The sequence below is a fragment of the Nocardia sp. NBC_01503 genome (assembly GCF_036327755.1).
Taxonomy (GTDB): Bacteria; Actinomycetota; Actinomycetes; order Mycobacteriales; family Mycobacteriaceae; genus Nocardia.
In genome coordinates this window covers 4,806,881-4,864,551 of the sequence record NZ_CP109596.1, presented here as the reverse complement: position 1 = coordinate 4,864,551, position 57,671 = coordinate 4,806,881, and the positions used below count along the sequence as shown (strand labels likewise).

Genomic DNA, 57,671 nt, shown 5'->3' with positions numbered 1-57,671 from the left:
GGTGCCACATCACCCGGCTCACCCGCACCGTCCGTCGAGCCTGCGCGGTGCATATTCTCCTGCGCCACAACGGATTCCAGCGTATATGGGGCGTCGAGCACGACCCGCGCGACCGGCACCCCCGCTTCCCGCAGCGCCAGCTCCGGTTCGGTGAAGGACGGGTGGATCACCGCCGCGAGCGTCGACCCCAGTCGCGGCAGCATCGCGAACCCCTCCGCGGCTCCCGCCAACAGCAGCACCTCTTCGGCCCGCCGCCCATGCCGAGCGGCCACCGCCTCACGAACGGCCCGCTCCTCCCCCGCGTCCGGGTACCGCCCCAACTCCGCCAACCGTCCGGCCAGCCGCTCGCGCAACCATTCCGGCGGACCGCTCCCCTGCACATTCACCGCGAAGTCCAGCATCCCGGCCCGCGTCTCCACATCCCCGTGGTGCCGCAACTTCGCGTAGTCGACCGGACTGTCGACTACGGGAGCGGGGTTCGAGGTGGTGCGCTTCGACACAGCGAACACCCTACGTGCCCCCGATAAGGTGTCCGGCATGCGAGGACTCACCACCATGGCAGTGACGCTGGGAATCCTGGGCGCGGCCGCCCTACCTGCGACGGCCGCCGCGGATCAGGGCATACAGGCCCCCTGGGCCACCCCCGTTCCGACCAAGCCCGCCGGGGACTTCACGCTCTTGATCGCGTACGCGTTCGGATATCACCGGGAGGGCGACACATTCACCCCCGGGACCATCAATGAACAGCTCGCGGATACGGTGATCGCGACGCTCGGAAATCGCGATATCCCGGTGTACGCGCAAACGGAGATAGCCGAGGTTCTCAAAAGCAAGTACGGCATGAATTCCGTGCATTCCATCGGCGCGGCCAGCATGGCCGAGGTGGAGCGGAACAATCCCCGCACGATCGGCGTCGCCCAAGTGGTCGCGGGTGAGCGGGCCGCGACGAAAGATACCGATACGGTAGGGGTTATCGCGTTCCAGGATCACCTGTGGCGGGCCACCCAAACCACCAAGTCCGTCGGGTTCCAGGCTTATGCGCCCGCGGGCATTCCCATGCCCGATGTGTACGCGGCGGACAATGACCAGGAGACGACCCGGACTCCCGAGGTCTATCGGCCGATGGACACCGCCGCGAGCATCCCCTTCCTGGTGGGCACCGGATCCGCCGCCCGTTAGCGAGAGCTGGCGGACAAGATCGGGACGTCAGGGGCTATCCGGGGTGCCGGATCACACTCGGCCGTCCATTACCCTGGGCAATCATGGGTGAGCTGCACGTGTCGTTCATCTGCACCGGCAATATCTGCCGGTCGCCGATGGCCGAGAAGATGTTCGCGGCGCATCTCGAACGGGCCGGTCTGGCCGATCGGGTGCGGGTGAGCAGCGCCGGGACCGGAAGCTGGCACGTCGGTGACGACGCCGACCGGCGCACGACCGCCGAGTTGCGGAGTCACGGATATCCGATCGGGCATCGGGCGGCGGTGATCGGTGACGACCATCTGGACGCGGATCTGCTGATCGCGCTCGATACCGGGCATGAGCGAGCGCTCGCGCAGCTGGGTGTGCCGTCCGAGCGGCGGCGCCTGCTGCGCAGCTTCGACCCGAATGCCGATGGCTCGGATGTGCCGGATCCCTACTACGGCGACCAATCCGATTTCGCACTCGTGCGCGAGCAGATCGAGGCCGCCGCGCCCGGCCTGCTCGACTGGGTGCGCGAACAGCTCGGTGAAGGCGGTCCCGCATGAGTTCCCTGTTCCGTCGCCTCACCTTTCTGCTGCGCCCGAGTTGGGTGATCCTCGCCGTCGTGGTGGCGGGCTTCGCCTACCTGTGCTTCTCGGTGCTCGCGCCCTGGCAGCTGGGCAAGAACACCTCCACCTCCGAACGCAATCAGCGCATCGCGGATTCGGTGCATGCCGATCCGGTCGATGTGGGCACCATGTTCGGCGGCTCCGGTAAGGACACCGAATGGCGGCGGGTCACCGCCGACGGCACGTATGTCCCCGACTCGACCGTGCTGGTGCGCCTGCGTCATCTCGGTCAGGATCCCGCGTTCTCGGTACTGACCGCCTTCACCCTCGATGACGGCCGCGCGGTCCTGGTCGATCGCGGCCTGATCGCCGCCGTCAACGGCTCCCGCCCACCCGTGGTCCCCAACCCGCCGTCGGGCAAACAGCATCTCGAGGCCCGGGTCCGAGCCTCCGAAGGCGTGGTCGACACCAAACCGCCCATGACGGAGGACGGCTACCGTCAGGTCTATTCCATTGACACCCAACAGGATTCGGCAGTCCTGCAGCTGCCCCTGACCCCCATCCCCACCAATGATCGCGGTGGCTACCTCCAACTCGACGAGAACCAGCCCGGCGCCTTCACCCCCGTCGCCCTCCCCCAACTGGACGCGGGTCCGTACCTGTCCTACGGCCTGCAGTGGCTGGCCTTCGGTGTCATGGCACCCCTGGGTCTGGGCTATTTCGTCTACGCCGAGATCCGCGCCCGCCGCCGCGAACGCGCGGAATCGACTGTCGCACCGACCGAGTCGAGTAAATCCGCCGGCACGAATGAGGCGGAGGCGGCCGACTCGGCACCGGCCGCGCCCGTGCCGCCGACGAACGAGGCCCGTCTGGCGGATCGCTACGGCGGTACGCGCCGGTAATCCAGGCGTGAAATATGAACTCGGCGTGACCATTTCGGACAATCAATTACGTTACCAAAAGTAACGTCTCCTGTATCTCTATCAAACCGGTGCTCCGAAATACCGCGCGGCGCCCGGTTTCCTATCGCTCGATCGGCTTCGTGCCACCGCCCATATGCCCGACCGCGCACACGCGACCATATGGGTGTCGTACACGCAGCTGGAGGACACATGTCTTCACCCATTCTCGAAATCTCCACGGCCACAACCGATCCGGACGAATACCTGCGCGAGCTGATGCGGTGGCACTTCAGTCCGGAGACCGGCAGTCCATACTGGTTGCGCCGCGCGCGAACACTGGAATTCAACCCGCTCACCGATATTCACACATTCGAGGATCTGACCCGATTCCCCAATGTGATCGATGAGTTTCGCGATATCCCGATCAATGACCTGATCCCCCGGGGACTCACCGGCCCGGACCGCGAAATCGCCGGAGTATTCGAAAGCGGCGGCACCACCGGAACCCCGAAACGATTCGTCATGTTCGAACGCTGGATGGAATTCGCGCTCGGCTGGGATGAATTCCACTATGCCGAGCTCGGCGAGCTGAACACCCTCGCCATCGCGCCCAGTGGACCGCATATGTTCGGCGAGTTCGCCACTCGGCGGGCGCGGCGGCAGCACGGGGTGAAGTTCACCGTCGACCTGGACCCGCGCTGGATCAAACAGCTGATCGCGCGCGGCGACACCGAGGAAGCGGACCGCTACGCCGAGCATCTGATCGATCAGGCCGCCGATATCTTGACCACGCAGTCGGTCGGCGTTCTGATCACCACGCCCCCGCTGCTCGAACGCCTGGCCCGGCGCGCCGAACTGGTCGACGCGGTGCGCGCACAGGTGAAGTTCATCTGCTGGAGCGGTGCGCATATGGATGCCGATTCACGAGACATCTTCCGCCGCGAGGTCTTTCCGGGCATTCCGCTCAAGGGCCTGTACGGCAGCACCACGATTCTGGGCATGTCGCGGGAACGCCCGCAGGAGCGCCCCGACGGGCTACCGGTGTTCGATACTCCGAGCCCGTATATCGCCTTCCGCGTCGTGGATCCGGCTACCGGCGCGGACGTGGATTTCGGTGCGCGCGGACAGGTCGTCATGAACCACCTCACGAAATACGCACTGCTACCGAACAATCTGGAGCGGGATATGGCCACCAAGGTCGAGCCGCTGCCCGGCGCACTGGGCTGCGCGGTCGCCGATGTCGGCCCGGTGCGGACCTTCGCCGACCACTCCGTCATCGAGGGCGTGTACTGATGGACGAGCCGGTGTACCTCGACGCACTCGGCGTCTCCGGGGCCTACCGGTCCCGCGAGCGCAAACCACTGACGTCACTGGCCGGGACGCAGATCGGGGAGATAAGCCAGGTACCGCCGCTGTACGTGCGGCGCACGCTCGCCGCCATGCGCGCCGCCTCCGTACCGCCCGTCGCCGATCGGCTTGCCGCACTGGACAAGTCAGCCGAATTGTTCCTGCACGGGACCATCGGCGGACTCGATCCGAGCGCATACGCCCGGCTGGTGTCGACCACGTCGGGTGTACCGCTGGCGGTGGTCCGCCAGTCGGTCGAGTGGGTCGCCGATGTGCTGCGATCGCTGCGCGCCACCATCGAGCTGGCCATGCCCGGGGGAGCCGTGCGGAACTGGCGCGATCCCCGGACACTGACCGGATCGGCGGTCTGGACCCGCAAGGGCGACCTGTTCGCGGTACACGCCGCGGGCAATACCCCGGCGGTGCACGGACTGTGGCCCGAGGCACTGGCCATGGGATACAAGGTCGCCGTTCGGCCGTCGGCGCGGGAACCCTTCACCGCGTTCCGGTTGGTCAGCGCGCTGCGCGAAGCCGGATTCCCACCCGAGACGGTGACCTTGCTGCCGACCGATTACGCGGCCGCCGATGTGATCATCGATGAGGCCGACTTCGCCATCGTGTACGGCGGGCAGGACGTCGTGGACAAGTACGGCGCCAGTTCCCGCGTACTCACCCAGGGCCCCGGCCGCTCCAAAATCCTGATCACGTCCGAGGTCGATTGGCGTGAGCGGATCGATCTGCTCGCCGGATCGGTCAGCCACCTCGGCGGGACGGCGTGCACCTGCGCCACGGCGATACTCGTGGAAGGTGATCCCGAGCCTGTGGCCCGCGCACTCGCGGAGCACTTGCGGTCGATCCCGAGCCTGCCCGCCGATGATCCCGCGGCGATCCTCACGGTGCAGCCCGTAGCGGCCGTCCGAGAGGTCGACCGGTATCTCCACACCGTCGCCGGAAATGCGCGAGCGATCCTCGGCGGTGACACCATTGTGGACGAGCTGCCCTCCGGCGGTGCCGTACTCCGACCGGCGGTTCATCTGGTCGACAGCGCGACCGCACCGCAGCTCAATGTGGAACTGCCCTTCCCCTGCCGCTAACCCCCGCCTGTCCGCCCCGGGCCATCACACCCCGTGTCGATACCGCACACCCCGTACACGGGGTGTGCGGTATTGCGAGGGGGTGTGATGACTCGGACTCTCGGGTGGATAACCTCGGCGGGTGCGTTCCGGGACTGTTGCTGCGGCTGGGTTGGTGATCGGGTTCGTGCTGGATCGCGGGCTGGGGGATCCACGGCGCGGGCATCCGGTGGCGGGGTTCGGGACCGTCGCGATGGACATGGAGAAGGTCACCTATCGGGATGACCGCGCGGCGGGAGTGGTCCATGAGGTGGTGCTCGTCGGCGGGGTTGTGGCGGCGGGAGTTGCGGCGCGCCGGGCGATTCGGGGGCGGAGTGGTGCGGCGGCGCGCGGGTTCGGGGAGATCGCGCTGACCGCCGCCGCGACCTGGACCGTGCTGGGTGGGACGACGCTGGCTCGAACCGGGCGTGCGATGGCGGATCTGCTCGAAGCCGGGGATATCGCGGGGGCACGGGAGTTGTTGCCCTCGCTGTGCGGGCGCGATCCGGCGCTGCTGGACGCGGATGGGCTGGCGCGGGCGGCGCTGGAGTCGATCGCGGAGAACACCTCGGATGCGACTGTCGCGCCGTTGTTTTGGGGTGCGGTGGCCGGAGTGCCCGGGCTGCTCGGCTATCGCGCGGTCAATACCCTCGACGCGATGGTCGGGTATCGGAATGAGCGGTACGGCCGGTTCGGCTGGGCCGCCGCACGGACCGATGATGTGGCGAATCTGGGGGCGGCACGCGTCGCCGGGCTGATCACGACGATGCTCGCACCCGTCGCCGGTGGACGACCCGGTAATGCCTGGCGAGCGTGGCGCCGCGATGCGCGCAAACATCCGAGCCCGAATGCCGGTGTGGCGGAAGCGTCCATGGCCGGGGCGCTCGGCGTACAGCTCGGCGGGCGCACCGAGTACCGGTACGGCATCGAGATGCGCCCGACCCTCGGGGACGGTCCGGCTCCGCGCGTCGCGGATCTGCGGCGGGCCGTTCGACTTTCGGAGGCGGTGCAGGTCGCCAGCGTGCTGGCCGCGACCGCTGTCGCCTTCGCGCGGCGTCGCCCCCACTTCCGAGACTGTCTCGACGCCGGGAGTCCCGAGCACTGATGCGACCGGCCCCGCGCAGCCCGGGCACTGGCTCGATCTGCCCCGCGGATCCCGAGTGAGGACGCGGCCCCGACCGCCGGCGATCCGGTCGCCGACGCCGGCGAGCCCGCGTATGGCGGGTCCGGCCCGCCTGGCACACCCGCGAGATGTCACAGTGTGGAAGTCTGTTTCGTCTACGTGGTGAGGGTCGTCCAGGTGGGCGCGTGGTGAGGAATGGTGAGCAATGAGCGATGAACGGCACGGGGTACCGGATCAGGCGGAGCTGGCGCGGCAGTTCGAGGAGCATCGGGGATATCTGCGCCGCGTCGCCTACAGCACGCTGGGCAGTTTGAGTGATGCCGATGATGTGGTGCAGGACGCCTGGCTGCGACTGCAGCGGTATTACGAGACCAGTCCGGACGGTGCGGAGATCGAGAATCTGCGCGCGTGGCTGACCACCGTCACCGGTCGGCTCGCACTGGATCACCTCGGATCGGCGCGGGCGCGCCGTGAGCAGTATGTCGGCGAATGGCTCCCGGAGCCGGAGATCACCACCTGGGATGATCCCGCCGACCGCCTCTCCCAGGATGAGCGGGTGACGACCGCGCTGCTGGTGGTGCTGGAGTCCCTCTCCCCCGCCGAGCGCACCGCCTTCGTCCTGCAGGATGTGTTCGGTATGACCGGTCCCGAGGTCGCCGATGTGGTCGGCCGCACCCCGGCCGCGGTGCGGCAGTTGGCCTCTCGCGCCCGTAAGCATGTGGAGTCCGGCACCCCGCGCTTCCCGGCCAGCCCGGACGAGCACGAGAAGGTGGTGTCGGCGTTCGCGCTGGCCTGGCGCTCCGGCGATCTGAGTGCCCTACTCGGCGTACTGGATTCGAATGTCACCTTCACCGCCGACGGCGGCGGCAAGGTCAATGCGTTCCGGCATCCGCTGCACGGCGCGGGCAAGGTCGCCGAGACGCTGCTCGGTTTCCTGCGCTTCGCGGGCGAGGTCGGTGGCGCGTGGGGCCGTTCGGTCATTGTCAACGGCCGCCCCGGCTTGGTGGTCTTCGACGGTAAGAGCACCGGCGTCTTCTCGTTCACCATCGACGAGGGCCGCATTACGAATATCGATGTCGTCCGCAATCCGGATAAGCTGCACAACCTCCCCGAGGACGGCGACCCGGATTGGCTGCTCGGCGAGCAGGCCGCCGAATAGTCGGAACGAACGGGCCCGCAACCGGATTGGGTGGCGGGCCCGCTCGTCAGTTCCCCACCGGATGCAGTCCGTGGGCGGCGGCGACCTCCGGGGAGTAGAGCTTGCCCGCATCGGCGGTGAGGCCCTGGGCCAGGCCGTGGTCGGCGTCGCAGGCGGCTCGCCAGCCGCGATCCGCGATGGCGCGGACATACGGGAGGGTGGCATTGGTGAGCGCCACCGTCGAGGTGTGCGGTACCGCGCCGGGCATATTCGCCACACAGTAGAAGAGTGAATTCGCCACCGGGAACGTGGGTTTCGCATGTGTCGTGGGGTGTGAACTCTGGAAGCAGCCACCCTGGTCGATGGCGATATCCACCAGCACCGAACCCGGCCGCATTTGGGCGACCAGACTGTCCGGCACCAGTTTCGGCGCACGCGCGCCGGGCACCAGCACCGAACCGATCACCAGATCGGCTGCGGGAACCGCCTTTTCGACCTCTGCGGCATTGGATCCGATGGTGGTGATGCGGCCGCCGAAGCGGGCATCGAGTTCACGTAGGCGCGCGATATTGGTGTCCAGCACTGTAACTCGCGCACCCATGCCCACGGCTACACTCGCGGCATTGGCACCGGCGACGCCGCCGCCGAGCACCACGACATCGGCGGGCCGTACCCCGGGCACACCGCCGAGCAGGACTCCTTCCCCGCCCTGCGGTGACATCAATTGGTATGCGCCGACCTGGGTGCCGAGTTTGCCCGCGACCTCGCTCATGGGTGCGAGCAGTGGCAGCGATCCGTCCGGGGCGCGCACCGTCTCGTAGGCGATGGCGGTGATACCGGAGTTCAGAATCGCTTCGGTGCAGTCGCGCGAGGCCGCCAGGTGCAGGAAGGTGAAGAGCACCTGCCCGGCGCGCATACGCGAATACTCCTGGGCGATGGGTTCTTTCACCTTCAGTATCAGGTCGGCGGTGCTCCAGATCTCGTCCGCGGTGGGCAGGGTACGCGCCCCGGCGCCGAGGTAGTCGGCGTCGGAGAAGCCCGATCCGGCCCCCGCTCCGGCTTCGATCAGCACCTCGCGTCCGCTGCGCACCAGCTCGGCGGCACCGGCCGGGGTGAGCGCCACCCGGAACTCCTGCTCCTTGACTTCCCTCGGAACCCCAATTTGCATACCGTCATCGTGTCCCACCGGTCGCGTCCCGGCCACAAACACGCCGGGATGGCGAGGGCTGGTGCGGCAACGGCGCTAGCGGGCGGCGAGGGTGAGCGTTTCGCCCGGGGTCGGGATGCGGAGTTGGGCGGCGCGGCCCGCGTATTCGAAATTGCGGGCGAGGTAGTCGAGGGATTCGGAGAAGTGACCCCAGCCTTCGCCGTGCACCGGGACGATGACGGCATCGCCGAGGGCGGCGGCGGCACGGACGGCGCTGCGGCCGTTGAGGGTTACATCGCTGTCGCCGAAGCGGTCCACATTGGCAGCGCCCACGAAGAGGATGGCCACATCGATGCGGCCGATGCGATCGGCGATCCGCTGCACCAGGTCGACGGAGGCGTTGTCGCCGGAGACGTAGACCGTGGGCAGCCCCGCGCCCTGCAGGATGAATCCGGTGACCACGCCGGAGAGCGCTTCGGCGCCCTCGGGACCGTGCAGCGCCGGAACACCGGTGACGGTGACGTCGCCGATCCGTACGGATTCCCAATTGGCCAGGCCCGTAACGCCTTCCATTCGCGCGGCGGCATCGGGGGTCGACAGCACCCGCTCCACCGTCGACAGGAATTCGCGCCCGGAGTTGTCCAGATTGTCGGCGTGCTGATCATGCGAGAGCAGTACCGCGTCGACCGCTCCGACCTGATCGACTCCGATGGCCGGTCCGGTCAGCTTGTGCAGGGTGATCGGCCCGGGGTAGTCGCCGGGCGCGTCGAACGTGGGATCGGTCAGCCAGGTCAGGTTGCCGTAGCGGAAGCGCACGGTGGGTCCGCCGATGTGCAGGATGTCGATGGTGGCGGTGGTGTTTTCGATCGTGTTCGTCATGGGTTAGAGCTTGGCCGAGAGAAAGTCGGCGCAACAGTGGCCCGAAGGCCGCGTATCGATAAGATCGGGCCATGCGTTCCATTGCCGTGCTGGCGTTCGATCAGATCAGCCCGTTCCACCTGTCGGTGCCGAGCCTGGTGTTCGGGCGGGTCGGCGCGGGCGGCAATGCGCCGTACCGGGTGGACGTGTGCGCCGAGGAGCCCGGAATCCTGTGCACCCCGGCGGGATTCGACATCATCGTGCAGCATGGCCTGGATACCCTCGAGCGCGCCGAGACGGTGATCGTCCCGAGCTGGCAGCGCCATCGGCCCTTGACCGAGCCGACCCGCGCGGCGCTGCGTCGCGCGCACGCCAATGGTTCCCGCATTGTCGGACTCTGTCTGGGCTCCTGGGCCGTGGCCGCCAGCGGATTGGCCGATGGCCGCGAGATCACCACGCACTGGTCGGCCGCGGCCGAATTGGCCCGCGCCTATCCGGCCGTGCGGGTGCGCGCGGACACCCTGTGGTCCGATCACGGCGATCTGATCACCTCGGCGGGCGTGGCCGCCGCCCTGGACTGCTGCCTGCACCTGGTGCGCAGCGATCTCGGCAGCAGGCACGCCACCGAACTGGCCCGCGCCCTGGTGCTGGCCCCGCATCGCAGTGGTTCTCAGGCGCAGTACATTCCGATCGCCGTGCCCGAGGCGATCGACGACGATCCCATCGAACACGCCATGGTCTGGGCGCGAACACATCTCGACGAAGGCATCGATCTGGATAGCTGGGCGCGCACCGCCCTCATGTCGCGCCGCACCTTCACCCGGCGCTTCCGCGACCGCACCGGCTCCAGCCCACAGCAGTGGTTGCTACAACAACGCCTGAACCACGCTCGCCTGTTGCTGGAGTCCACCGACGAGACCATGGAACGCATTGCCGCGGAGTCGGGCCTGGGCACCGCGGTGAATCTGCGTCACCACTTCCATCGCCAGCTCGGCACCTCCCCCGCGACCCACCGATCGCTGTTCCGGAGGGCGGCCGTAAATTCTCGATCATGAGGATTCAGCTGGGCGACATCGCACCGCAGATCGACGAGAGCGCGTGGATCGCGCCCAATGCCACCGTGATCGGCCGGGTGCGGCTGGAAGCCGATGTGAGCGTGTGGTACTCGGCGGTCCTGCGCGGGGATATGGCGGAGATCACCGTCGGGAAGGGCACGAATATCCAGGACGGCTGCGTACTGCACGCCGATCCCGGCTTCCCGTGCACGGTGGGCGCGGGAGTCTCGGTGGGGCACAACGCGATTCTGCACGGCTGCACAATCGGTGACGATGTGCTGGTGGGAATGGGTGCGACGGTGCTCAATGGCGCGGTGATCGGTGCGGGAAGTCTGATCGCGGCGAACGCGCTGATTCCGGAGGGCGCGCAGATTCCGCCGGGTTCACTGGTGGCGGGTGTGCCCGGCAAGGTGCGGCGTGAGCTGGGCGAGGCCGAGCTGGATCGGATTCGGCTCAATGCCGCGGTCTACCTGCACAACACGAGCCTGCACCGTGATGGTCAAGAGGCGTGACAACGGGTGTCGTGTGAGAACTCCCACACTGAACAAGCGACCATATGGGACCGCTGTTAGCATTCGGCGAAGCGTTCCCGGCGGCCCGGGCTGTGCCGCCGCTTGCCGGGTGCGCGCTGTGGGCTAGCAGGAGGTTTCATACGGTGTCGTACGAGCAGAACGGTATGCACCGACGGCGGATCAGCGTCGCCGATATCGCGGACCAGCCGGGGGGTATCGAGGCGCTGCAGCGCCGAGTTCACGAATTACGTTCCAATGGAATCGATTTCGCCGCGAACGCGATAGAACGCGAGATGGCGGCGCTCAACGTCCAATAACTGGACAGTAGGTTCACGGCGGGGCCGGTACATGCGCGCCGCGATGCGATAATGCGGGTTGACCTTTTCCGCCATGGCCGTCGTCACCGCAGCGTCGCGGATGCCAACCGACTCGACTGGAGACTCGATGCCGTCCGTGCCCGCCATCCTGCAGCGCATCCTGGAGAAGCCGCGCGCAGAGGGCGAACAGCTGCTGGAGAGCGCGCTCTCGGCCTTCCTGGACTTCGGAATCAAGCGAACCAGTATGGGAGAGATAGCGCGTCGTGCGGGCATCAGTCCGGCGACGCTGTACCGCCGCTTCGAATCCAAGAACGATCTGGTCGAGGCGGTGAGCGTACGCGAGGCGCAGCAGTTCATCGCCGAGATCGACGCCCGGGTGCAGCGGGTCTCACACAATGGTCGGGCCGGCGAGGAGCAGCTGGTCGAGATCTTCGTCGCCTTCATCACCAATCTGGCCAATAACAAACTGCTGCAACGACTCCTGCGCACCGAACCGGATGTGATCCTGCCCCGGCTCACCACCGATGCCGGACCGGTGCTCGCGGTGGGCCGCACCTATCTGGCCGAAAAGCTGCGTGCGCTACAGGAATCGGGCAGCGTTCCGGATTTCGACGCCGATCTGGTCGCGGAAGTCCTTGCCCGCCTGGGGCAATCGCTGGCACTCACCCCGGAGGGCCTGATCCCACTGGGTGATGAACAGGCCGCCCGCGAGTTCGCCCGGCGCACCATTCTGCCGATGATCGGTGTGCCGCGCGGCTGAGCCGGGCCGATGGCGTGTCACCGGTCGCGTGAAATCAGCCGGTGCGCACCGACTCCCGTTCGACCCGGGATCGCCCGGCGAAGCGGCGCATGATGGGGACGTCCACCAGGTGGTAGAGCAGTGCGCCGACGGCGAGCGCGACCACCAGGCTCAGCAGCGAGAATCCCGCCCAGCCGAGCATGCCGAATTGCCTGCCGCCGATGAGATATCGGGTGATCACCACCATCACCGGCAGCTGGACCAGGTAGAATGCGAAGGTGATATTGCCCAGCCACACCAGGCGCGGATGCGAGGTGATTCCCTTGATGCCGTGCATATCCCGGGCGCCGAGGGTGGCGACCACCGCCGTCATGGGTGCGAGCATGAGCGCCGACATCTTGTAGTTGACCGGCACCAGCCAGGTCGCGGCATAGGAGAGCGCGAGCAGCAGCAGCGGAATCGCCAATCGCGTATTGTGCCACCGGCCTTCGAGCACCATGCGCGCGGCCAATACGCCGAGGTAGAACTCCGGCAGTCGTGAGGCCGGGAAGGTGTAGCTCAGCCAATACGACGGGGAGACCGGGATATTCGGCTGCGCGAACCACGCGGGCGAGGAGTGCAGTTCGTAGTACGGCGAGGCGTCACCCGGAACCAGCCGGGGCACAAAAATATTCGCGATGCCCTTGGGGCCGGGCACCCACAGATAGTAGGCGGTGTGCAAGGCCAGCACGAAGAGCACGATCAGGGCCATGGCCAGCAGTAGGCGCTCGGTCGGAATCCGCCGAATGAGCGGTAGCGCCAGGGGAAAACTCAGATAGAACAGCACTTCGGCGGCGAGTGACCACGATGGCACATTGAGCCCGCCGACCATGGTCCACTTCGGCACCCAGGTATGGATGAGCAGCGCATCGGGGGCCCACACCACCGGGCGGTGCAGCGGAACCCCCGCTGCCACAATGAATGCCGCCGCACCCAGCAGATGCGTCGGATAGATCTTCAGCACGCGACGCCGGTAGAACCCGCGCACCGAATTCCCGGGCCGGAACGACCAGTAGATGATGAATCCGGAGAGCACGAAGAAGAACGTCACACCCCCCGCGCCCAACTGCATGGGAATCCACTGGTGGATGGTCCGGAACAGCTCCGATTTCTGGAACGGATACACCGGCAGGAACACCAGCGCGTGCACCACGAATACCGCGCACGCCGCCCACCAGCGCGCCCCGGTCAGCGACGGCAGCGCGGGCCGCTCCCGATTCGCCCGCGCCGCAACACTTTCCGATGCGGCGGGCGCATCCGTCAACGCGGTCGCAGCCCCCGTCATCCCGGCATGAGCACCCGTCAGCGCGGTTGTCGCCCCCGCCACCCCGGCATGCTTTTGGCCGGGATCCCCCTCGGTCAGCTCGATTCCCGTGGTCGTCATCGCCCGTACCTCTCGTAGACGGCGTTCGCGACGACGGCGTCACCGTGTGCCGAGGGGTGGAACGGCAGCCCGCCGATATCGGTGCGATAGTCCAGGACCCCGTTCAACCACGGGTCCGCGGAGCACAATCCGTGGCCGAGAGTCGGTGTGCGAGTGTCGAGGAAGTCGATTCCGAGCAGCCCCGCCGCCTCCCGCTGGGCCCGGTCGATGCGATCGAGGTATTCGATCGCCGCCCGTCCGCGCGGCTGAATGAACGGCGCCACCCCGAACAGGCTGATACACACGCTGTCCTGCCCGGAGGGGAACAGCTCCGGATAGCCGACCAGAACAATGCGGGCATTGGGTGCGTAGTACTTGATGTAGGTGACCACATTGCTGATCCGCTGCGCGAACGCCGCACCCGAGACGCCCCGGTAGTCCGTCATCCGTCCCTGTTCGGCGGCCTCCGGCCCGCACCCGTCGATCAGATCGAAGATGCACCTCTGCAGCGACCACCACATGATCATGTCGGTCGCACCCCACCGGTCGTTGAGTCCGATCTGCAGGGTCACCAGTTTGGTGTTCGGCCCGAAAGCCCCTGCCTTATCGGCTTTCCGGGCCTCCATGGCGAGGGTGTATCCGGGCGGGGTGTCGATGGAGGCGCCCGGACAGGAGGCGTCCAAATAGTCGTCGGTCCGCATCAGCTGGACCAACTGCGCGGGCCAGGAGGTTTCGCTGTGCACACATTTGACCTCCTCGGAGAGGAAGTCCCACTTGTTGGCGGTGAACGAATCACCAAGCACCACAAGCTCTTTGCCCGCGGGCGCGGGATCGCCACCGGCAGCCCCGGATCCGCTCACCGCGGCGGCCACCACCATGGCGACCGCGCACGCCCAAATCCCATTCCTGCCGAACACGTTTCGCTGCTCCTCAGTATCCGGCACGCGGTTCGAAGCCCGGAACGTCCAGAGTCGGCGGCGCGGGCTTCTGGACGGTCTGGGCGGGTTCCTGCCGCACCGGCTTGGGCACGGTGGCTTGCGGCGCGGGTGGTTGCGCGGGTGCGACCGGTTGCGCGGCAGGCGCTTGGGTCGGCGCGGGGGCTTCGGTCATCACGGGTGGCGGTGCGGGCGCAGCACTGGTCACCGGCGCCGCGCTGGTCACCGGGGCGACCACCGCGGTGGTCGTGGTCGGGCTCGACGAGCCGCCGGACTCGGTGCCGCTGCCGCATGCCGCCGCCCCGCCGATCAGTACTACCGCGCCGACCCCGGCCGCGATGAGGCGAACAGTGGATCGGATTGGGGCAAAGGTTGTCATGGAGACCCTCGAATCATGAACTGAAGTGTTCGCTATTCACTTCAGCGGAAGTGTACAAACCTCCAGCCCCTCGCCACCCCGATTCGCGCAATCCCCCCGCCCCCACTTCCATGGGCACCCCCGAACCCTCCGACCAGCGGAAAACGAAAAACCGGTAGCGGATCCCTACTTCCACTACCGGCCTTCCTTCGTGCGGCCACGACCGCGGCGATTCAGATATTGCCTACCGTCGCCGCGGCGCTGCCTGCTGCTCCCGAGGCGATGGCACTACCCGTGCACAGCCACCTCCAAGCCCCCTGCCGAACCCCGTTGCGCTAGGTCGAGAAGGGTGAGCCCGCGCCCTCGGCGCGCGTACTGCCCCGGCGACCGGTCGCGGCGAGCGGTAGGGCGATGTCCTCGAGGGAACGGCCCTCGGCGTCGACGGCCAGGGCGCGGGCGATCAGGCCGCCGGTGATCATGACGGCAGCGCCGAGCAGATAGCCGAGACAGAGGCGGCCGGGGTGCGAGCCGTCACCGATGAGCGCGCCGTAGATGACCGGGCCGAGTGCGCCGAAACACTGTGCGATGGCGAAGAATACGGCGATCGCCTTGGCGCGGACCTCCAGCGGGAAGATCTCGCTCACGGTCAGGTACGCGGCGCTCGCGCCCGCCGAGGCGAAGAAGAATATGACGCACCAGCAGATGGTCTGGGTGACCGCATTGAGGACATCGGCGTAGAACAGGCCCGCCGAAATCGCCAGCAGCACACCGGAGAGCAGATAGGTGCCCGAGATCATGGTGCGGCGGCCGAGGGTGTCGAAGAGATGACCGATGGTGAGCGGGCCGACGAGATTTCCTATCGCGAAGGCGATCAGATAGATCGGCGCGGATTCCGACGGGACGCCGTAGAACTTGCCCAGGACCAGCGTGTAGGTGAAGAAAATGGAGTTGTAGAGGAAGGACTGGCTGATCATCAGCGATGCGCCCAGAATCGAGCGCTGCGGATATTCGCGGAAGAGCACCCGGGTCAAGGCGACGAAACCGATCTCGGTAGCGGGCTTGACCTCCATGGCCTTCGATTCGTCCACCGGCGGAAGGGTTTTCCCGGTGGCCTCGACCTCGCGTTCGATCTCCTCGATGGACTCTTCCGCGGCCTGTGCGTGCCCGTGCATGATCTGCCAGCGCGGGCTCTCCGGCAGATGCCGCCGGACCAGCAGAACCACCAGTCCGAGCACCGGGCCGATCAGGAAGCCGAGCCGCCAGCCCGCCGACAGGCTCATATGATTCAGCAGAATATAGGTGCCTATGGTGCCGATAATCGCTCCGGCCCAATAGGTTCCATTCACGGCGATATCCACGCGCCCGCGATAGCGCGCCGGAATCAACTCGTCGATGGCGGAATTGATGGCCGCGTACTCACCGCCGATGCCCATACCGGCGATGAATCGCGTGACATAGAGGAAGGCGATCCAGCCCGCGCCATTGCCGAGGGTGAGCGCGGTGAGCCCGCTGCCGATCAGATAGATCGCCAGCGTCACCATGAAGAGATTGCGCCGCCCCAGCCTGTCCGAGAGATGTCCGAAGAACAGTGCGCCGACGACCTCGCCCGCCAGGTAGACGGTGGCGATCAATCCGACCGCCGCCGAGGACATTCCGAGCGTCTCGGGTTTGGTCAGGGTATCGGCGACCGCGCTGGCGACGGTGATCTCGAGACCGTCCAGCACCCAGGCCACCCCGAGCGCAACCACCAACCGGGTATGAAATCTGGACCAGGGCAACCGGTCGATCCGCGCCGGCACCAAAGTCCGCACCACCCGACCCGTCACCTCAGTCATCCCGACCTCCAGTCCGAACCCCGCAAAGTTCCGACTACCCGGCCCAAGCCAGCGCAAACGCTGTGTTTTCTGCGCCGCCTTCGGCGTCGCGGTTCGCGCTGTGTTTTCTGCGCCGCCTTCGGCGTCGCGGTTCGCGGCCCTGTGAGCTCGGTTCTTCACTCCTCCGGTCAGTCGCTGCGCTCCTTCCCTCCGTCGCTCCAGAACCGAGCCGGGCCGCGAACTTGGGGTACTTGTCCGCTCCGGGGGGGGCTTTCAGTCGCGGGCGCGGACTTCCAGGATTTGCAGGGCGCGGCCGATCGGGCCCTGCTCGTCGTGCAGGACGGTGGAGCACATGCCGACGCCGTCCGGGCCGATGGAAGTGGCGACCGAGAGGCCGATCCAGTCGGAGACCGGGAGGCGGAACAGGTCGACGGTGAGGTCGGTGTTGAGGAAGGTGTACTGCGCCGGATCGAGTTGTGCGCCAATACCATTGGCGACATCGGCGACCGCGAAGACATGGCCGAGCGGGGTCACCGGCTCGCCGTCCACCACCTCGCTGTGCGAGCGCACCCACACATGGCGCGCCCCAGCGGATTCCGGTAGCGCGCGAATATCGACGGTGCGCACATAGCCGACATCCCACCCCTCCGGAACGTCCCAGCCGACCTGCGCGGAGGGCGGAACGGGCGGTAGCGGAGCGTCTGCCGCCAGTGCCACGCCGCTGGTATCGGTGGTGGCGATCCGCCACGCGCTGGCCTTGGCGACCACTCGCCTGGTCCCATCGGGCAGCAATGCGGCGAGCTCGGCCGCGACCAATTCGATCCGCTTCCCGGGGCGCTCCACCCAGGCCCGCACATCGATCTCCGCGACCGGAATCGGCCCGAGGATCTCCATGGTCAGCCGCGTAACCCGCATACCCTCCCGAGGCGCGCACTGCTCCACCGCTCGAGCCAGCAAGGCCGAGGGCGGCGCACCGTGCTGCATGGTGTGCGCCCACACGCTCACCGTGGATTCGGTCGCCAGATACCGCTCGTACCCACCCTCGACAGCCCCGAGCGGCATGAAATACGCGGGCATAGCCACCCGATCGCCAGCAGCGGCGTCATCGGTCCAGGTCGTCTCACTCACACGGCTCACCGCGCCAACGTACCAACTACTTCGCCTAGCTACCGAACCCGCACACGCAGATCCACCCCGGCTGTCCAGGCACCAATCGCATCAGTCGTTCCGACACCAATCCCACCCGTCATCCCGGCATGCTTTTGGCCGGGATCCACCCGGACAGGGCATCCGCCAAATGTGTGGATCCCGGCCAAATACGCGCCGGGACGACGAGGGCTTCGCTCGATCCAGGAATGGACGACGGCCGCGCTCGTTCGGGGGATAGGAGGAGGGCCGGTTCAGTCCTGGGTTGGGCGGGGGGTGTGGTGTTCGGCGGCGGATTCGAGGTAGGCGCCCAGTTCGGATTGCAGGACTCGGTCGAGGGCTTGGGCGAGGGAGTTCTGCACGGCGGTGACGCCGAGTTCGCGGAGGTGGTTGAGCATTTTGGCGGTGGCGGCCACTTCGGTGTCGGTGCCGGGGAGCCAGCCGGGGCCGTGTTCGGCGACTATCTGATCCTTCGCCGCCACGACCATGCGGCGGGCGATGTCCTCCACACGATCGACCACCGCGGCGTACACGTCGATGAGACCGGTGAGGTTGTAGCCGTAGCCGTGCAGGTCGGCGAAGATGCCCAGCAGTTCGGGCTGGGTGAATTCGACGGTCTCCTCGTGTACGCGCGCCAGGCCCAGTTCGGTGAGGCGCTCGAGTTCGTCGCCGGTGACCGGGGAGACCTCGCCACCGCCGAGGAAGGTGTCCAGCAACTCGCGCGGAACTTCCAGGGGCTCTTCGGGTTTGCCCCAGGTGGCGGTGACGGCCTGCTGGAGACCGAGCACCTCGGTGAGGTCCTTACCGGTCTCCCAGCTGGTGATGAAGTCGCCGATATGCGCGGTGGTGAAGCCGCGTTGCAGCAGCGCGTCGATGATTTTGAGCCGCGCCAGATGCGAATCGTCGTAGATGAGCGCGCGCCCGACCCGTCGCGTGGGCGCGGTGAGCAGACCGCGCTCCTGATACGCCCGCACATTGCGGGTGGTGGTTCCGGCGGCGCGGGCGAGATCGTCGATGCGGTACTCCGCCATCCTGGCCTCGCCCTCCCTGTCTCGCGTTCGCCGGTCGACGCTCGGCCCTCGCAGGGAAGGCATCGCCCATGCCACGGTGCGGGTGAGCACCGAGGGCATGGGCTGCGCACGTCGTGTCGACATTAGCCGAGCGAGACGGAGATTCCGTGGTCGGCACTCACCCGGCCCGCCGCGTCCCGGGGTGTGAGGACATAGTCGCGCGCCTGCACCCGGGCGAGTTGGCGCACGAACTGGGTGCCGAAGCCGGGGTACATGGTGGCGTTGAACCCGTCCTCGGTGAGATACCAGCTGCTGCAACCGGAGTTCCAGGTGGTGGAGCGCAACCGCTGCTGAATCCGCGCGTTGTACGAGTCCTGCCGATCGCGCCGCACCTCGAGCATGCGCAGATCGCGATCGAGCAGCAGGCCGATGGCATCGGTCAGATACTCGATCTGCGCCTCCATGTAGACCAGTGCCGAATTGTGCCCCGGCCCGGAGTTGGGTCCGAAGGTGAGGAACAGATTCGGATAGCCCTCGACCGCCACGCTCTTGAAAGCGTATGCGCCCCTGCTCCATTCGTCGGCGAGCACACGTCCGTCGCGCCCGGTGATCGGAATCGGCGCGCCCGCCTTGGAGATATCGAATCCGGTGGCGAACACAATGGCGTCGAATTGATGCTCGATGCCCTCGGCGGTGCGAATGCCCTGCGGGGAGAGCTGCACGATCGGCCAGGTGACCAGCTTGCAGTTGTCGGCCTGCAATGCCGGGTAGTAGTCATTGCTGATCAGCAGCCGCTTGCATCCGGCCCGAAAATCGGGGGTGAGCTGGCGGCGCAGCCACGGGTCACTCACCTGAGATCGCAAGTGCAGCAGTGCGACTCGCTCGACCACCCGGGTCAGCGGGGTATTCCACACCACACCCAGCGCCACCGATTCATGCCCCCAGAACCAGGCGTCCCGCGCCAGCTTCTGGGTGATCGGGGCCTGCCGATACAGCTGACGCGTTCTGGCGGTGGTGCGCCGATTCACCCGCGGCAGCACCCAGCCGGGTGTGCGCTGGAAGACCTTCACCGAGGCCGCGCTCTTCACCAACTCCGGAATGATCTGCACCGCACTGGCTCCGGTGCCGACCACGGCCACCTTCTTACCGGTGAAGTCGTAGTCGTGATCCCAGCGGGCGCTGTGGATCTTGTGCCCCTCATAGGTTTCGATCCCCGGAATCTTCGGCAGGCTCGCATTCGACAGCGGCCCGGAGGCCACCACCACACTGCGCGCCTTGATCTTTCGACGGCCGCGGGTGAAGGACAGCTCCCACAACCCGGTCAGCTCATCGAATTCCAGCCCGGTGACGGTGTGGTCGAAGCGGATGCCGGGCCGAATCCCGAACTCCGCCACCATGGATTCGATATAGCCGAGGATCTCCCCGCTACCGGAGTAGGTGTGCGACCAATCCGGGTTGGGCGCGAAACCGTACGAGTACAGCCGCGACGGAATATCGCAGGCCGCACCGGGATAGGTGTTGTCCCGCCAGGTGCCGCCCACCCTGCTGTCCCGCTCGAAGATGGCGAAGTCGGTAATGCCCTTCTGCCGCAATCGAATAGCCGCGCCGATTCCGGCGAAGCCCGCACCGATGATCGCCACGTCCAGTGGCTTGGCCGCGGCGCTCATGCGACGGGCTCGTAAGTGAGTTCCTTGGACCAGGTGGGCTGGGGTCCGAGGAAGCGATCCGGAATACGCGAGGTCACCTTGACCATGGCGTCGGCGAACAGGTGATACGGGTGGTCGCGGTTGATAACCCAGTTGGCGTGCATCTTCACGATCCGGTACATGGGCACGCGATTGGCGATCGGCGCGCGCTCGCCCACCGAGCGGAAGCGGCGCATGGCGGCGTAGAGCTTCTCCTCGTCCACGCCCATTTCGACGATATTGTCGCGCATCTTGTTCAACAGCGGCACATAGCTGAGCACGCCGACGATGAACGACGGTTTGGCCCAGCCGCCCACCAGGTCGATGGCGAGCTTGCGCGCGGTGGAGTGTCCGAGCAGCTCCATCACCGCGTAATCGGTTGCCAGATGCCGGGATTCATCGGAGTTGATCCGCTTGAAGACCTCCTGCGCGACCGGATCGCTGATCTCATCGGTGATGAATTTGATCAGCGCGCCGTCCAGGGCGACCTCGAGCATGGGAATCACGGTGCCCAGGAACGAGAGCGACATATCGTCGGCATGCTTGTCCAGGAAGTCGATCACCAGTTTGACATTGATATTCGGCTCCGGAATCTCGTCCCCGTCGAGCATTCCCCACCGGCGCATAAGGGCCAGTTCGGCATTGGCGTGCCGCTGCTCCTCGGCGTGGAAGTACCGGTAGATCTGCTTGAGCGTCTCGGTCGGCGCCTTCTGCGCCATGGCGGCGAACCCGCGCGCCCCGACATTCTCGATCCACATGAGATCGGCCATGAACGGCTTGAGTTTGGCGTGCAGTTCCGGGTCGATGAGCTCGGCTCCCGGTGCGTCCCACTCGATATCGGCCAGCGCCCACTGTTTGGACGCGATCTTGCCGAGCATATTGTCGAAGTCGAAGGACATGTCAGACTCCTGTCTTCAGTGCGGCAGGTGCGGAATCACTCTGCGGGAGAACGCGATTCAGCACGCCGAGGGCATGGGCGTAGAGGGCGGGAAAGCCCCGCTTGAGCAGCCAGACCGCGTGCGCGTCCAGCTGCGGCAGCACATAGAGGCGGCCGTGGTCATGGGCGTCGAGGGTGGTGCGGGCCACGCGTTCGGGCGAGAAGCCGGTCCGGCGCATCAGTTCGTCCGCGAGTCGGGAAGAGGCCGAACCGATTCGGCCGTCCCGCACCACATTGGTCTTGACGAAGGTCGGGCAGAGCACGGTCACCGCGACGCCACTGCCGGAGAGCTCGGCGGCCAGGGTCTCGGACAGGGACATGACCCCGGCCTTGGAGACGTTGTAGACCGCCATGCCTGGTGCGGCGGCGAAACCCGCGGCCGAGGCGACATTGATGATCCCGCCGTGCCCGGCCGCGCGCAGCTGTGGCGCGAAGATCTCGCAGCCGTGCACCACACCCCACAGGTTGATGCCCAGCGCCCACTGCCAATCATCGAATCCGATGTCACCCACGGGTTTTCCGCCGATACCGACACCGGCGTTATTGATCACCAGGGTGGGCGAGCCGCCGAGGACGAGCTCGGCGTGCATGGCCAGACTCTGCACATCCTCGCGCCGGGACACATCGCAGCACACGGCGTGCGCGGTGCGACCGTGGGTGCGCTGGATCAGCTTCACGGTGTCATCGGCGCGATCCTTGTCGATATCGGCGCAGAGCACTTCCCCACCGCGCGCGGCGATTTCGAGTGCGAAGGCCCGTCCGATCCCGCTTCCGGCACCGGTCACCACGGCTTTCGCATTATGTGTGCGACGTGGTCCGAGGACCGGCAGCACACCGTCGAGAATTCCCATCTCAGCTCGCTTTCGCGGGTCGCGCGTCGTCCAACGCGGTGTGAATGAACTGCCGGGTGCGCCGAAGCGCCTGTGCCGCTTCGGGAACCAGCAGCGGCAGGGCCTGGAAGACATGAATCCGGCCGGGCCAGAGTTCGAGTTCGCAGTCGACTCCGGCGGCGGACGCCATCCGATGCAGGTGGCGGGCATCGTCCGCGAGCATCTCCCCCGCACTGGCCTGCACCAGCAACGGCGGCAGCGCCGCTCCGGCGGGGATGGTCAGTCGCAGACGCGGTGAATCCGGCTGCTGCCCTTCGGTATAGAGCTCGATCAGCCGCCGTCCGACCGGAGCGGGAGCCATGGGATCGGCCAGTTCGCGATCCCGCTGTTCGGCCAGGGTGAGGGTGAGATCCATGACCGGCGAGTACATGAAAACCCCGGCGGGCTGCGCGATATCGCCGCGCAGATTCTGCAGCAGCAGATCCAGTGCCAGATGTCCGCCCGCGGAGTCTCCGCCGATGACCAGATCCTGTGCGCGATAACCATTGTCGAGCAGCCACCGGTATCCGGACTCGACATCGTCGGCCGCCGCCGGGAATCGATGTTCGGGTGCGAGCCGGTAGTCGATCAGAAAGACCGGCAGCCCGGTGGATTTGGACAGCCGCGAGGCCAGTCCGCGATGCGTGCGCGCCGAGCACACCACGTATCCGCTGCCGTGAATGTAGTAGATGGCCCTGTCACCCTGGGCGACCCCGGCCGCGCGCACCCATTCGCCGCGCACCGCGCCCGAGCGCACCGGGGTGACCCGGGTGCCCGGCAGTACCGGCCCGAAGGCCGCCATCACCCCGGCGATCAGCCCTCGCCCCGCCGCGATGCCCACCCGATTCGGTGGCAGCACCCCATTGATCCGTCGCAGTCCGACCACCGACGCGGTTGCCGCCAGCCTCGCCTGTCGCGAGGCCGATACGGGTACCACCGCCGATCCGAAGGTCGCCATTGACCCTGTTCTCGTCATGTCATGAGAATCATCCACCAATGCGCCATCTGTCAATGGCACATTCGAAACTGAGTCAGATCCGAGTCGTCACCGTCATCCGGAATTGGACTTGTCGGTGCCGCCACCGATGATCTCGGGGCGGGCCGATCTCGGGCCCGGATACGAAGTTGAGAAGTGGGAGATATTCCAATGTCACTGTCGCGCAATGCCGTTCTCGGCACGCTCGGATCGACCGCGCTCGCGCTGGTCACGCTGGGCGCGGGGGTCGCGCACGCCGAACCCGGTTCGGACGGCCGGTACTACGGCTCGATGGCCGCGGAGGTCATCGACGGCAAGGTGCACAGCATCTGGGCCACCGACTTCCCGGGCTGGGCGGATGCCGACGCCGCGGCGCTGAGCCGCTGCGTGTCGGGTCGCTGCACCATCGTGGCCCGATTCGCGGACGGCTGCGGCTCCATCGCCTTCCGGGACGGCACGGTGAAGGGCGGGGCCGGACGCACCCGCGCGGACGCCGAACGGGCCGCCATCGCGGCCTTCGGACCGAGCGTGCCGACGCTGAGCTCCTCGCCGACGCCCGCGGTCATCGTCTCGACCCAGTGCACCACCAACGGCGGCTGAAGCCCACCACGCCACCCGGCGCGAACTCATACCCCGTCATCCCGGCGCGCTTCTTGGCCGGGATCCACATCCGTTGTGCTCCAACAGGTGTGGATCCCGGCCAAAAGCACGCCGGGATGACGGAGGCATCGCGCCGGGTGACGAAGACCAACGGGCGGGGACTGTGCGCTGTGGCACGGTCCCCGCCCGTTCGGGTCGAAAGGTGTTGTTACGCCTCGACTTCGCTGCGGTCGCCGCTCCACAGGGTATGGAACTTGCCGGGACCGTCGATGCGCTCATAGGTGTGCGCGCCGAAGAAGTCACGCTGCCCCTGGGTCAGCGCCGCCGGGAGGCGCTCGGCGCGCAGCGCGTCGTAGTACGACAGCGAGGATGCGAAGGCGGGCACCGGGATTCCGAGCAGGGTCGCGGTGGCGACCACCCGCCGCCAGCTGTCGATGGCGGTCTCGATGGCCTCGCGGAAGTACGGGGCCAGGATCAGGCTGGGCAGATTCGGGTCGGCGTCGTACGCCTCCTTGATGCGGTTCAGGAACCGCGCCCGGATGATGCAACCGCCGCGCCAGATGGTGGCCAGATCGCCGGGGTGCAGATCCCAATCGTATTCGGCGCTACCGGCTTCGATCTGATCGAAGCCCTGCGCGTACGCGACGATCTTGGAGGCGTACAGCGCCTGCCGGATCGCCTCGGTGAATTCGGCTACGTCCGTGGGCTTCTCGGTGAGCTGACCCGAGGCCAGGCCCTGCGCGGCCTTGCGCTGGGCCCGCGAACCGGAGAGGGCGCGCGCGAAGACGGCCTCGGCGATACCGGTGACCGGCACACCGAGATCGAGCGCGGACTTGACCGTCCAGCGGCCGGTGCCCTTCTGCTCGGCGGCATCGACGATCACGTCCACCAGGGGCTTGCCGGTCTTGGCGTCGACCTGGTTGAGCACTTCGGCGGTGATCTCCACCAGGTAGGACTCCAGCTCACCGGAGTTCCAGTCGGTGAACACATCCGCGATCTGCTTGGCATCGAAGCCCAGAGCGTCACGGAACAGGTTGTACGCCTCGCCGATGAGCTGCATATCGGCGTACTCGATACCGTTGTGCACCATCTTCACGAAGTGGCCGGAGCCGTCGGGTCCGATATGCGTGCAGCAGGGCACGCCGTCGACCTGCGCCGCAATGGATTCCAGCATCGGGCCGAGGGATTCGTAGGATTCCTTCGGGCCGCCGGGCATGATGGCGGGACCGTTGAGCGCGCCCTCCTCACCACCGGAGATACCCGCGCCGACGAAGTTCAGGCCGCGCGCGGCCATGGCGGCCTCGCGGCGAATGGTGTCGGTGTACAGCGCGTTACCGCCGTCGATAATGATGTCGCCCGGCTCCATGGCCGCGGCGAGCTCCTCGATGACGGCGTCGGTGGCGTCGCCCGCCTTGACCATGATCAGGACGCGGCGCGGCTTCTCCAGCGCGGCCACGAACTCCTCGACGGTCTCGGTGCGCACGAAATCGCCGTCGCCGCCGTGTTCGGCGAGCAGCGCATCGGTCTTCGCGATACTGCGGTTGTGCAGCGCGACGGTGTAACCGTTGCGTGCGAAGTTGCGGGCGATATTGCTACCCATGACCGCCAGGCCGGTGACGCCGATCTGGGCGCGCGCTGTAGAGGTCGCCATGAAACAGCCTCTCTCCATTCGACAGATGTAGTTGCGTGGCCGCACGAACGGGGTTCGTCGGCGGCACCCCGGAAACGTGCGGAACGCCTGTCCTTTTCTACCGCACGGCCGAATCGTCACCCAGCGCGGATACGGGCGGGAGCGATGAAGGTCGATCCGATGTGGGCAGCTCGAAGCCGACTTCGGCGCCGCCGCCGGGGTGATTCGCGGCGAAGACGGTGCCGCCGTGCGCGGTGACGATGTCGTGCACGATGGCCAGGCCCAGGCCGGATCCGGGGGTGGCGCGAGTGCGGTCGGCACGATAGAAGCGGTCGAAGACCGCGCGCTGGGCGGCCGGATCGATACCGGGACCGCGATCGCGCACGGTCAGGCGGCAGGCGTGCACGCGCAGGTCGATCTCGGTGTCGAGCGGGCTGTACTTGGCGGCATTGTCGAGCAGATTGTCGATGCAGCGGGCCAGCGCCTGCGGGCGCGCGGTGCGGGTCGCTGGGTTCTCCAGGTGCACGGTGATGGTGCGGCCGGTGCGGCGGCGAGAGCGTTCGGCACGCTCCTGTGCGAGGTCGGCGAGATCGACCTCGGCCGGCGATTCGGCGGTGTGCTGATCTGTGGCGAGTTCCACGAGTTCGGCGATGAGGGCATCGAGGGCCTTGGCTTCCTGAACCAAGGTCGCGAGCACCTGGGTTTCATCCTCGGGACCGAGTTTGCCGCGCGCGCGTTGCAGGAGTTCGGCACTGCCGCGCACGGAGGTGAGCGGGGTGCGCAGTTCATGACTGGCATCCTCGACCAGGCGCTGCTGCTGCGCCCGGGAGAAGCGCAGCGCGGCGAGCATGGAGTTGAAGTCGCGGGTGAGTTCGCCGACCTCATCGTTACCGGCCTCGGGGAGCACGGTGGACAGGTCGCGGGTGGTCGTAATCCGTTGTGTCGCGTGGGCCAGCCTGCGCATGGGACGCAGGATGCGGCCGATCGCGAGCCAGCTGATCAGGGCCGCGGCCGCCACCGCGACCAGGGTGAGTGCGGCTGTGCGCCACAGGAATTCATTGTCTATGCGGTCGACCTCGGCGTAGTTCTGGCCGATCATGACGGCACCGCCGCCGGGGCGCGCCGTGGTGAGCACCCCGTAGGCGGTCTCACCGATATCGACATTCGTCTCGGTGCTGCCCTGCCCCGTGCGAGCGACCTCGCGATCGGAGTCGTTCACCGGCAAGGGATTTCGCCCCGGCGTCAGCGGTCGCACGGTGCCGTCGGCGTCGAGTAGCTGCTCGGTCGTATCCGGCCGCACCGGCAGTGCGGCCCCGGTGTCCAGCAGCGCCAGCACGGTATCGGCGCGATCGGCGAGACCGCGATCGACCTGCGCCGCCACCAGCGGAGACACATTGCGATAGGCGGTGATGATAATGATCGCGATGGCCGCCACGGTCACCGCGACGGCGACGAGGGTGAGTCGAGCGCGCAGTTTCATGCCGTTTTGATGGTGTAGCCGACATTGCGGACGGTGTGGATCAGCCTCGGCGCGCCGCCCTCTTCGGTTTTGCGGCGCAGGTAGCCGATATAGACGTCGAGCGAACGTGATTCGGTATCGAAGTCGAAACCCCAGATGTGCTCATAGATCTGGCCGCGTGAGAGCACCACTCGCTGATTGCGCAGGAGTAGTTCCAGCACATCGAATTCGGTGCGGGTGAGGTCGAGAAGCCTTGCGCCACGGTGTACTTCGCGGGTCGCCGGATCCAGGGTCAGATCGGCGGCGGTCAGTACGGCGGGCTCATCGGGCGCGCTGCGCCGCAGCAGCGCGCGCAGCCGGGCCAGCAGCTCCTCGGTATCGAATGGCTTGGCCAGATAGTCGTCGGCTCCGGCGTCCAGGCCCGCGACCCGATCGCCGACCTGATGCCGGGCGGTGAGCACCAGAATCGGCAGCCGGTCGCCCTTGCGGCGCAGTGCCCGGCACAGCGAGAGTCCGTCCAGTCGCGGCATGACCACATCCACCACCGCCATATCCGGGCGATCGGCGACGAGGGTGTCCAGGGCTGCCTGCCCATCCTCGGCGAGCAGCACCCGGTAGCCCTCGAAGCGCAAAAGCTGCTCCAGGGTGCTGCGCACATTCGGATCGTCCTCGACGACGAGCACTGTCGCTGAAGTCATCGGATCAGTCTGCTGGGTGGTGGATGCGGTCATCGATTCCGGCCTGTCAGTTCGTGACCGGGGCCACGGCAATGGGCGGGATGGCCGCGACGCAGTCGGTGGCCGCGGCGATACCGGTCCGGACGAAATGGTCGATGATGCCGATCACACAGCCGCTGGGCTCGAGGTCCGGGACATGGCCGGTGTTCGGCACCGAGAGGAAGGTCGCGTGCGCGAACTTCGCGGCTACCCGCTTGCCGTTGGCATCCGGGGTGATGGCATCCAGGTCACCGGAGAGCACCAGCACCGGAACATCCGGCATGGGGGTGTGCACCTGATCCGGGCGCTGGTGATCCTTGTCGGCAGACCAGTTGATGCAGGCGTCACCGCCATCGCGCTGACCCCCGGCGAAGCCCTGCGCGCTGAAGGCACCGAAGCCGTCCGCCTGGGCGAGCGCATCGCGATACTGCTGTTCACGCTGCGGGAGATCCGCCTCGGGCGACCAGATCGGCGCATAGTCGTTGCAGACCACGGTGATATAGAGGCCGATGTTCTCGTACGCCGGTTCGTCGGTGGTGAGGCGGGTGAATTCGATCAGCCGGGTGTCATCGCCGCGGACGGCCGCGTGCAGGGCCGCCGGGAGCATGCCGAGCGGGGTCATGGCCCGCGGGTCCGCGCCGACATTGCTGGTCGCCGCCTCGAAAACCAAACTGGCGAGCTTGGATTCGGTGAGCAGGAGCTGGCCCTTGCCCTGAACGGTCAGCGGCTTGTCCCGCAGCCGGGTGGCGACGGCACTCAGATCATTGACGGCGGTATTGCCGTCACAAACTTGGCTGCGTTCGCAAATACGTTGCAGGGCAAGGGAAACCGCCTGCGCGTTGGGCCGCTGTAGCTGATCGGTGTCGTGCGGGTACGCGCCCGTCAGCACCATCGACTGCACTCGCTCGGGATGCCGCTGCGCGTAGATCGGCATCAGGTAGGTCCCGTAGGAGATGCCGTACGGGATCACCTTGTCGATGCCCAGATGCGCACGCACGGCGTCGAAGTCGTCGACGGTCGCGGCCGAGGTGTAGCCCTGCGCCTTCGCACCGAGCTGCCGCGCGCATCGTGCGACAGCCTGGCGCTGTTCCTCGCGGGTGCCCAGTTGATACTCGTCCGCGCCGACGCCGCAGTCGATCGGGCTCGAAACCCCGGTTCCCCGAGGATCTATCAGCAGGACGTCGTACCGATCGAGCATGGCGGCGGCCAGTTTCGCCGCCTCGGGGGCATGCCCGATCATCGGCACGCCCGGCCCGCCCGGGTTCGGCAGGATGGTCCCCGCCGCCGCACCCTCGGTGGTGTGCTTGATCCGGGCGTATCCGATATCGACGGTGCCCAACTCCGCCCGGCCCTCGATCAGTGGCCGCTGGATCACACCGCAATCCACGGCATGGCCCTCGACGGACGGGCACCACCGCGGGGTCGCCGCCCGCTCATTCGAGGACCCGCCGCAGCCGGTGACCACTCCGGCCAGCACGGCCGCGGCCAGACCGAACCCCAGTATCGATCGCACTCCGACGCGCATATCGGGCACTCCCTCCGACATTTCCGCCCGGTGTTTCCGGGCAACTGCGGCAATCGTGTCGGCCGATCCGCAAAGCCTTTTCAAACGAACGTCAAAGCCGGGTAAGAATCCGCGACGGCGGCGCGTAGCCTGGGCGTGTGCCTCTCGACCACGGTGATCCCGGTGATGCCCCCTCGACCCCGCAGCCACTGACCGAGGTCGTGAACGCGCAGCGGCCGACTCCGGCGGAGGAGGCCAGAAGTGTTGTGGCGGCGACCAATACCGCGACACTGGCCTCGCTGACCGCCGATGGCGCGCCGTGGGCGTCCTTCGTCACCTACGGGCTGCTCGATGGTCAACCGGTGCTGTGCGTTTCGCGGCTGGCCGAGCACGGGCGCAATCTCGCCGGTGATCCCCGCGCCAGCCTCTCGATCGTCACCCCCGATCTGCCGTCGGATCCGCTGGCCGGAACCCGGGTGACGCTGGCGGGCCGAGTCGAACAACCGCGGGGTGAGGAGGCGGCCGCCGCGCGCGAGGCGCATCTGGCGGCGGTGCCCTCGGCCAAGTACTACATCGATTTCAGCGATTTCACCGTATGGGTGCTGCGCGTGGAGCGGGTGCGCTGGGTCGGCGGCTACGGTCGCATGGACTCCGCCACCGATACCGACTACCTGGCCGCGAGCCCCGATCCGATTGTCTCGGTTGCCGGTCGCGCCATCACGCACCTCAATGACGACCACGCGGACGCGCTGCTGGATATGGCCAAGGCGCGCGGCGGCTATCCCGATGCCACCGCCGCGGTCTGCGAGCGTGCCGACCGCTACGGCCTGGACCTGCGCGTCACCACCCCGCGCGGTATCGCCGTGACTCGCGTCGGTTATCTCGCGCCCATCGACTCGATCGGTGAACTGCGCTCGGCGACAGTCGAATTGACCCGGGTGTCACGGGAAGCCTGAAGCCGCGCCACTCAGTTGATGTCGTTGATGCAGTAGCCCTCGGGGCCGATGGTCGTCTTGAAGACCATCGGCTGCGTGGCACCCGACGAATTCGTCACCGGCACCGACACATCCACATCGGAGATGCCGGACCCCTTCGAGGTGAGCTGACCGAACGCGGTTGTCCCGGTGAGCCTTCCGGGATTGTTCGCCAGCACCGATCCGGCACAGACGAGCGGGTACCTACCCTCGACATCGTCCTTGTCGACCGGATTGCCGGTCCACCGGGACAGGTACCGCTGCACCGTGTATCGCGCATCGGCTTCATTGAAGGTGCTGGTGGCACCGGCCGGAGCCACACGCGGACAGGCGTAGCCGGAGGCGATCTCGCTGCGCTTCACGCTGACCGTCTGCACCGGCCCCTTCCAGATCACCGCGAACTGGCCGTCGATTCCGGGCTGCGCGACCGCCGCGAGAATCCCGTCCTTATCGGCGTACATGCTCCGTACATGCTGCGGCTCGATGGTCCAGCATTTGCGCACCAGCTGTTCGATATCACCGCCGACCAGGTCCCGTACCCAGGGCTGAACCGCCTTGGCGGCATTCGGATTTCCGGGCACCTCCCCCACCGTGACACTCGCCCCGGGCCCACTCGTCCCGGCCGCTCCGCCGGTCGTGGTGACCGCCGCCGATGAACTCGACTGCGGCGCCTCCGATGTCACCGACGCCGACGCGGACGACGAATGCCCCGCATGGTCATCGGTCGCCGGACCGCAGCCGCTCACCAGCGCGCACACGGCCATCGCCACCAACCCGAACGCCCCATACCCCACGCGTGTGATCACCAGCACAATGCTAGCGATGAACCGCCCGCAAGTAGGGTCGACCTCGAAAGATGACACGTCCAGGAGGTTTCATGTCGGTTGGTGACCCGCACATCGTCGTAGTCATGGGCGTCTCCGGATCCGGGAAGTCGACGGTGGCTGCCATGCTCGCCGAGACCCTCGGCTGGGATCTGCTCGAGGGCGACGATCTGCACCCCGCCGCCAATGTCGCCAAGATGGCGGCCGGACACCCCCTCGCCGACGCCGACCGCCAACCCTGGCTGGAGGCCATCGCCGCCTGGATGGCGGATCATCTCGCCACCGGCCGCTCGGGCCTGGTCACCTGCTCGGCTCTCAAGCACTCCTACCGGGACACCTTGCGCCGCGCCGCGATCGGCCACCCGGGCGATATCACCTTCCTGCTGCTGCACGGCACCCGCGAGCAACTGCGAGCCCGCGTCACCGCCCGCAAGGATCACTTCATGCCACCGGGACTGCTGGACTCCCAACTCGATACGCTGGAGCCCCCGACCCCGGACGAACACATCATCACCGTCGAAATCGGCCCTCCCCCAGCCGAAGTCGCCGTCACCGCGCTCGCGGCGGTCCGGAAAAGGACGGGCGGGGCCGGGTGATCGTCGATACAGTGCCCGAATGACGCGTTTGAATCAGATTGTCGCCGTGGAGAAGGGGATCAAGTCCCGCACTTTTTCCGAGCTCACCGAGGCCCATCACCTGCTGGCCAAGAACCCGCTGCTGAGCGGGATTTCGCGGACCTATCGCCCCAAGGACGAAGAGGGTGAGCAGTTGCCGCCCGAATCGACTCGGGTGCAGGTGAAGTCGGAGGAAGTGCTCCGGACCACGGCCGAGATTCTGACCAAACTGTTCGATGTCGTCGCGACCAAGGATTGGGCGAACTGCGCGGCGACCGCCGATGTGGTGGTGGACGGCCGGACGCTGGTGAAGGACGCACCGGTCACCTATCTGCTGTTCCTGGAGAAGCAGCTGGTGGATCTGCACACCTTCGTGCGCAAGCTGCCGGTGCTCGATGCCGCCGAATCGTGGGAGTACGACGCCTCGGCGGACTGCTACGCCACCGAACCGGTACAGACGGTGCGCACCAAGAAGATTCCGCGCAATCACGTGAAAGCCGAAGCGACGGAGAAGCATCCGGCGCAGGTCGAGGTGTATCACGAGGATGTGGTGGTCGGATACTGGCGCACCACCAAGTTCTCCGGCGCGCTGCCCGCCAAGCGGGTCAACGATCTCGCCGATCGCGTCGAAAAGCTGCAGCAGGCAGTGAAGTTCGCGCGCGAGGAGGCCAACAACGCCGAGATCACCCAGCGCAAGCCGGGTGAGGAGATCTTCGGATATCTGTTTGGCTGACCGGCGCGGCACCGGCTAATGTCGTTGTCGCGCATGAGCGCAAGCTGAATCAGAAGTTCAATGTGATCGGCACAGCGGCACAGTGGAGGTTCGAATCCTCCTCCCGCCACTCGCGGCGGGATAGCCCAATCGGCAGAGGCACCGCGCCGTCAAACTCACGTTATCGCTCCAGTTTCAGCATTCGCCGCCCAACACCGAATCGAGAGAACGGACTTTCAACGTAGAGGTTGTGGGTTCAACTCCCACCGGCTCAGCCACCAATGGGCCGTAGCTCAATCGCAGAGCGCTACGTCTTCAATCTGAGTTCGTTCTTAAACGTGTCGGTGTGTTGCAAATGGGTGGACACCGAGGCCCCGGGGCAGGCTAGTCCCCGGGGCTTCCCCATGCCCGGACCGAGCCCGCGGCCGCTCGCCCACCCTCACCGAACTGCGAGTTTGCCCGAAACGACCCAAAACGAGAACACGTTCTAGTACGATGCGATTCGGTGAATACTGCCCTTTTTCATGTCATTAATCGAAAGTCCTTAACATACCGAACGAAGTGACATGACATATTTTCAGAAGTTTTCCAGAAACCCTGGACGAGCGTCCAACTATCGGGTTTACTCATCTGCCAGGCGGCCTGTCACCGGTTAATGGGTGCGGGCCGCTCGTCGATGAGGAATTGGTTCCGGCATCTCCGGTACCGCTGGAAGGAAACATGCTTCAGACTTCACGATTGGCCGCCGGATTCGCGGCCTCCGCTTTGATCGTCGCGGGCGCGGGCGTCGCGCTCGGCACCGGTGTCGCGAGCGCCGACACCTCGACCTGCGCGGTGTCGAGCCATGACACCAAGAAGGACATCAGCACGGTCGGCATTACGCACGTGTACGACAAGACCGCCAGCTCCGGCTCCATCGGTGTCGGCACCACGGTCACGTACACCATTGTCGTGGGCACCACGAGCATTGGTAACCCGTACGTCAACACCATTACCGATTACCCGCCGACCGGTTTCGCGGCGCCCATCAAGACCACCATTACCGCGTACCACGCCATCGGCGGTCAGACCGAAGAAGAAGTGACCCCCGAGCCGAATGGCGGTGGCTGGAAGGTCACCAGCACCGGCTGGTTCGTCAACTCCGGTAACCCGGTCACCATGAAGATCACCTACCGGGTGCCGAGCAGCGTCAAGACCGGTCAGATGGTCACCAGCGGTGGCATCGGCGTGGCCGGCACCGTCGGCGTCGGCGCCAGCTTCCCCAACCTGACCGCGTGCTTCACCGCGCGCAACGCCAACCCGGGCGAGTCGGTCCAGGGCAGCATGAGCGATAACGGCCTCGGCTCCTCCGACGGCCAGCTCAGCTCGACCGGTTCGGTCACCGACATTCTCAGCGGTGTGCTGAAGAACCTGATCGGTAGCTGATCCCCTCCCGTGGCCGGTGCGGTAGCCCCGCCCGGCCACGGTCCGGGTAGCATCCGGAATTCCGGTATCCGCCAATAATTTCCGAGGACCAAGTTCTTTGCTCGTGCGTAAATCCGCGGGGCTCTTCGCAGCCGCCGCCCTCGCCCTGTCGTTGATGTCGGGCCTGCCCGGTTCCGTGGGAACAGCCCATGCCGAAGCCGCGGCCCATCTGGACCACATCGATCGCGAAGGACAACGCCAGCAGGTCTTCTATGTGTACTCCGCGGCAATGGATCGCGTTATCCCGCTGCAGATCCTGACCGCCTTCGATACCAGCGAACCCCGGCCCACCCTGTACCTGCTCAATGGCGCGGGCGGCGGCGAGGACCTCGCCAGCTGGTACAACCAGACCGATATCGTGCAGTTCCTCGGTGCGAAGAATGTGAACGTGGTGACCCCGGCGGTGGGCGCGTTCTCGTACTACACCGATTGGCAGCGCGACGATCCCAAGCTCGGGCGCAATATGTGGGAGACCTTCCTGACGCGTGAGCTGCCGCCGATCATCGACGCGCAACTGCACACCTCGGGCGTGAATGCCATCGCGGGGGTATCGATGTCGGCGACCTCGGTGCTGTACATGGCCGGCACCGCCCCCGACCTCTACCGCGCCGTCGGATCGTTCAGCGGTTGCGCCTCCACCACCGATTCCTTCGGCCGCACCTATATCGACCTGGTGCTGGCGCGCGCGGGCGCGAGCCCGAAGAATATGTGGGGCAGCGACGATGATCCGGACTGGCGCGATCACGACGCGATCCTCAATGCGGAACGCCTGCGCGGCAAGGCAATCTATCTCTCCAGCGCGACCGGGCTGCCGGGTGAGGCCGAGGCGATCCTGCCGCCGTACTCCGTCGGGCAGGTAGCGAGCAAGGCCAATCAGATGGTGCTGGGCGGGCTCATCGAGGCCGCCACCAACTCCTGTACCCATCGCCTCGCCGACCGACTGGCCGAACTCGACATTCCCGCGCAGGTCGAATATCGGGCCGCCGGATCGCATACCTGGCATTACTGGGAGCAGGATCTGCATCGATCCTGGCCGATGTTCGCGGCGGCGCTCGGCGTCTCCTGAGGCCCCACTCCCCTTCGAGGACTGGACAATTCGCCCGTAGGTGTGCACGCCTACGGGCGAAGTCGCGTTCGGGTGCCGCGCCTCGGCGTGTCGCCTTCCGGAGCGGACTGTCGCGAGGCGCCTCGCCGAGAAACCGGCAATCAATCAGCATGCGCCGTCCGAACTGGCCGGTTTCTTGGTATGTTCGCCCCGGCGCGCCCACCACATCTCGGCAATCATTCGGGTAGGTCGGGACCATCGGGGAGGCGGGTGCGCATGCCGAAGTGTTGCCAACCCGTGTATGCGGGGCAGATCTGCCAACAACGTACGGTCCGAGCAAGGAGTGATGCGCCTTGTCCTTTGGAACAACACAGGCTTTGAAGACAGTATGTGCCGCCGCCGCGTCGACCGTGGCTATAGCGGCAGGGTTACTGTCCGCCGGAACCCCGGAGGCGGGCGCCACGCCCGGCTGCCCGGATTTGAATGTGGTGGCCGTGCCCGGCACCTGGGAAACCACCCGTGATGATTCCCATCCGACCGGAATGCTCTCTGTCGTTACCCGCGGGCTACCCGGAAACGTGCGTACCGATTATGTGGGGTACGCGGCCACCGCGCTGCCGTGGGAGGGCGAGGTGTACGGGCGCTCCAAACGAGAGGGCGTCGCCAATGCCCGCGCCCTGATCGCCGATATGGCGGCCCGGTGCAGCGCAACGCGATTCGCGCTGATCGGGTACAGCCAGGGCGCGGATGCCGCCGGTGATCTGGCCGCCGAGATCGGCACCGGACACGGCGTGGTTCCGCCCGAGCGCGTGGTCGGGGTCGGGTTGATCTCTGATCCGCGCCGCTCCCCCACCGATGCGCTGGTCGGGCCACCGGTCCCGGGCACGGGCGCGGGTGGGGCGCGGATCGGCGGCTTCGGCTGGCTGAGCCAGAATGTGCGAACCTTCTGCGCTGCGGGCGACTTGTATTGTTCGGTGCCGGTCGATGATCTCGCCGGACGATTCGCCGGATTCATGACGCAGCTGTCCGCACCCGATCCGCTGCAAATCGGCAATTACGCGCTGACCATGCAGTCGATCCTCGGGGAGGCATTGCTGCCGGGCTGGTCGGCGATTATGTCCGCGCCGCCGGACAATCCGTCCGGTGAGCAGTGGACGCGGCAGGTGCAGCAGTTCCTCACCTCCGGTGTACACCAGTCGTATCCGCGGTATGTGGTGGACGGCAATGGCGCGACCGCGACCGTATGGCTGCACAACTGGCTGATGGATATGGCACAGCCCTGATGTGACCGCACCGTGCGGGGCCCGGCAGCGAATCCGTTGCCGGGCCCCGCTTTTCATGCGGCGCCTAGGTGGTGACGTGGGCGCGCTGACCCAAATGCGCAGGCATGCTGGAGTATCCGCGCAGGGTGAACAGCGGACGCCGGGTCGGCTCATCGGTGAGTGTCAGATTCGGGAAGCGTTCGAAGAGCGCGCGCAGCGCGTAGATGCCCTCCATGCGCGCCAGGCTCGCACCCAGACAGGCGTGGATACCACTCGAAAACGACAAATGGTCTTTGGCATTCGAGCGGGTGACATCGAAGACATTCGGATTCTCGAATACCGCCGGATCCCGATTCGCACCACCCAGTGACATCACCACCAGGCTGCCCTTCTTCAACTTCACACCCGCGATCTCGGTATCGGACAGGGCAAGTCGCGCCGCCGCCTGAATCGGGGCCTCGAAGCGGAGCATCTCCTCCACCGCATTGGGCCACAGCTCCGGCTCCGCGCGTAGGACCGCCAGTTGCTCGGAATTCGAAAGCAGGTGCACCACACCGTTTCCGATGAGATTGACCGCGGTCTCGAAGCCCGCGCCCATGAGCAGCGTCGCCGCCGATTTGAGTTCACCGTCGGTGAGATCACCGGCGGCGACCAGGCTGCTCAGAATGTCCTCGCGCGGCTGCGCCCGCAGCCGGGCGATGTGCTCGTCGAGATAGCCGTCCATGCCGCGCATGGAGACCACGGCATTACGCCACTGCGACCAGGAGATCCCGATATCCAACATCGGGCTCACCACATCACCCCAGGCCAGGAAGGTATCCCTGGACTCATCCGGGAATCCGAGCATCTCGGAGATGATGGCGATCGGCACATGCGCCGCGAAATCGTGGATCAAGTCCGCCGACCCGTCCGAAGGCAGCGCGTCGAGCAACTCGGCGGTCACGGACTCCACCCGATCCCGCAGCCGCCCAACGGCTCTGGGCGTGAACGCCTTCGACACCGATTTGCGTAACCGCGTGTGATCGGGCGGATCGCTGAGCAGCATGGATGGCTTCTCCACCGGATTGGGCGGAATCGGCGCGCTGTCGGCGATCTTGCGCACCACCCCTGTGCGCTCGAACCCGGTGATCCCGTACACGCCCCAATTGCCATCCCGCAGAATCGACCGGCAGATCTCGTAATCCGCTGTCCCCCAGGCGATCGGACTCGATACCAAGCGCCCGCGCGCCCGCAATTTCTCGATCGGCGGGAATGGATCCCGCAGCCCCGCAACACTCCCCATCAACTCCGCGAGCGGATCATCGCGCAGCGTCTGCAACCTGATCCCATACCTCGGCGCACCCTGCTCTACCAGCCACCGCACCCAGTACCGCGCACCGATCATCACACTCTCCTCATCATCGGATGACCTACCAAGGTACGGAAAGCTGTTGCACGGCAGAAGGTCCCAGAAACATGGGGGACCATTCACGACACAACACGCAACCGGCCGGTGAATCAGGCTGGACAGTCGGCCCGATTGCCGCGATGATGCCCCGGTATCGCTGTTCCTCTCGGGGGTTGATTGCATGACACTGTTGGGAAAGTCCGCGCTGGCCATGGTTATTCCGGCCGCGGGCGTGCTCGTCGCCGCGGGAGGCGGCACCGCGCACGCGAGCGGAAATCTGTACGGGGCATTCGCCGCGGGGATCAATACGGTCTCCCACGCGGTCGACTATCCGACCCAGGCCGCCGCGGACGATGCCGCCATCGAGATGTGCGGCGGGAAGACCTGGTGCACAATCAAATTGCGGCTCCAGAACGACTGCGGCTCGGTGGCCGAATGGGGTTCGATCGGCGCATGGGGCAATCAGCCGATCTACTACTACGGCACGGGCGCCACTGCCGCCGACGCCGAACAGATGGCGATCTCGCAGGTGCCGCAGTCGAGCTGGCTGGGTGGCACCCTGATCGGAATCTTCTGGGGCAGCTCGATGCGCACCAGCCCGTTCATCAAGGACACCGCCTGCACCGCGAACGCCCGATGAGGACCCAGCCCATGTCTCGGATCATGAAATACACTGCCGTCACCCTGATTTCGGCCAGCGGAATGCTCGGCATCGGCACCGCGCACGCGGCCGGTGATCTGTACGGCGCGATCGCCGTCGGCGGATTCCGCGTCGGCGAGGCCTTCGACTACCCGACCCAGTACGCCGCGGACCAGGCCGCCCTGGAGACGTGCCGGAACCAGAACGCGACCGGCACCTGCTCGATCGCGACGCGAATTCACAATGAGTGCGGTGTCGTGGTCGAGCGCGACGCCAAAACGCTGTTCGGCTCGTCACCCTGGTACATGTCCGGGAACGGTCCCACCCCCGCCGCCGCGGAGGCCGACGCGCGCAAGAAGTTCGGCGTGGACACCACCCAGCCGATGCCGATGCTCGGCGGAGTGCTGGAGCCCGGCGTCGTGCTGGACACCATCTGCACCTCCAACGCCGGTTGAGCACAGGCTGTTTCATTCGCCGAACTGATGCGCCCGCGTCTGCGGAACCACCGGCGGAGCCACCGGAATCTGGGCGGCGGGACTCTGCGCCCGGGTGACGGGGGCCGAGTACTGCGGTTGTTCGGCGGGCGGCTCTGCGATATCCGGTGCCGGGGTCTCGACCGGTGGCGGCGTGGTGGTCGGCTGCTGGTTGACCGGAATCGGCGCGGTGGTCGGCGTAACCTGCTGTGACACAACGGCGGAGGTGGTCAGGCCGGGTGTCGAGGCAGGCGATTCCGCGCCGCCGCGCAGCGCGAGTGTCCCGCCGACCGCCACGCTCGCACCGGTCACGAGCAGACCTGCCACCACGGCGACCCGGCGGCGACCGGTCGAGTTCCCGCGCCACGGCAGAGGGGCGACCACGGGGGCGGGATCGGACTCGCGCCCCGGCACAGAGACAGCCGGGCGCGCCGGCCCGGACTCCAGCCGCGGCAGCGGCGGTGCGGGCGGCATCGCCGCATCGACCGCCGACACTCCCTCGGGCTCCACCCGTCTCGAAATCTCCACCGGCCGTGGCTTTTCCAGACGCGCCGTGACAGCGGCCGCCGGGAGCGCTCGCGCCGCCGCCTCGGCGAGCGCGGTACACGTCGGGTACCGGTCCCCCGGCGACTTGGCCAGCGCGGTGGCGATCACCGCATCCAATTCGGCGGGCAGCTCGGCCCGCAACTCGCGTGGCGAGGGCGGTGGTGCGGCCAGATGCGCACCGATCACCGCGGCCTGATCCCGGCGCACGAACGGCGGCTGCCCCGTCAACAGTTGAAACAGCGTGCAGCCCAGCGAATAGATATCGGCCCGATGATCGGCGACCGCCTCCCCGAACCGCTCCGGCGCGGCATAGGCGAAGGTGGCGGCGATCCCGGAGAGCGTGACCGTGTCATCCAAGGTGCGCGCGATCCCGAAATCGGTGAGCACCGCCCGCTCCCCCGCCCGCCGATCATTCTCGATCAACAGATTGGCGGGCTTCACATCCCGATGCAGCACACCCCGCCCATGCGCGTAATCCAGTGCGTGCGCAGCATCGGCGACCAACCGCACCGCCCGCACCGGCTCGAGCCCCTGCGGAGACTTCCCCAACAGCCCAGCCGCATCCCCGCCGTCGATATACCGCATAGCCAGCCACAGCGCCGCATCATCAACGGCACTCCGGTCATACACCGCAACGATATTCGGATGCTCCAACCCGGCCGCGAGCGTCGCCTCCCGATCGAAGGCATTGCGCGTCTTGGGATCCGAGGTGAACGTATCGGCGAGCACCTTCAACGCCACCCGCCGCCGCAACCGCGGATGCTTCGCCAGATATACCGCCCCCATCCCGCCCGACCCGAGCAGCCGCTCGATGGCGAACCCCGCGAAATCCTCCCCCGGCCGCAATCCCACGAAACCCTCCCCGGCGCAAACGGATCCAGCACCCGAATCATGCTGTGACCCCGAGAGAATGTAGCGCACCGTGGGTCAGCGCCGATCGGCGATTTCCGCGACCGCCGGCGGCCACCGACCGGTCGCGGACGCACCGAGGCGGATCCTGCGGCCCGGAGTACGGCCGAGCAGTGTCAGTCCGGCGCGGACGCGACCGCCCATTCGCAGATGGCGGCCAGCGGCTGCTGGAGGGATTTGCCGAGTTCGGTCAGCTGATATTCGACATGCTGGGGAGCGGTCTGCTTGTACACATGCCGCTCCACCAGACCGTCGTCGATCATCCCGCGCAGGGTCTCGGTGAGCACCTTCTGCGTGATGTCCGGTAGCCGGCGGCGCAGGTCCGCGGGGCGATGCGGACCATCGAGCAGCGCGTAGATCAGCAGGATCCGCCATTTGGCGGCCAGCCGCTCCAGCGCCTGCCGGGTGGCACACGACTCCGTGAGCACATCCGGAATGACCAGTGCCATAACTCCTCCGTCGAACAGGACCTATCCGGCGACCGGGGCGAGCGCCTCGGCGGCGTCCTGTGCGCCCAGGTGCGGGTAGGTCGGGTACTCGATACCGGAGATGTACTGCACGGTGCGCACCACCTGGCAGGAGTAGCCGAATTCGTTGTCGTACCAGAGATACAGGATCGCGGTGTCGCCGTCGACGATGGTGGCATTGGCGTCGACGATCGAGGCCGCGCGCGAACCGATGAAATCGCTGGAGACCACATCGGTGGCTGCGGTGTAGTCGAGATTGCGGCTCAACGGGCCCGACAGCGACATCTGCCGGAGGTAGTCCAGCACCTCGGCCTTGGTGACCTCACGCTTCAGCTGCAGATTCAGGATCGCGACCGAAACATCCGGCGTGGGAACGCGAATCGAGTTTCCGGTGATCTTGGCCTTGAAGTCCGGCATGGCCTTCGCGACCGCGGAGGCTGCGCCGGTTTCGGTGAGCACCAGGTTGAACGGCGCGGACCGGCCGCGGCGATCAGCCGGATGGTAGTTGTCCAGCAGGTTCTGATCATTGGTGAACGAGTGCACCGTCTCCACGTGACCGCGGGTGATGCCGTACTCGTCATCCATCGCCTTCAACGGCGGCACAATGGCATTGGTCGTGCACGAGGCGCAGGAGACGATCTGCTCGGACAGCTCGAGCGACAGGTGATTCACGCCGTGCACGATATTCGGCACATCACCCTTACCCGGCGCGGTGAGCAGCACCTTCGCGATACCGGGCCGCAGATGCTGCGAAAGCCCTTGGCGGTCACGCCATTTGCCGGTGTTGTCGATCAGAATGGCATTGTCGATCCCGAACTCGGTGTAGTCGATCGTCGTCGGATCATTGCTGTAGATGAACTTGATGACATTGCCATTGGCGATGATCGTGTCATTCTCGACATCGACCTTGATGGTGCCGTTGAACTGACCGTGCACCGAATCCCGGCGCAGCAGCGACGCCCGCTTGGTCAGATCGTCTTCACCGCCCTTGCGCACCACCACGGCCCGCAGATTCAGGCCATTGCCCGAACCGGTCTTCTCGATCAGCAACCGAGTGACCAGCCGGCCGATCCGGCCGAAACCGTAGAGCACCACATCGCGCGGCCCCTGCGGCTCGGCCTTGTTGTCGCCGGTGATATCGGCCAGCACGGCGGCGGTGAACTCGGGAATCGAAAGTCCGCGCGTATCAACGCGATACGCCATGACCAGGCGACCCAGATCAACCTTGGACGGCCCCAGATCCAGTTGCGTGAGCGCCTCGAGGAAGGGCAGCGTCTCCTCGATGGACAGCTCCTCGCCCTCGATCTGGCGGGCGAAGCGGTGCGTGCGCAGAATGCTGATCACCGATTTGTTCACCAGCGAGCGGCTGTGCAGGAGGATGGTGACCCCCTTCTCGCGGTACAGCCTTCCGATGATCGGAATCATCGCCTCCGCGGATGCCTCGTGGGCATTCCAGCGGTCAAGAGAGTCGGTAGTCAACACAAGTCCTCGGGGTCGCCTCGATCTGTACGTGAATCGATGCTAGTCAGCGCCGTATTTTCACAAACCGCCCCTACCCCTCTGTGAGCTGTGGAGCACACCCGCGGGAACAGTGGGTGATCGACCGCCCCCTCCGTGGCCGATCACCCATGCCCGACCCGACGAGCCGCAGCTGACATCCGGATACGAAAATGATACGAAAATATAACGTCTGGAGCAAGACAATATCCCGGTGACCCGGGCAAAGACAGGGTTCGTTATCGAGGTATTTTCGTACTACTATCTTCGGGTGGCGGTGACCGAATCGACCGATGACGCGTCCGCGAGGCGACTCGCCGACGTCGTGGTCGCACGCATGGGCGCGCTGCACCGATCCCGCCGGCAAGTGCATCTGCACGGCGGCCCGACCGAACCCACCATGCTCAAGATCGAGCGCGGAGAGGCCCGGGGGCTGACGCCCAAGACCCTGCGCAGAGTCAATGTCGGCCTGGACTGGACGGCCGGATCCGCCGAGAACGTCTACTTCACCGGAGGCAACCCCACCCCGCTCAAGGAGCGCACCGGAATCATCTCCGGGCCACCCGGGGTCTATGTGGATGCCGAGACCATTACCGAATTGATCACGGCCGCACGAGAAATCGGAGATCTCGCGGAGACCGAGACCCCCGCCATGCGGTCGGCCGCGGAACGCTTGGACGCCGCGATCCAACCGCTGTACGCGCGATATGTCACCCAGCTACTGGAAGCGAACCGACGCCGCGGAGGTGCGCTCGGACCGCTGGTGACGATTCTGGGACCGTATCTGGACCGGCCGATCGACCCGGCTCGCGACAATGAGGAGGAAGCCCTGTACCGGCGGTGGCTCGCGGGCATACGCGTCGACCTGGACGAATCGACCCGTCAACGCTTCGAAGCCCGATTCGGCGAGGCGGGCGTATGAGCCTGCCCTTGGCGCAGCGCGTCGACATTCTCTTCCGCGCCCTGCACAGTCCCGATGAGGGTGAGCCCACGCCCGAACTCATCGCGGCCGCACTGCGTGATCGTGGGGTCGAGACGACCGCCGCCGACCTGTCCGCGCTGCGCCGCGGCGCGGTCGACGCCGCCTCCGAGCGACTGCTCACCGCGCTGGCCGAGCACTTCAATCAGGCCCCGTGGTTCCTGACCGACTCCGGCCGGGCGCAGCGCGTGATCGACACCTATGTGCAGCTGGACCTGCTGCGCGCCCTGCGCGAGGCCGGGGTGCGGCGGGTGCGTCTGCGCGGACGCCCCGCGACCTCGGATCGGCAGGCGCTCACCGAGGCGTTGCGCGCCCGCCGACAGCCGCCTACCCGCGGCGAGTCACTCTCAGCCGCAACTGATCCGGCTTCAGAGTGATCGTCTCCTTGACCTTCAGCCGATAGTTCGGATCGGGTTCCAGATCGTAATTGCGCAGCATCGTCGCGAGTACGAGCACGATCTCGTGGTACGCGAACTGGCGGCCGATACAGGCGCGCATACCCACGCCGAAGGGCCGGTACAGCTCCGGATGCCGGGCCCGAACACGTTCGGGGAGAAAGCGATCGGGATCGAAGGCTTCGGGATCATCACCCCACAGCCGGTGCCGGTGCAGTTGCAGCAGGACGATGAAGACCCACTCACCCTTCTCGAACGGGTATTCGCCGCCGAGCATGGTGTCCGCGTTGGCTTTTCGGAAGTAACCAGGCGCGGTCGGCCACAGCCGCAATGATTCGTCGACAACGCGTCGCACATAGCGCAGCTTGGCGACCTCCTCGGACCGCAGCTCCTCGCCGGTCCAGACCTGGTCGATCTCCGCTCGGGCGCGGTCGGCGATCTCGGGATTCACCGAGAGGTAATGCAGCGCGAAAGCCATTACACCGGCGGATGTCTCGTGACCGGCGGCCAGGAACGTCAGGATCTGATGGCGGATATTCTGCGCGTCCAGGGGTTCGCCGGTCTCCGGATCTTCCGCGGTGAGCATGCGCTCCAGTAGATCCTCATGCCCGCCCGCACCCTCGCTCCGCCGCCGCGCGATGATCGCGTCGACCTCGCGGTTGACGAACTCGACATCGGCCAGATGCTGGGCGCGCTGCTCGCGAAACACGGTGCGCTCCAACACCGGATGCGAATACGCGGCACGATTGATGTAGGTCAGCGCGCGCAGCATCGCGGCCACGATGGGATGCTCATCGGTGCGGTCGAACGAGTCGAAGGAGTAGCCGAAACCCGTGCGCCCGATCACCTCCAGCGCCACCTTGTTGGTATCGCTGGGGATATCGATCCACTCCCCCGCGCGACCATCCCAATGCTCGATCAATTCCGCCGCGCACTCGCGCATGGTGGCGTGATAGCTCCGCATGGCGGGCGCGGTGAACGACGGAGCCAGAATCGCATGCGCCTTGGCCCAATTCGGTTCGCTGTTATGCGCGGTGAACAGGCCGTCGCGGGCCACCGTGCGCAGATCGCGAATCGGGATGCCAAGGAACTTGGCCCATTTGGCGTCGTCATTGATCTCGCGCAGCAGCTCCGGTGAGCTCACATAGGTCACCCGGGCGCCGAAGATATTGCGCTCGTAGATATCCCCGTACTTCTGCGCCCCGCGCATACCCCACTGACTCGAGTCGGTGACATGCAGATCCCAGACATCGCCGAGTACCGGAAGGCGATACGGCGGATGCGGCAGCACCCGATCCTTGGCTCTGATCCGGCCCGAATTCGGCGTGGTGATGGTCATCGTGCGGTGTCTCCATCCGATAGGGAGCTGGCGTATTGGGGACCGGGAGCGGCCCAGTGATCGGCTATCCGGCGCAGCGCACGCGTCTCATCGACGATATCGCGGCCGGGTGCGGAGACCTGCAGTCGCCGATACGGGCCGGGCTCGGCGCCGGATCGCTTGCGCTGCAAGGCATTCGCGATCTGCTCGGCCTCGGCCGCGGGGCCCGGCGCGGATACGGGCTCGGCGAAACGGCCCAGCACCAGCAGGCAATCGCGGATCTCGACGGTCGTACGATGCACGCGCCGGCGCGGGGGCAGGCGCGTCTCCGCGCGCGGGCGCGGAATCTCGGGACAGGCATCGACCAGGTCCGCCCACATCGGGTACAGCTGCCGCACGGCGCGCGAGGCCGGATCGATGCGCAGTCGGCGCGCCAACTCGGCCACCACCCCGCCCGCGGCGACGATCGCACCACCGGCCAGCAGGTAGATGTAGTTGTTTTCGTTTGCCCTGAAACGGAATTCGACGAAGGCGTGTCCGGTGCCGGTCGCGGCGCAGACCGAGCTGACCAAGATCGAGACCGCCTCCTCGAGCGCCCAGAGGCCGATCACGGTGATGGTCAGATAGGTGAGGCGGTGCAGCGGGCGCAGGTCACCGGCGCGCAGTTCGCGAATACTGGTGGAGGCCATCAGCGCGCCGGTGAATCCGCACCAGAGGGAGAAGAAGGCGAAGTAGAGCGGGGTTTGCCAGCCTGGTGTCCGGTCGATGTATTGGCCGAGAGATCTGGCGTGCGCACCGGCGATCAGCATGAGCACCGCCGAGACGTATCCGGCGGCCCAGACGTATCGGGTGTTGCGAACAGCGTCTTCGGACCAGCGTTCGGACCAGGACACCGCCAACAGGCACAGCGGCACGAAGGTCAGCACCATCACCACCGTCGACAACTGCCTGGTGAATCCGATATCGAGCACGCCCGACAGCGTGTCCTGCACCGCGCGCTCGCGCAGCAGCCCCGAGGCGGTCCCCAGCAGCAGACCGTAGGTGACCAGCCGCTCACTCGACCGCGCACTGCCGAACAACCACAGCAGTCGGAACAGCACGGCGATCATGCTGAACCCGAGCACCGTCCACGCGATGAGCGCCGGAGCGGACGAGGTCACTGATCACCCCAGAACGACCGCATCGGTCTGCTGGACCGCCACCGCGAGGTACTCGACAGCAGCAGATCCGCGAACAACTCCGCCTCATCCTCCTGATGATCGGCGAACTCCGACCGCCGCAGCACCCGCCGAATCGTCGCCGGATCCAAATCCGGCAGCAACTCCGCCAGCCCCGTCAACCCCTCGGCGCCCGCATCATGATCGAGCACCATATGCCCCGCCTCATGCGCGATGATCTGATCCACATGGAAATCGGTGGTCCCGGCCGCATAGGCGATCACATCGGCATCAGCGGTATCGAGCCACAACCCACACGGTGTCCCCCGCCCCACTCCCCAGGTGCCCGGCAAGCCGTCGACTTGCACCGCCATCAACCGGATGGGCCGTCCCCGCCACTCCCCCAGCGCTGCCAGGAACTTCAGCCGATCCCACGGCGACGGCACCAAATGCGCGATAGCGGCCTGCCCGCCGAACACCCGCTGCGTCGAATCATCCATCTCATCGGAGATCATAGGCGGCGGGCGGTGGCGGGGCAGATCGCCGCAGGAGCGCTCAGCCGGTCAAGGTGGCGAGCACGGCCTCGAGCGCCTTGCTCATATCGCCCGCCTCGATCCGCATCAGCGTTTCCTGGTCCAGGCCGCGCGGGTCCAGGGTCTCGTCCATGGCGAGACGGTATTCGCGCTCTTCCTCGGCGCTTTCTATGACATTGCGGATGAAGCGGCCGTTGCCCGCGATATCCACGCCGCGGCGGGGCAGACCACTCTGGTCGACGCGCTCGGCCTCGTAGAGTTCGGCGCAGGCCGTGCGCAGCAATTCGATCGCCTCGTCGGCGACCGTCGAATCACGTTTGCGCGCAATGAAACCGCCGATCTCGCAAAGTTCATCCGGCGTATAGGAGTCGAATTTCACGCGTTTGGCGAAGCGCGAGGCCAAACCGTCGTTGCTGGCCAGGAATCGGTCGATCTCACCGTCGTATCCGGCGATGATGACCACCAGGCGGTCGCGATCGTTCTCCATGCGCGCCAACAGGGTGTCGACCGCCTCGCGGCCGAAGGCGTCCCCACCGGACAGACCCGACTGGATGAGCGTGTACGCCTCATCGACGAAGAGCACACCGTCCATGGCCGAATCGATCAGCGCATTGGCTTTGATCGCGGTCGAACCCAGATGCTGGCCGACGAAATCGGAGCGCTTGGTCTCCACCACCTTATCGGTCTTGAGCAGCCCCAACCCGCAGTAGATCTTGGCCACCACCCGCGCGATGGTGGTCTTACCGGTCCCCGGCGGACCGGTGAAGGCCAGATGCTGACCGCGCGGCATGCTGTTGAGGCCCTTCTCCGCCCGGATCTTGGCCATGGTGGCCGAGGACTGCAACTTGGCGACCTGGACCTTGACCGCGCCCAGCCCGATCTGCGACTCCAACTCCTTGCGCGCCGCGGCCAGAATCACCTCGGCCTTGTGCTCCTGCTCTTCCTGCGCCGCATCCTCGAGAGACGGCGCCGACGCCGGATCCCAACGGTCCGTACGGGATTCGATCTGTTCGCGGGTGGTCACCACAATGCGAAACTTGGGATCGCGCATCGCCTGGGAATTGGCCTCGAAATCGGGCACCTGCGTGTAGACGGTCTCGAACAGCGCCCGCGCCTCATCCTCATTGCCCTGCTCACGCAGGGCCAGGCCGCGGCAGTACATCGCGGCGGTGCGGGCGGCCGGAATCGGCCCCCGCTCAGCCAATTCCAGCCGCCGCGTCGCCTCACCGAACAAACCCAGATGCGCACAGGCGGTGCCGACCATGACATGTGCGCCGGCGGCCATGTACTGGTCCTGCCACTCCGCCGAACCGGCCAGCACCGCCATCACATCCGGCCACAGTTGGGCGGTGAAGTACAGCACCCCCCACGCGTAGGCGCAGACCTTGTCATCGACGGCCCGGTCCGGGTCGTCGGGCGTCGCCCGGCGGCGTTCGGCCAGCTCCTGCAACAACCGGTGGGCCTCGTCGAACTCCCGGTCCTCGACCAGCCGCATGGCCTGCGCCAGCCAGATCTCGGTCAGACTCGCGATCGGATAGTCGATGTACTGGCCGATTTGAAACCGACCCGCCAGCTGACGTGGCGACAACCCCAGGCGGCGCTGCTCGCGCAGTAGCGACGTCCCCGAGGTTCGGTGCAACTGGCGCAACACGTCCTGGCTCAGATCCCCCGCGGCGGCGCGGCCCAGCCACGCGTCGCACATCTCCGGATCGAGCTCGGTGGCCCGGCGGAAGGCGGCCCGGGCGTACTCGAGATTCTTCGCGGCCTGCTGACCGTCGACCATCAAACCCAACGACAGCACGCCCGCGTCGAAGATCTGTTGCGCTTGCCGAATGGCTGACATGCCCGCGAACGTAATCCAAAACCCTTGCGGCGACACCTCGGAGACCGCCGCGACCACCGCACATTCATCGGCAGTTCACATGCGCACGGTGAAGTTCCGGGGATAACCGCATGTCGTCACCGGCGACCGGTTAAGACCGGGGAAACTCCGCCGCGGGGCCACGGCCGCGGGCCACCCACATTGCTACCTTCCCGGACGTCGGAACCAGCAATTCGGGAGTCCTGCGCGTGATCGAATCAACGGCCATCAAGCCGCAGCTGTGCCGAGTCTCGGTGATCGGCGGCAATACCCAGGTGGACGTGGTGCTGCCCACCACCATTCCGATCGCCAATTTCATCCCGGATGTGGTGCAGCTCATCGCATCCCGCAATCCGGACCTCTCCGAGCACGATGAGAACGGGCCGCTCACCGCCCAGCACTGGACGCTCTCGCGCCTGGGGCACAACGCGATCGATCCGGTACGCACCCTGACCGACGCCGAGGTCTTCGACGGTGAACTGCTCGTGCTGCGCGCGGTGGACTCGGTCGAAGCGCCCGCGCTCTTCGACGATGTCATCGACGCGGTCGCCCGTCTCACCGAAAGTTCCTTCCGCGGTTGGACATCCGAGTCGGCGGGCTGGGCCGGGATGGCCGGGGCCATCGCCGCCGCCGCCGGGGCCTGTCTGATGCTGCTGGTCGCCGCCGCGCACGGTTCGGGCATCCTGGCGGGCGCGGCCGGGCTCGGTGTCGGACTGCTGACCCTGGCCGGGGCCGCCCTGGTCGCGCGGATGTACTCCGCGACACTGCCCGCCACCGTGCTGGCACTGTGCGGTCTGCTGCTGATGGGCACCGGCGCGGCGGCACTGGTCCCCGGCGAGCCCGGAGCTCCGCACCTGCTGCTAGGCTGCGCGGCCACCGTCCTGCTGGCCGTTATCACCTTGCGGGTCATAGGAGTTCACCCTGCGGTCTGCTCCGCCGTCATCACCGTCGGAGTCTTCGGGACGGCCGCCGCCGGCGTCACCACGATATGGCAGGTCGACCCGTCCAAAGCGGCCGCGGGCATTATCGTGGCCACCCTGCTGGGCATCACCCTGGCGCCTCGAATCGCGGTGGCGGCAGCGCGATTACCGGTACCGCCGGTGCCCACCGCGGGCGGGGTGATCGATCCGCGCGACCATGAACCGCGCCCCACCATCGAAGGCATCGGGGCGATCGGCGCGACCTCGATTCCGTCGGCGGCGGGGTTGGGCGAACGATCCCGCCTGGCCAACGACTATCAGACCGGCATGATCATCGGCATTGTCGCCGTCACCGTGTGCGCGACCATTATGACCGTCCTGAATGCCACCGAACATCGCTGGCAGACAACGGCATTGGCCGCCGCGGTCGGGCTGGTGCTGGCGCGGCGCGGGCGCGCCTTCTCCGACCTGACCCAGGCCGCGGCCATGGTGCTGGGCGGCTGCGCCGCCCTGATCCCCGCCGCCGTACTGCTCGGCATCCGCCTGTCCGACGCCACCCTGCCCGCGGCCGGAGCGCTACTGGTGATCGCGGCGCTGGCCATGCTGATCGGCGTGGCCGGACCCAACCTGGAGATATCGCCGGTGGTACAGCGGGCCGGTGAGATCGTGGAATACCTCACCATCTGCGCCATCGGCCCGCTCATCTTCTGGATCCTGGACATCTACGCACTGGCCCGCAATGGGTGAACGCCGCCGTACCGCCGTTCGGCGCGCCGTCAACGGATTCGCCACCACCGCTCTGACAGTGACGGTGGCGCTGGCTCCGGTCGGAACCGCGCAGGCCGTCACGCCCCCCGGCGTCGACCCGGGCGCACTGGTCACCGACGCCCCGGTCGCGCCGCCCGAACCCGCGCAGCAACGGCTGCTCTGCTCGCGCCCGATCTGGACCGGTCCGGCCCCGACCGCCGTCTCCGCCGCGCAGAAGGCGCTCGGTCTCGACCGCGCGTGGGAATTCACCAGGGGCGCGGGACAAACCGTCGCGGTGATCGACACCGGCGTCAACCGGCATCCGCGACTCACCGTCGAACCGGGCGGAGATTACGTCTCCGACTCCGACGGCACCAGCGACTGCGACGGGCACGGCACCCTGGTCGCCGGAATCATCGCGGGCCATCCGGCCCCCGACGGCGGCGACAGCTTCTCCGGCGTCGCGCCCGAGGCGACCGTCCTGTCGATCCGCCAGACCAGCCTCGCCTTCCAGGCCAAGAACAGCTACCGCTCGGATCAGCCCGGCGGTATGTCGGCCGGCGGCTTCGGCACCGTTGCCACCCTGGCCTACGCCGTGGTGCACGCGGTCGATATGCACGCCTCGGTCATCAATATCTCCGAGGTGTCGTGTCAGCCCGCCACCGCGAATCCGGTGGACGGCGCGCTCGGCGCCGCACTCGAATACGCCTACGACCACAATGTCGTGGTCGTGGCGGCCGCCGGGAACCTGGAATCTCAAGGGGCGTGCAAGGATCAGAACGGGACCGCGGGCTGGAACTCCGTCCGGACGATCGCGACACCCGCCTGGTTCTCCCCCTATGTGCTGTCGGTCGCCTCGGTCGAGGCCGACGGATCTCCCTCACCGTTCACCCTCTACGGCCCCTGGGTCGGGGTCGCGGCGCCGGGCAGCAACCTCATATCCCTCGACAGCGCGCCCGACGGCACCGGGCTGGTCAACGGCACCCCGCAGGCCAATGGTCAAGTGGCGCCGGTCAATGGGACCAGCTTCGCCAGCGCCTATGTCGCGGGACTGGCCGCACTGGTCCGCGCCCGCTACCCGGAACTCTCCGCCGCCCAGGTCATCGCCCGCATCGTGGGCACCGCACACAATGCGGGCGGACACGACATCCGCATCGGCGCGGGCATGATCGACCCGGTCGCCGCCCTGGCCGCGGCGCTGCCGCCGCCGGGCCGCGACACCACCGCGGGTAAACAGATCGCGGCTCCGCTGGTTCCCGCACCGCGGAGCCCGTGGCCGCGCCGTATCGGCACGGGCGGGGCGGCGATCTGCCTGACGCTGCTCGGCCTGGTGCTGACCTTCTCGATTCCCTTCCGGCGCAGACAGCGCACCCCACTCGTCCTACCGGGCGACGACTAGCAATCCGTCCGGCACGCACCCACCGAGGAACAGCCATGAGTACGCAGGGTTTCATCCGGCTGGCCCGGATCGCGCCACCCCGGTCGCCGGGCGGCGAGGTGGTCCTCAACGCACCACCCGAGATCACCGCGCCGGTGCCCGCCCCACTGTGGCAGCGACTCCTGCCGCTGGTCATGGTCGTCGCCATGGTCGGGATGATGGGGCTGATGTTCACCATGAGCGGCAAATCGATGCTCACCAATCCGCTCACCATGATGTATCCGATGATGATGCTGATGTCGATGGTCGGCATGTTCGCGGGCCGCAGCGGAGGCGGTGGCAAGAAGGCCGCCGAACTCAACGAGGAACGCAAGGACTACTTCCGTTACCTCGAACAGTTGCGCCGCGACGTCCGCGGCACCGGCACCGCCCAGCGCGACGCGCTCGCCTGGAGCCATCCGCACCCGGTGGACCTGCACGCCCTCATCGGTACCCGGCGCATGTGGGAACGCCGCCCCGGCGACCCCGACTTCGGACACGTCCGCATCGGCATCGGCAGCCACCGCATCGCCACCAAACTCGCCCGGCCCGAGACCGGTCCGCTGGAGGACCTCGAACCCGTTGCGACGGTGGCGCTGCGGCGCTTCGTCCGCACCCACTCGGTGGTGCACGGACTGCCGACCGCCATCTCGCTGCGCGCCTTCCCCGCGGTCAATATCGAGGGCCCGCGCGAACACAGCCGGGCCCTGGTGCGGTCGATGGTGATGGAGCTGGCCACCTTCCACGGCCCGGACAACCTGATCTTCGCCATCGTCACCGCCGAACCCGAGAACGAAGCCTGGCGATGGACCAAATGGCTTCCGCACCTGCAACATCCACGCGATACCGATGGCATCGGCGCGGCCCGAATGCTGTATGAATCCCTCTCCGAATTGGAGAACGCGCTCTCGGAGGAACTACTCGAACGCGGCCGGTTCCTGCGCAATGCCCCACCGACCCCCGGGCGGCTGCACGTGGTGGTGGTGATCGACGACGGCTATGTCAGCGGCTCCGAACGCATAATCAGCGATGCCGGACTGGATTCGGTGACCGTACTGGACCTGACCGCCCCGCAGACCGGACTGGCGGTCCGCCGCGGCCTGCAACTGGTGGTCGAGGAGAAGGTGATCGGCGCGCGCACCGGCGGCTCGGTGGAGAATTTCGCCGGACCGGACCGATTGAGCCCGGAGGTGGCGGCGACCTTCGCGCGCGGCATGTCGCGCTACCGGATCGCCACCACCGCTCAGATCGTGAACCTCGGCGAGGAGGTCAGCGGCGACCCCGGGTTGATGGCCCTGCTGAAGATCCCGGACGCGGCCACCATCGATCCGGACGCGGTGTGGCGCAGTCGCTCCGCCCGGGAACGGCTGCGGGTGCCGATCGGCATCACCCCGGACGGCACCCCCGTCGAGATCGATATCAAGGAATCCGCCGAGAACGGCATGGGACCGCACGGCCTGTGCATCGGCGCGACAGGTTCGGGCAAATCGGAGTTCCTGCGTACCCTCGTGCTGTCCATGGTGACCACGCATTCACCGGATCTGCTGAACCTGGTCCTGGTCGACTTCAAAGGTGGCGCGACCTTTCTCGGATTGGACCCGCTGCCACACGTCTCCGCGGTCATCACCAACCTCGAGGAAGAACTCTCGATGGTGGACCGCATGCGTGACGCCCTCGCCGGTGAACTCACCCGGCGACAGGAATTGTTGCGCGCCGCCGGAAACTTCGCCAATGTCACCGAGTACGAGAAGGCCCGCACCAATGGCGCGGCGCTCGACCCGCTGCCCGCGCTTTTCATCATTGTCGACGAATTCTCCGAATTGCTCTCGCAGAAACCGGATTTCGCGGAACTCTTCGTCATGATCGGCCGATTGGGCCGCTCGCTGCGGGTACATCTGCTGCTGGCATCGCAGCGATTGGAGGAGAACCGGCTGCGGGGGCTGGACTCGCACCTGTCCTACCGCATCGGCCTGCGCACCTTCTCCGCCGGCGAATCCCGGCAGGTGCTGGGCATCACCGACGCCTATCATCTGCCGGGGCAGCCGGGCGCCGGTTACCTCAAGAGCGATGCGTCGGACCCGTTGCGATTCAACGCGACCTACGTCTCGGGGCCCTATGTGCCGCCGGTGGCCAGGACCGCCGCCGGTGCTCAGACCACCGCGGCGGCCGGTTCGGTGGACTTCTTCACCGCCTCGGCCGTAGCCGCCCGCGCGGTGCCGCGCACACCACGGGAGGTGACGCTGCCCGATCTGGACGAACTGCTGGGCGCCACACCGCCCGCCGGACCCGAACGCTCACTGCTACAGGTCGTGGTCGAGCAGTTGACCGGTCACGGCCGACCGGCCCACGAGGTCTGGTTGCCGCCACTGGACATCTCACCGTCGGTGGATATGCTGTTGCCAGAACAGGATTGGCGATCCGAAGGCAACCGCACCGGCAACCTGTGGCTGCCGATCGGCATTATCGACAAACCCTACGAGCAGCGGCGCGACGTCCTCACCATCGATTTGGCGGGCGGGCAGGGCAATGTCGCCGTCGTCGGCGGACCGCAATCCGGCAAGTCCACCACCCTGCGCACCATCATCATGGCCGCCGCCACCACCCACACCCCCGAACAGGTGCAGTTCTATTGCCTGGACTTCGGTGGCGGCACCCTCTCGACCCTCAATGGCCTGCCGCACGTCGGTTCGACCGCCGGACGCCTCGAAGGCGACCGCGCGCGGCGCACCGTCGCCGAACTGAGCATGCTGTTGCGCCAGCGCGAGGCCCGCTTCCTCGAACTCGGTATCGAGAATATGCGCGACTTCCGCAGGCTCAAGGCCGGTCTCGCGGAACTGCCCGACGCCGAGCGCGCCGCGCATCCGCTCGCCGCGGATCTGTTCGGCGACGTCTTCCTGGTCATCGACGGCTGGGCGGCGTTCCGGGAGGAGTTCGAACTCGTCGAGCCCCAGGTGCATGTGCTGGCCGCGCGCGGGCTCTCCTACGGTATCCACCTGATGCTCGGCGCCAACCGCTGGGCCGAGATCAAACCCGCGGTCAAGGATCAGATCGGCACACGGCTCGAACTGCGCCTGGGCGATCCTTCCGACTCGGAGATGGATCGCCGTGCGGCGGTGGGGGTTCCGATCAACCGGCCGGGCCGCGGTATGACCCCGGACAAACTGCATATGCTCATCGCCCTCCCCCGCCTCGACACCGCCGTGGACCCGCATACCCTCGCCGACGGCGTCATCGCGGCCAAGGAGGCGATGACCGAGCTGTACGGTGACCGGCGCGCACCCGCGGTCCGCATGCTGCCCCTGGAACTGCCCCGCGAACAGGTACTGGAAACCGCACGCGCGCAGAGCATGCGACTGGACAATAGGCGAATCCTGCTCGGACTCAGCGAATCCGAACTACAGCCGATGGTCTTCGACTTCGAGGAGCAGCCGCACCTGCTGGTATTCGCCGACGTCGGCTGCGGCAAGACCACGCTGCTGCGCAATATCGCGCAGGGCATCGTGGAGAACTCGCACCCGAACGACGCCCGCATCATCCTGGTCGACTACCGGCGCACCATGCTCGGCGCGATCGAGGGACCGCATCTGGCCGGATACTCGACCTCCGCGCAGACCTCGGTACCGACGCTGAAAGAGGTGGCGGGCTTCGTATCCCAGCGCATACCGGGGTCCGATATCACCCCGGCGCAATTGCGTGAGCGCAGCTGGTGGACCGGACCTGAGGTGTACGTGATCGTCGACGACTACGACATGGTGGCCTCGAACAATCCGCTACTGCCGCTGGTGGATCTGCTGCCGCAGGCCCGTGATGTCGGGCTGCACGTGATCATCGCCCGGCGCGCGGGTGGCGCGTCGCGAGCCCTCTACGACAATGTGCTCGGCCCGTTGAAGGACATGTCGGTGGGGGCGATCTTGATGAGCACACCCAAGGATGAGGGCATCCTGCTCAATGATGTGCGGCCCGCCCAGTATCCACCGGGACGCGGGATGCTCGTCTCGCGTACGCACGGGCGCGAACTCATCCAGATCGCACAGCTGCCACCGCTATGAGGTTCGAGACCACCGCGCGGCGTCGAACCCGCGCGGGCCCTGCCCGCACTGTTTTCCGCACGGGCAGGGGGAGTGTCAGCGACCGGAGATGAGGTTGGCCGTCTTGGCGATGCGCGGTAGAGGCCGTACATCAGCTGTACGCCGATCCAGCGCAGCGGCTCTGGCTCCCAGCGGCGCACCCGCCATTCCTACGACATCGGTGCCGCGCACGGTGGCACCGAAACCGTTCGGGGCCACGCCGGTTCAGGCGAACGCGGTGCTGGACGACTGCTCGGAGCCGTGTAGATCGCCCGCCGCCCGGTGCATGCCGTGGGCGAACTCCGCCAGAGTCCGCGCCAGATCGAAGCCCCCCTGTAACAGGCCGACACTCGCGCGTACGTAACCGTTTTCCCCGGTGCCGAACTTCTTGCCATAGGAATCCGCGCCCCAGGGCGGAGTGGCCGCGGGGACGGAGCTGACGTCAGCTCCCGTCGCAGTTGTATTGGGCTGCACCGAGATCGGGTCACCCAGTGCCGCGAGCGTGTGATAGAGCGTGGTCACGGCCCGGCTGACGGCGTCGTGCACGTCATCCATCGCCACGGCGGCGGCGTGCAGTTCGGCGGTCGAATCGATGACAATGCGCTGCGCCACAGTGGTTTCCCCTCATCACCAGCGGAAGAACCCACTCTCGCAACACCATTGGTCCGGCACCAGGATTGCGCGCGGCCTGCACCGAAACAGTTGTTTAACGCGGGGTTCCGCGCGGCGGCCGGCCCGGGTGGTGATGGTGGTGGTGGTGACGGTGGTGATGCCCGGGCGGCGGGAGCACCGGGGGCAGTACCGGGCCGATCGGCCCGGGTGACCCGGGCGGCAGCGGATCGATCGGCGACAGCGGCGGTTCACCCCACCGCTCCGGATCCGGCGCGGTGGGCGCGGCGTATGGATCGATCTCCGGATTCCGGTGCTTGTCGACCTTGGCGCGGGTCTTGCCGCGCAGGTCGGTGCCCTTGCTCTGATACATCTCCGTCCCCGGACCGCCTGTGCCATACTCCTTTCCGATCGATTCGCTACGCAGCAGCGCCTTCTCCCACCACGTGTTCGCGGTGAAGTTCTTGGGCCCCGCACGGCCCTCCACATCAGCCGCGTGGTTGATCGCCTCGCGGCTGACCCGCACCATTCGGAGGTCGTCGGCGCGACTCTGGGCACCGTCGGCATCGCGCTGGCTCCGGTCGGCGCGCGATTGCAGATCGTCGGCTCGCGCCTGGGTGTGGGCGGCCAGCTCGCGAGCGGCCGCCAATTCCCGCACGGCGCCGCTATGCGCCTCGTCCGCACCGGTTACCCGTTGTTCGGCCACCCGGACCCGATTCGGGTCCGGGTCGGCGGCCTCCCGCTCCGCGGTCAACCGCGTCTGCGCCTCGTCCAGCCGCTGTCGCGTCCGCGCCACCGCCGGCTCCGCCGTCCGGGCCGCGCGCTCGGCCGCGGTGGCGCGATCCTGCTGCACCGTGGCCCGCCCCTGGGCGACATCGGCCGCGGCCTGCGCTTCGGTGGCCACCCGCTGTGCCGAATCCGACCGGGCCGCGAAGGCTTCCGCACGCCCGGACATGCGCGAGGCCCAGGGCGGCTGCCGGTCGGCGGAGGCCGTTCCCGCTGGTTCGCCGAGCGCGCGAGCGCGTGGCTGATTCTCCACCGGGGGCGTCGGGGTCGCTCGTAATCGGGGCTGCCCCTCGCGCAGCTCGCGGTGGAAATCACGCAGCTGCCGGTGGTAATCGCGCAGATTGGCGGCGTCCTGCCGATCGAGCTCGCGCGACCTGCGCTGCTGCTCCTCGAACCCGACCGCGGGGCCGGGCTCCGGCCGGGCCACCGGTTCCGGCCGGGACAGCCCGGGCCTGGCCCGCGGAGCGCCCGCCGCCTCGGCCCGACTCGCCGGGGTGTACACATTCCCCTCGGCATCCACCTGGAAGTGCCGGAGAAAACCGGTACTCGACGGACCACGCGGCACTCGGTTCAACTGGAACAGGCCACGGGCACCGCCCGCCACTCCGCCGCGAAACGCGCCACCCGCCATCGAGGCGGCGAAACCCGTACCGCTGAACGCACCCTGCCAATCCCCGCTGTTCATCGCGGTGGCCAGCGCGCCGCCGAGCGTGCTCACCTCACCGCCGATCGCGCCGATCGCCATCCCGCGGAACACACCGGCCGCCGCACCACTCAGCCGATTGGTGGCCCGTCCGATCGACGCGTCGAAAGCGATTCCGCCCCAATGCCCGGCGGCCCGGCCCACCATGCCGCCGAGAAAGGACGAACCGAACGACAGCGCCACCTCATTGCCGTCGAAGTGCCGCCGACTCCCCCCTGCCAGCTGCCCGCCCTGCACGGCCACGTCCAGAATCACCGACTGCGTACTCGACACCACACCCTTCACCGCATAGGTGGACAGGTTCTTGACCACCAGCTTCAGCCAAG

At 67.0% G+C, this 57,671-nt stretch carries 53 protein-coding genes (2 of these 53 running past the window's edge); 25 read left to right on the top strand and 28 right to left on the bottom strand.

The features are described 5' to 3' along the window. Positions 1–401, bottom strand: the start of a protein-coding gene (locus tag OHB26_RS21850) for a pyridoxal phosphate-dependent aminotransferase (protein WP_330185736.1). It extends 769 nt beyond the left edge of the window; only the first 401 of its 1,170 coding nucleotides appear in the window; the start codon lies at positions 399–401; its stop codon lies beyond the left edge, outside the window. 136 nt (positions 402–537) lie between these two features. On the opposite strand from OHB26_RS21850, the gene OHB26_RS21845 reads away from it, so the two are divergent. From OHB26_RS21845 to sigJ, 7 genes are all read left to right on the top strand, one after another. Further along, positions 538–1,179, top strand: coding sequence for a hypothetical protein (locus OHB26_RS21845; RefSeq protein ID WP_330179134.1), 642 nt, complete (start codon positions 538–540; stop codon positions 1,177–1,179). An 83-nt stretch (positions 1,180–1,262) separates the two neighbouring features. Next, positions 1,263–1,745, top strand: a complete 483-nt coding sequence (locus tag OHB26_RS21840) for a low molecular weight protein-tyrosine-phosphatase (RefSeq protein ID WP_330179133.1) — start codon at positions 1,263–1,265, stop codon at positions 1,743–1,745. Then, positions 1,742–2,650: an SURF1 family cytochrome oxidase biogenesis protein gene (locus tag OHB26_RS21835; RefSeq protein ID WP_330179132.1), complete on the top strand. Its 909-nt coding sequence runs from the start codon at positions 1,742–1,744 to the stop codon at positions 2,648–2,650. The genes OHB26_RS21840 and OHB26_RS21835 overlap by 4 nt, the downstream gene beginning before the upstream one ends. A gap of 210 nt (positions 2,651–2,860) precedes the next feature. Next, positions 2,861–3,943 (top strand): phenazine antibiotic biosynthesis protein, encoded by a 1,083-nt coding sequence (locus OHB26_RS21830; protein ID WP_330179131.1) that lies wholly within the window; start codon positions 2,861–2,863, stop codon positions 3,941–3,943. After that, positions 3,943–5,091 (top strand): aldehyde dehydrogenase family protein, encoded by a 1,149-nt coding sequence (locus tag OHB26_RS21825; protein ID WP_330179130.1) that lies wholly within the window; start codon positions 3,943–3,945, stop codon positions 5,089–5,091. Before OHB26_RS21830 ends, OHB26_RS21825 begins: the two co-directional genes overlap by 1 nt. 121 nt (positions 5,092–5,212) lie before the next feature. Further along, complete coding sequence (locus OHB26_RS21820) at positions 5,213–6,214, top strand: cobalamin biosynthesis protein (protein WP_330179129.1); 1,002 nt, start codon at positions 5,213–5,215, stop codon at positions 6,212–6,214. 223 nt (positions 6,215–6,437) lie between these two features. Further along, positions 6,438–7,391 (top strand): RNA polymerase sigma factor SigJ, encoded by a 954-nt coding sequence (gene sigJ, locus OHB26_RS21815; protein WP_330179128.1) that lies wholly within the window; start codon positions 6,438–6,440, stop codon positions 7,389–7,391. 46 nt (positions 7,392–7,437) lie between these two features. Here sigJ and ald read toward each other — a convergent pair whose 3' ends face one another. Next, on the bottom strand, positions 7,438–8,538 hold the full coding sequence (gene ald, locus OHB26_RS21810) for an alanine dehydrogenase (RefSeq protein WP_330179127.1): 1,101 nt from the start codon (positions 8,536–8,538) through the stop codon (positions 7,438–7,440). Positions 8,539–8,613: 75 nt separating this feature from the next. Then, positions 8,614–9,396: an MBL fold metallo-hydrolase gene (locus OHB26_RS21805; RefSeq protein WP_330179126.1), complete on the bottom strand. Its 783-nt coding sequence runs from the start codon at positions 9,394–9,396 to the stop codon at positions 8,614–8,616. Between the two features lie 71 nt (positions 9,397–9,467). Here OHB26_RS21805 and OHB26_RS21800 point away from each other — a divergent pair, with 71 nt between their 5' ends. From OHB26_RS21800 to OHB26_RS21785, 4 genes are all read left to right on the top strand, one after another. Further along, positions 9,468–10,430, top strand: a complete 963-nt coding sequence (locus OHB26_RS21800; protein ID WP_330179125.1) for a GlxA family transcriptional regulator — start codon at positions 9,468–9,470, stop codon at positions 10,428–10,430. After that, positions 10,427–10,942, top strand: coding sequence for a gamma carbonic anhydrase family protein (locus OHB26_RS21795; protein WP_330179124.1), 516 nt, complete (start codon positions 10,427–10,429; stop codon positions 10,940–10,942). Before OHB26_RS21800 ends, OHB26_RS21795 begins: the two co-directional genes overlap by 4 nt. A gap of 143 nt (positions 10,943–11,085) precedes the next feature. Next, positions 11,086–11,259, top strand: a complete 174-nt coding sequence (locus OHB26_RS21790) for a hypothetical protein (RefSeq protein ID WP_330179123.1) — start codon at positions 11,086–11,088, stop codon at positions 11,257–11,259. Between the two features lie 127 nt (positions 11,260–11,386). Next, a complete protein-coding gene (locus OHB26_RS21785; RefSeq protein ID WP_330179122.1) occupies positions 11,387–12,019 on the top strand; it encodes a TetR/AcrR family transcriptional regulator in 633 nt (210 codons plus the stop codon). A gap of 34 nt (positions 12,020–12,053) precedes the next feature. On the opposite strand, the gene OHB26_RS21780 is transcribed toward OHB26_RS21785, so the two are convergent. From OHB26_RS21780 to OHB26_RS21735, 10 genes are all read right to left on the bottom strand, one after another. After that, positions 12,054–13,421: an acyltransferase family protein gene (locus tag OHB26_RS21780; protein ID WP_330179121.1), complete on the bottom strand. Its 1,368-nt coding sequence runs from the start codon at positions 13,419–13,421 to the stop codon at positions 12,054–12,056. Next, positions 13,418–14,317 carry an SGNH/GDSL hydrolase family protein gene (locus tag OHB26_RS21775; RefSeq protein ID WP_330179120.1) on the bottom strand — a complete coding sequence of 300 codons (900 nt, stop codon included), beginning with the start codon at positions 14,315–14,317 and terminating at the stop codon, positions 13,418–13,420. The genes OHB26_RS21780 and OHB26_RS21775 overlap by 4 nt, the downstream gene beginning before the upstream one ends. A 13-nt stretch (positions 14,318–14,330) precedes the next feature. Then, a complete protein-coding gene (locus tag OHB26_RS21770; RefSeq protein ID WP_330179119.1) occupies positions 14,331–14,714 on the bottom strand; it encodes a hypothetical protein in 384 nt (127 codons plus the stop codon). 314 nt (positions 14,715–15,028) lie between these two features. Then, entirely contained in the window at positions 15,029–16,528 is a 1,500-nt protein-coding gene (locus OHB26_RS21765; protein WP_330179118.1) for an MFS transporter, read from the bottom strand. Between the two features lie 252 nt (positions 16,529–16,780). After that, entirely contained in the window at positions 16,781–17,590 is an 810-nt protein-coding gene (locus OHB26_RS21760) for a thioesterase family protein (RefSeq protein ID WP_442943032.1), read from the bottom strand. Between the two features lie 317 nt (positions 17,591–17,907). Then, positions 17,908–18,684 (bottom strand): MerR family transcriptional regulator, encoded by a 777-nt coding sequence (locus OHB26_RS21755; RefSeq protein WP_330179116.1) that lies wholly within the window; start codon positions 18,682–18,684, stop codon positions 17,908–17,910. 122 nt (positions 18,685–18,806) lie between these two features. Beyond that, on the bottom strand, positions 18,807–20,330 hold the full coding sequence (locus OHB26_RS21750) for a flavin-containing monooxygenase (RefSeq protein WP_330179115.1): 1,524 nt from the start codon (positions 20,328–20,330) through the stop codon (positions 18,807–18,809). Then, positions 20,327–21,247, bottom strand: coding sequence for a ferritin-like domain-containing protein (locus tag OHB26_RS21745; RefSeq protein ID WP_330179114.1), 921 nt, complete (start codon positions 21,245–21,247; stop codon positions 20,327–20,329). The genes OHB26_RS21750 and OHB26_RS21745 overlap by 4 nt, the downstream gene beginning before the upstream one ends. Before the next feature lies 1 nt (position 21,248). Beyond that, complete coding sequence (locus tag OHB26_RS21740) at positions 21,249–22,136, bottom strand: SDR family NAD(P)-dependent oxidoreductase (protein ID WP_330179113.1); 888 nt, start codon at positions 22,134–22,136, stop codon at positions 21,249–21,251. A 1-nt stretch (position 22,137) separates the two neighbouring features. After that, on the bottom strand, positions 22,138–23,130 hold the full coding sequence (locus tag OHB26_RS21735) for an alpha/beta hydrolase (RefSeq protein WP_330179112.1): 993 nt from the start codon (positions 23,128–23,130) through the stop codon (positions 22,138–22,140). A gap of 171 nt (positions 23,131–23,301) precedes the next feature. On the opposite strand from OHB26_RS21735, the gene OHB26_RS21730 reads away from it, so the two are divergent. Further along, positions 23,302–23,730 (top strand): DUF4189 domain-containing protein, encoded by a 429-nt coding sequence (locus OHB26_RS21730; protein ID WP_330179111.1) that lies wholly within the window; start codon positions 23,302–23,304, stop codon positions 23,728–23,730. Between the two features lie 208 nt (positions 23,731–23,938). On the opposite strand, the gene gndA is transcribed toward OHB26_RS21730, so the two are convergent. The 4 genes from gndA to OHB26_RS21710 all read right to left on the bottom strand — a co-directional run bounded on the left by gndA (position 23,939) and on the right by OHB26_RS21710 (position 29,060). After that, entirely contained in the window at positions 23,939–25,381 is a 1,443-nt protein-coding gene (gene gndA / locus OHB26_RS21725) for an NADP-dependent phosphogluconate dehydrogenase (RefSeq protein WP_330179110.1), read from the bottom strand. A gap of 97 nt (positions 25,382–25,478) precedes the next feature. Next, complete coding sequence (locus OHB26_RS21720; RefSeq protein WP_330179109.1) at positions 25,479–26,840, bottom strand: HAMP domain-containing sensor histidine kinase; 1,362 nt, start codon at positions 26,838–26,840, stop codon at positions 25,479–25,481. Further along, on the bottom strand, positions 26,837–27,517 hold the full coding sequence (locus tag OHB26_RS21715; RefSeq protein WP_330179108.1) for a response regulator transcription factor: 681 nt from the start codon (positions 27,515–27,517) through the stop codon (positions 26,837–26,839). Before OHB26_RS21715 ends, OHB26_RS21720 begins: the two co-directional genes overlap by 4 nt. Before the next feature lie 46 nt (positions 27,518–27,563). Next, a complete protein-coding gene (locus OHB26_RS21710) occupies positions 27,564–29,060 on the bottom strand; it encodes an alpha/beta fold hydrolase (protein ID WP_330179107.1) in 1,497 nt (498 codons plus the stop codon). Positions 29,061–29,197: 137 nt separating this feature from the next. On the opposite strand from OHB26_RS21710, the gene OHB26_RS21705 reads away from it, so the two are divergent. After that, the gene (locus tag OHB26_RS21705) at positions 29,198–29,995 is read left to right on the top strand and encodes a HugZ family pyridoxamine 5'-phosphate oxidase (protein WP_330179106.1); all 798 of its coding nucleotides are present in this window, start codon (positions 29,198–29,200) and stop codon (positions 29,993–29,995) included. Positions 29,996–30,006: 11 nt separating this feature from the next. On the opposite strand, the gene OHB26_RS21700 is transcribed toward OHB26_RS21705, so the two are convergent. Continuing rightward, on the bottom strand, positions 30,007–30,819 hold the full coding sequence (locus OHB26_RS21700; RefSeq protein ID WP_330179105.1) for a hypothetical protein: 813 nt from the start codon (positions 30,817–30,819) through the stop codon (positions 30,007–30,009). Between the two features lie 71 nt (positions 30,820–30,890). Between OHB26_RS21700 and OHB26_RS21695 the strand changes: the two genes are divergently transcribed. From OHB26_RS21695 to OHB26_RS21675, 5 genes are all read left to right on the top strand, one after another. Continuing rightward, positions 30,891–31,433, top strand: coding sequence for a gluconokinase (locus OHB26_RS21695; RefSeq protein ID WP_330179104.1), 543 nt, complete (start codon positions 30,891–30,893; stop codon positions 31,431–31,433). A 19-nt stretch (positions 31,434–31,452) separates the two neighbouring features. Then, a complete protein-coding gene (locus OHB26_RS21690; protein ID WP_330179103.1) occupies positions 31,453–32,184 on the top strand; it encodes a DUF7873 family protein in 732 nt (243 codons plus the stop codon). 699 nt (positions 32,185–32,883) lie between these two features. Then, the gene (locus tag OHB26_RS21685; protein ID WP_330179102.1) at positions 32,884–33,588 is read left to right on the top strand and encodes a hypothetical protein; all 705 of its coding nucleotides are present in this window, start codon (positions 32,884–32,886) and stop codon (positions 33,586–33,588) included. 97 nt (positions 33,589–33,685) lie between these two features. Beyond that, complete coding sequence (locus tag OHB26_RS21680) at positions 33,686–34,693, top strand: alpha/beta hydrolase (protein WP_330179101.1); 1,008 nt, start codon at positions 33,686–33,688, stop codon at positions 34,691–34,693. Positions 34,694–35,049: 356 nt separating this feature from the next. Continuing rightward, the gene (locus tag OHB26_RS21675) at positions 35,050–35,955 is read left to right on the top strand and encodes a cutinase family protein (RefSeq protein WP_330179100.1); all 906 of its coding nucleotides are present in this window, start codon (positions 35,050–35,052) and stop codon (positions 35,953–35,955) included. Positions 35,956–36,019: 64 nt separating this feature from the next. On the opposite strand, the gene OHB26_RS21670 is transcribed toward OHB26_RS21675, so the two are convergent. Beyond that, positions 36,020–37,318: a cytochrome P450 gene (locus OHB26_RS21670; RefSeq protein WP_330179099.1), complete on the bottom strand. Its 1,299-nt coding sequence runs from the start codon at positions 37,316–37,318 to the stop codon at positions 36,020–36,022. 184 nt (positions 37,319–37,502) lie between these two features. Here OHB26_RS21670 and OHB26_RS21665 point away from each other — a divergent pair, with 184 nt between their 5' ends. Beyond that, the gene (locus tag OHB26_RS21665; RefSeq protein WP_330179098.1) at positions 37,503–37,961 is read left to right on the top strand and encodes a DUF4189 domain-containing protein; all 459 of its coding nucleotides are present in this window, start codon (positions 37,503–37,505) and stop codon (positions 37,959–37,961) included. 23 nt (positions 37,962–37,984) lie between these two features. Then, on the top strand, positions 37,985–38,416 hold the full coding sequence (locus OHB26_RS21660) for a DUF4189 domain-containing protein (protein ID WP_330179097.1): 432 nt from the start codon (positions 37,985–37,987) through the stop codon (positions 38,414–38,416). A gap of 12 nt (positions 38,417–38,428) precedes the next feature. Here OHB26_RS21660 and OHB26_RS21655 read toward each other — a convergent pair whose 3' ends face one another. From OHB26_RS21655 to OHB26_RS21645, 3 genes are all read right to left on the bottom strand, one after another. Beyond that, positions 38,429–39,832 (bottom strand): serine/threonine-protein kinase, encoded by a 1,404-nt coding sequence (locus OHB26_RS21655; protein WP_330179096.1) that lies wholly within the window; start codon positions 39,830–39,832, stop codon positions 38,429–38,431. A 173-nt stretch (positions 39,833–40,005) separates the two neighbouring features. Beyond that, positions 40,006–40,338: a winged helix-turn-helix transcriptional regulator gene (locus tag OHB26_RS21650; RefSeq protein WP_330179095.1), complete on the bottom strand. Its 333-nt coding sequence runs from the start codon at positions 40,336–40,338 to the stop codon at positions 40,006–40,008. 21 nt (positions 40,339–40,359) lie between these two features. Continuing rightward, positions 40,360–41,835, bottom strand: a complete 1,476-nt coding sequence (locus OHB26_RS21645; RefSeq protein ID WP_330179094.1) for a glyceraldehyde-3-phosphate dehydrogenase — start codon at positions 41,833–41,835, stop codon at positions 40,360–40,362. A gap of 289 nt (positions 41,836–42,124) precedes the next feature. Between OHB26_RS21645 and OHB26_RS21640 the strand changes: the two genes are divergently transcribed. Next, positions 42,125–42,775, top strand: coding sequence for a hypothetical protein (locus tag OHB26_RS21640; RefSeq protein ID WP_330179093.1), 651 nt, complete (start codon positions 42,125–42,127; stop codon positions 42,773–42,775). Next, positions 42,772–43,209, top strand: coding sequence for a hypothetical protein (locus tag OHB26_RS21635; RefSeq protein WP_330179092.1), 438 nt, complete (start codon positions 42,772–42,774; stop codon positions 43,207–43,209). The genes OHB26_RS21640 and OHB26_RS21635 overlap by 4 nt, the downstream gene beginning before the upstream one ends. Here the strand turns inward: OHB26_RS21635 and OHB26_RS21630 are convergent. From OHB26_RS21630 to eccA, 4 genes are read right to left on the bottom strand one after another with little or no spacing between them, the layout of a single operon-like run. Beyond that, a complete protein-coding gene (locus OHB26_RS21630; protein ID WP_330179091.1) occupies positions 43,160–44,566 on the bottom strand; it encodes a cytochrome P450 in 1,407 nt (468 codons plus the stop codon). The genes OHB26_RS21635 and OHB26_RS21630 overlap by 50 nt on opposite strands. Next, complete coding sequence (locus OHB26_RS21625) at positions 44,563–45,705, bottom strand: MAB_1171c family putative transporter (RefSeq protein ID WP_330179090.1); 1,143 nt, start codon at positions 45,703–45,705, stop codon at positions 44,563–44,565. The genes OHB26_RS21630 and OHB26_RS21625 overlap by 4 nt, the downstream gene beginning before the upstream one ends. After that, positions 45,702–46,202 (bottom strand): hypothetical protein, encoded by a 501-nt coding sequence (locus OHB26_RS21620; protein ID WP_330179089.1) that lies wholly within the window; start codon positions 46,200–46,202, stop codon positions 45,702–45,704. The genes OHB26_RS21625 and OHB26_RS21620 overlap by 4 nt, the downstream gene beginning before the upstream one ends. 55 nt (positions 46,203–46,257) lie before the next feature. Beyond that, positions 46,258–48,078 (bottom strand): type VII secretion AAA-ATPase EccA, encoded by a 1,821-nt coding sequence (eccA, locus tag OHB26_RS21615; RefSeq protein ID WP_330179088.1) that lies wholly within the window; start codon positions 48,076–48,078, stop codon positions 46,258–46,260. Positions 48,079–48,305: 227 nt separating this feature from the next. Here eccA and eccD point away from each other — a divergent pair, with 227 nt between their 5' ends. The 3 genes from eccD to eccCa are packed head-to-tail and all read left to right on the top strand — an operon-like array spanning position 48,306 to position 55,229. Further along, the gene (gene eccD / locus OHB26_RS21610; RefSeq protein ID WP_330179087.1) at positions 48,306–49,763 is read left to right on the top strand and encodes a type VII secretion integral membrane protein EccD; all 1,458 of its coding nucleotides are present in this window, start codon (positions 48,306–48,308) and stop codon (positions 49,761–49,763) included. Beyond that, a complete protein-coding gene (mycP, locus tag OHB26_RS21605; RefSeq protein ID WP_330179086.1) occupies positions 49,756–51,162 on the top strand; it encodes a type VII secretion-associated serine protease mycosin in 1,407 nt (468 codons plus the stop codon). The genes eccD and mycP overlap by 8 nt, the downstream gene beginning before the upstream one ends. Positions 51,163–51,197: 35 nt before the next feature. Next, positions 51,198–55,229: a type VII secretion protein EccCa gene (gene eccCa, locus OHB26_RS21600; RefSeq protein WP_330179085.1), complete on the top strand. Its 4,032-nt coding sequence runs from the start codon at positions 51,198–51,200 to the stop codon at positions 55,227–55,229. 243 nt (positions 55,230–55,472) lie between these two features. Here eccCa and OHB26_RS21595 read toward each other — a convergent pair whose 3' ends face one another. After that, positions 55,473–55,859, bottom strand: coding sequence for a hypothetical protein (locus OHB26_RS21595; protein ID WP_330179084.1), 387 nt, complete (start codon positions 55,857–55,859; stop codon positions 55,473–55,475). Between the two features lie 94 nt (positions 55,860–55,953). Continuing rightward, positions 55,954–57,671, bottom strand: the 3' portion of a protein-coding gene (locus tag OHB26_RS21590; protein WP_330179083.1) for a WXG100-like domain-containing protein. It continues 514 nt past the right edge of the window; 1,718 of the gene's 2,232 nt are visible here — the last part of the coding sequence; its start codon lies off the right edge, out of view — the gene reads right to left on this strand; its stop codon occupies positions 55,954–55,956.

Excerpts from the sequence above, each read along its gene's own strand:
- OHB26_RS21845 (WP_330179134.1), top strand. The coding sequence starts at position 538 with ATGCGAGGACTCACCACCATGGCAGTGACGCTGGGAATCCTGGGCGCG.
- OHB26_RS21840 (WP_330179133.1), top strand. The coding sequence starts at position 1,263 with ATGGGTGAGCTGCACGTGTCGTTCATCTGCACCGGCAATATCTGCCGG.
- OHB26_RS21835 (WP_330179132.1), top strand. The coding sequence starts at position 1,742 with ATGAGTTCCCTGTTCCGTCGCCTCACCTTTCTGCTGCGCCCGAGTTGG.
- OHB26_RS21830 (WP_330179131.1), top strand. The coding sequence starts at position 2,861 with ATGTCTTCACCCATTCTCGAAATCTCCACGGCCACAACCGATCCGGAC.
- OHB26_RS21825 (WP_330179130.1), top strand. The coding sequence starts at position 3,943 with ATGGACGAGCCGGTGTACCTCGACGCACTCGGCGTCTCCGGGGCCTAC.
- sigJ (WP_330179128.1), top strand. The coding sequence starts at position 6,438 with ATGAGCGATGAACGGCACGGGGTACCGGATCAGGCGGAGCTGGCGCGG.
- ald (WP_330179127.1), bottom strand. The coding sequence starts at position 8,538 with ATGCAAATTGGGGTTCCGAGGGAAGTCAAGGAGCAGGAGTTCCGGGTG.
- OHB26_RS21805 (WP_330179126.1), bottom strand. The coding sequence starts at position 9,396 with ATGACGAACACGATCGAAAACACCACCGCCACCATCGACATCCTGCAC.
- OHB26_RS21800 (WP_330179125.1), top strand. The coding sequence starts at position 9,468 with ATGCGTTCCATTGCCGTGCTGGCGTTCGATCAGATCAGCCCGTTCCAC.
- OHB26_RS21795 (WP_330179124.1), top strand. The coding sequence starts at position 10,427 with ATGAGGATTCAGCTGGGCGACATCGCACCGCAGATCGACGAGAGCGCG.
- OHB26_RS21785 (WP_330179122.1), top strand. The coding sequence starts at position 11,387 with ATGCCGTCCGTGCCCGCCATCCTGCAGCGCATCCTGGAGAAGCCGCGC.
- OHB26_RS21780 (WP_330179121.1), bottom strand. The coding sequence starts at position 13,421 with ATGACGACCACGGGAATCGAGCTGACCGAGGGGGATCCCGGCCAAAAG.
- OHB26_RS21770 (WP_330179119.1), bottom strand. The coding sequence starts at position 14,714 with ATGACAACCTTTGCCCCAATCCGATCCACTGTTCGCCTCATCGCGGCC.
- OHB26_RS21765 (WP_330179118.1), bottom strand. The coding sequence starts at position 16,528 with ATGACTGAGGTGACGGGTCGGGTGGTGCGGACTTTGGTGCCGGCGCGG.
- OHB26_RS21755 (WP_330179116.1), bottom strand. The coding sequence starts at position 18,684 with ATGGCGGAGTACCGCATCGACGATCTCGCCCGCGCCGCCGGAACCACC.
- OHB26_RS21750 (WP_330179115.1), bottom strand. The coding sequence starts at position 20,330 with ATGAGCGCCGCGGCCAAGCCACTGGACGTGGCGATCATCGGTGCGGGC.
- OHB26_RS21745 (WP_330179114.1), bottom strand. The coding sequence starts at position 21,247 with ATGTCCTTCGACTTCGACAATATGCTCGGCAAGATCGCGTCCAAACAG.
- OHB26_RS21740 (WP_330179113.1), bottom strand. The coding sequence starts at position 22,136 with ATGGGAATTCTCGACGGTGTGCTGCCGGTCCTCGGACCACGTCGCACA.
- OHB26_RS21735 (WP_330179112.1), bottom strand. The coding sequence starts at position 23,130 with ATGACGAGAACAGGGTCAATGGCGACCTTCGGATCGGCGGTGGTACCC.
- OHB26_RS21730 (WP_330179111.1), top strand. The coding sequence starts at position 23,302 with ATGTCACTGTCGCGCAATGCCGTTCTCGGCACGCTCGGATCGACCGCG.
- gndA (WP_330179110.1), bottom strand. The coding sequence starts at position 25,381 with ATGGCGACCTCTACAGCGCGCGCCCAGATCGGCGTCACCGGCCTGGCG.
- OHB26_RS21720 (WP_330179109.1), bottom strand. The coding sequence starts at position 26,840 with ATGAAACTGCGCGCTCGACTCACCCTCGTCGCCGTCGCGGTGACCGTG.
- OHB26_RS21715 (WP_330179108.1), bottom strand. The coding sequence starts at position 27,517 with ATGACTTCAGCGACAGTGCTCGTCGTCGAGGACGATCCGAATGTGCGC.
- OHB26_RS21710 (WP_330179107.1), bottom strand. The coding sequence starts at position 29,060 with ATGCGCGTCGGAGTGCGATCGATACTGGGGTTCGGTCTGGCCGCGGCC.
- OHB26_RS21695 (WP_330179104.1), top strand. The coding sequence starts at position 30,891 with ATGTCGGTTGGTGACCCGCACATCGTCGTAGTCATGGGCGTCTCCGGA.
- OHB26_RS21690 (WP_330179103.1), top strand. The coding sequence starts at position 31,453 with ATGACGCGTTTGAATCAGATTGTCGCCGTGGAGAAGGGGATCAAGTCC.
- OHB26_RS21685 (WP_330179102.1), top strand. The coding sequence starts at position 32,884 with ATGCTTCAGACTTCACGATTGGCCGCCGGATTCGCGGCCTCCGCTTTG.
- OHB26_RS21670 (WP_330179099.1), bottom strand. The coding sequence starts at position 37,318 with ATGATCGGTGCGCGGTACTGGGTGCGGTGGCTGGTAGAGCAGGGTGCG.
- OHB26_RS21665 (WP_330179098.1), top strand. The coding sequence starts at position 37,503 with ATGACACTGTTGGGAAAGTCCGCGCTGGCCATGGTTATTCCGGCCGCG.
- OHB26_RS21660 (WP_330179097.1), top strand. The coding sequence starts at position 37,985 with ATGAAATACACTGCCGTCACCCTGATTTCGGCCAGCGGAATGCTCGGC.
- OHB26_RS21650 (WP_330179095.1), bottom strand. The coding sequence starts at position 40,338 with ATGGCACTGGTCATTCCGGATGTGCTCACGGAGTCGTGTGCCACCCGG.
- OHB26_RS21635 (WP_330179092.1), top strand. The coding sequence starts at position 42,772 with ATGAGCCTGCCCTTGGCGCAGCGCGTCGACATTCTCTTCCGCGCCCTG.
- OHB26_RS21630 (WP_330179091.1), bottom strand. The coding sequence starts at position 44,566 with ATGACCATCACCACGCCGAATTCGGGCCGGATCAGAGCCAAGGATCGG.
- OHB26_RS21620 (WP_330179089.1), bottom strand. The coding sequence starts at position 46,202 with ATGGATGATTCGACGCAGCGGGTGTTCGGCGGGCAGGCCGCTATCGCG.
- eccA (WP_330179088.1), bottom strand. The coding sequence starts at position 48,078 with ATGTCAGCCATTCGGCAAGCGCAACAGATCTTCGACGCGGGCGTGCTG.
- mycP (WP_330179086.1), top strand. The coding sequence starts at position 49,756 with ATGGGTGAACGCCGCCGTACCGCCGTTCGGCGCGCCGTCAACGGATTC.
- eccCa (WP_330179085.1), top strand. The coding sequence starts at position 51,198 with ATGAGTACGCAGGGTTTCATCCGGCTGGCCCGGATCGCGCCACCCCGG.